Origin of the sequence: Enterobacter sp. 04-C-12-SI-ECC, assembly GCF_047530715.1 — a bacterium.
Taxonomy (GTDB): Bacteria; Pseudomonadota; Gammaproteobacteria; order Enterobacterales; family Enterobacteriaceae; genus Enterobacter; species Enterobacter bugandensis.
Genome location: NZ_JBLKDI010000003.1, coordinates 167,962 through 223,565, shown reverse-complemented (window position 1 = coordinate 223,565; position 55,604 = coordinate 167,962). Strand labels below are relative to the sequence as shown.

Annotated in this window: 56 protein-coding genes, 1 other RNA gene and 1 other annotated feature (2 of these 58 only partly in view); of the genes, 26 read left to right on the top strand and 31 right to left on the bottom strand. The window is 55.9% G+C overall.

Annotated elements, in window-relative coordinates; translation table 11 throughout:
• Positions 1 to 653: the 3' portion of a winged helix-turn-helix transcriptional regulator gene (locus ACMWL8_RS07030; RefSeq protein WP_028012851.1), read on the top strand. The gene continues 10 nt to the left of window position 1, outside the view; 653 of the gene's 663 nt are visible here — the last part of the coding sequence; its start codon lies beyond the left edge, outside the window; it ends in the stop codon at positions 651 to 653.
• An 87-nt stretch (positions 654 to 740) separates the two neighbouring features.
• A complete protein-coding gene (locus ACMWL8_RS07025; RefSeq protein ID WP_080351080.1) occupies positions 741 to 1,379 on the top strand; it encodes a helix-turn-helix domain-containing protein in 639 nt (212 codons plus the stop codon).
• A 15-nt stretch (positions 1,380 to 1,394) separates the two neighbouring features.
• Here the strand turns inward: ACMWL8_RS07025 and ACMWL8_RS07020 are convergent, their stop codons facing one another.
• From ACMWL8_RS07020 to ACMWL8_RS06995, 6 genes are read right to left on the bottom strand one after another with little or no spacing between them, the layout of a single operon-like run.
• Entirely contained in the window at positions 1,395 to 2,036 is a 642-nt protein-coding gene (locus ACMWL8_RS07020; RefSeq protein WP_045261558.1) for a helix-turn-helix transcriptional regulator, read from the bottom strand.
• A 41-nt stretch (positions 2,037 to 2,077) separates the two neighbouring features.
• A complete protein-coding gene (locus ACMWL8_RS07015) occupies positions 2,078 to 2,590 on the bottom strand; it encodes a fimbrial protein (protein ID WP_045261559.1) in 513 nt (170 codons plus the stop codon).
• An 11-nt stretch (positions 2,591 to 2,601) separates the two neighbouring features.
• Positions 2,602 to 3,549: a fimbrial protein gene (locus tag ACMWL8_RS07010; protein ID WP_045261560.1), complete on the bottom strand. Its 948-nt coding sequence runs from the start codon at positions 3,547 to 3,549 to the stop codon at positions 2,602 to 2,604.
• Between the two features lies 1 nt (position 3,550).
• Positions 3,551 to 6,094, bottom strand: coding sequence for a fimbria/pilus outer membrane usher protein (locus ACMWL8_RS07005; RefSeq protein ID WP_045261561.1), 2,544 nt, complete (start codon positions 6,092 to 6,094; stop codon positions 3,551 to 3,553).
• Between the two features lie 41 nt (positions 6,095 to 6,135).
• Complete coding sequence (locus tag ACMWL8_RS07000; RefSeq protein WP_045261562.1) at positions 6,136 to 6,813, bottom strand: molecular chaperone; 678 nt, start codon at positions 6,811 to 6,813, stop codon at positions 6,136 to 6,138.
• Between the two features lie 57 nt (positions 6,814 to 6,870).
• Complete coding sequence (locus ACMWL8_RS06995) at positions 6,871 to 7,401, bottom strand: fimbrial protein (protein ID WP_045261563.1); 531 nt, start codon at positions 7,399 to 7,401, stop codon at positions 6,871 to 6,873.
• Positions 7,402 to 7,823: 422 nt separating this feature from the next.
• Here ACMWL8_RS06995 and ACMWL8_RS06990 point away from each other — a divergent pair, with 422 nt between their 5' ends.
• Positions 7,824 to 8,483 (top strand): winged helix-turn-helix transcriptional regulator, encoded by a 660-nt coding sequence (locus tag ACMWL8_RS06990; RefSeq protein ID WP_045261564.1) that lies wholly within the window; start codon positions 7,824 to 7,826, stop codon positions 8,481 to 8,483.
• A gap of 77 nt (positions 8,484 to 8,560) precedes the next feature.
• Positions 8,561 to 9,190, top strand: coding sequence for a helix-turn-helix domain-containing protein (locus ACMWL8_RS06985; protein ID WP_045261565.1), 630 nt, complete (start codon positions 8,561 to 8,563; stop codon positions 9,188 to 9,190).
• A 50-nt stretch (positions 9,191 to 9,240) separates the two neighbouring features.
• Here the strand turns inward: ACMWL8_RS06985 and ACMWL8_RS06980 are convergent, their stop codons facing one another.
• The 3 genes from ACMWL8_RS06980 to ACMWL8_RS06970 all read right to left on the bottom strand — a co-directional run bounded on the left by ACMWL8_RS06980 (position 9,241) and on the right by ACMWL8_RS06970 (position 12,984).
• Positions 9,241 to 9,435 carry a YdiH family protein gene (locus ACMWL8_RS06980; RefSeq protein WP_003857766.1) on the bottom strand — a complete coding sequence of 65 codons (195 nt, stop codon included), beginning with the start codon at positions 9,433 to 9,435 and terminating at the stop codon, positions 9,241 to 9,243.
• A gap of 85 nt (positions 9,436 to 9,520) precedes the next feature.
• Positions 9,521 to 9,931, bottom strand: a complete 411-nt coding sequence (gene menI / locus ACMWL8_RS06975) for a 1,4-dihydroxy-2-naphthoyl-CoA hydrolase (RefSeq protein ID WP_028012841.1) — start codon at positions 9,929 to 9,931, stop codon at positions 9,521 to 9,523.
• Complete coding sequence (locus tag ACMWL8_RS06970) at positions 9,928 to 12,984, bottom strand: FAD-binding and (Fe-S)-binding domain-containing protein (protein ID WP_045261566.1); 3,057 nt, start codon at positions 12,982 to 12,984, stop codon at positions 9,928 to 9,930. Before ACMWL8_RS06970 ends, menI begins: the two co-directional genes overlap by 4 nt.
• 198 nt (positions 12,985 to 13,182) lie before the next feature.
• Between ACMWL8_RS06970 and ydiK the strand changes: the two genes are divergently transcribed.
• On the top strand, positions 13,183 to 14,298 hold the full coding sequence (gene ydiK, locus ACMWL8_RS06965; RefSeq protein ID WP_028012839.1) for an AI-2E family transporter YdiK: 1,116 nt from the start codon (positions 13,183 to 13,185) through the stop codon (positions 14,296 to 14,298).
• 209 nt (positions 14,299 to 14,507) lie between these two features.
• Positions 14,508 to 14,615, top strand: an RNA gene (rprA, locus tag ACMWL8_RS06960) — antisense sRNA RprA.
• Between the two features lie 390 nt (positions 14,616 to 15,005).
• Here the strand turns inward: rprA and ACMWL8_RS06955 are convergent.
• The 5 genes from ACMWL8_RS06955 to ppsA form a co-directional block, all read right to left on the bottom strand.
• Positions 15,006 to 15,155: a hypothetical protein gene (locus ACMWL8_RS06955; RefSeq protein ID WP_157843455.1), complete on the bottom strand. Its 150-nt coding sequence runs from the start codon at positions 15,153 to 15,155 to the stop codon at positions 15,006 to 15,008.
• On the bottom strand, positions 15,155 to 15,637 hold the full coding sequence (locus ACMWL8_RS06950) for a hypothetical protein (RefSeq protein WP_045261567.1): 483 nt from the start codon (positions 15,635 to 15,637) through the stop codon (positions 15,155 to 15,157). Before ACMWL8_RS06950 ends, ACMWL8_RS06955 begins: the two co-directional genes overlap by 1 nt.
• A 505-nt stretch (positions 15,638 to 16,142) precedes the next feature.
• Entirely contained in the window at positions 16,143 to 18,518 is a 2,376-nt protein-coding gene (locus tag ACMWL8_RS06945; protein ID WP_045261568.1) for a glycoside hydrolase family 3 N-terminal domain-containing protein, read from the bottom strand.
• A 3-nt stretch (positions 18,519 to 18,521) separates the two neighbouring features.
• Positions 18,522 to 19,922 (bottom strand): MFS transporter, encoded by a 1,401-nt coding sequence (locus ACMWL8_RS06940; RefSeq protein ID WP_045261569.1) that lies wholly within the window; start codon positions 19,920 to 19,922, stop codon positions 18,522 to 18,524.
• A gap of 234 nt (positions 19,923 to 20,156) precedes the next feature.
• Positions 20,157 to 22,535, bottom strand: a complete 2,379-nt coding sequence (ppsA, locus tag ACMWL8_RS06935; RefSeq protein WP_414751574.1) for a phosphoenolpyruvate synthase — start codon at positions 22,533 to 22,535, stop codon at positions 20,157 to 20,159.
• Positions 22,536 to 22,870: 335 nt separating this feature from the next.
• Here ppsA and ACMWL8_RS06930 point away from each other — a divergent pair, with 335 nt between their 5' ends.
• The 8 genes from ACMWL8_RS06930 (at position 22,871) to ACMWL8_RS06895 (ending at position 30,990) form a co-directional block, all read left to right on the top strand.
• Positions 22,871 to 23,704, top strand: coding sequence for a pyruvate, water dikinase regulatory protein (locus tag ACMWL8_RS06930; protein WP_028012835.1), 834 nt, complete (start codon positions 22,871 to 22,873; stop codon positions 23,702 to 23,704).
• A 152-nt stretch (positions 23,705 to 23,856) separates the two neighbouring features.
• On the top strand, positions 23,857 to 24,903 hold the full coding sequence (aroH, locus tag ACMWL8_RS06925; protein ID WP_045261571.1) for a 3-deoxy-7-phosphoheptulonate synthase AroH: 1,047 nt from the start codon (positions 23,857 to 23,859) through the stop codon (positions 24,901 to 24,903).
• Positions 24,904 to 25,100: 197 nt separating this feature from the next.
• Entirely contained in the window at positions 25,101 to 25,289 is a 189-nt protein-coding gene (gene hemP, locus ACMWL8_RS06920; RefSeq protein WP_045261817.1) for a hemin uptake protein HemP, read from the top strand.
• Between the two features lie 72 nt (positions 25,290 to 25,361).
• Positions 25,362 to 27,344: a TonB-dependent hemoglobin/transferrin/lactoferrin family receptor gene (locus tag ACMWL8_RS06915; RefSeq protein WP_045261572.1), complete on the top strand. Its 1,983-nt coding sequence runs from the start codon at positions 25,362 to 25,364 to the stop codon at positions 27,342 to 27,344.
• A 35-nt stretch (positions 27,345 to 27,379) separates the two neighbouring features.
• Positions 27,380 to 28,408 carry a hemin-degrading factor gene (locus ACMWL8_RS06910; RefSeq protein WP_045261573.1) on the top strand — a complete coding sequence of 343 codons (1,029 nt, stop codon included), beginning with the start codon at positions 27,380 to 27,382 and terminating at the stop codon, positions 28,406 to 28,408.
• On the top strand, positions 28,405 to 29,226 hold the full coding sequence (locus tag ACMWL8_RS06905) for a heme/hemin ABC transporter substrate-binding protein (protein ID WP_041910423.1): 822 nt from the start codon (positions 28,405 to 28,407) through the stop codon (positions 29,224 to 29,226). Before ACMWL8_RS06910 ends, ACMWL8_RS06905 begins: the two co-directional genes overlap by 4 nt.
• On the top strand, positions 29,226 to 30,218 hold the full coding sequence (locus ACMWL8_RS06900; RefSeq protein ID WP_045261574.1) for a FecCD family ABC transporter permease: 993 nt from the start codon (positions 29,226 to 29,228) through the stop codon (positions 30,216 to 30,218). The genes ACMWL8_RS06905 and ACMWL8_RS06900 overlap by 1 nt, the downstream gene beginning before the upstream one ends.
• Positions 30,211 to 30,990, top strand: a complete 780-nt coding sequence (locus ACMWL8_RS06895) for a heme ABC transporter ATP-binding protein (protein WP_045261575.1) — start codon at positions 30,211 to 30,213, stop codon at positions 30,988 to 30,990. The genes ACMWL8_RS06900 and ACMWL8_RS06895 overlap by 8 nt, the downstream gene beginning before the upstream one ends.
• Here ACMWL8_RS06895 and ACMWL8_RS06890 read toward each other — a convergent pair.
• Complete coding sequence (locus tag ACMWL8_RS06890) at positions 30,957 to 31,880, bottom strand: LysR family transcriptional regulator (protein WP_045261576.1); 924 nt, start codon at positions 31,878 to 31,880, stop codon at positions 30,957 to 30,959. The genes ACMWL8_RS06895 and ACMWL8_RS06890 overlap by 34 nt on opposite strands.
• Positions 31,881 to 32,020: 140 nt before the next feature.
• Here ACMWL8_RS06890 and ACMWL8_RS06885 point away from each other — a divergent pair, with 140 nt between their 5' ends.
• Genes ACMWL8_RS06885 through ACMWL8_RS06865 form a run of 5 tightly spaced genes read left to right on the top strand, consistent with a single transcriptional unit; the run spans position 32,021 to position 36,795 of the window.
• Positions 32,021 to 32,728: a CoA transferase subunit A gene (locus ACMWL8_RS06885; RefSeq protein WP_045261577.1), complete on the top strand. Its 708-nt coding sequence runs from the start codon at positions 32,021 to 32,023 to the stop codon at positions 32,726 to 32,728.
• Between the two features lie 2 nt (positions 32,729 to 32,730).
• Positions 32,731 to 33,387, top strand: coding sequence for a CoA transferase subunit B (locus tag ACMWL8_RS06880; RefSeq protein ID WP_041910432.1), 657 nt, complete (start codon positions 32,731 to 32,733; stop codon positions 33,385 to 33,387).
• A 9-nt stretch (positions 33,388 to 33,396) separates the two neighbouring features.
• A complete protein-coding gene (locus ACMWL8_RS06875; protein ID WP_241276961.1) occupies positions 33,397 to 34,578 on the top strand; it encodes an acetyl-CoA C-acetyltransferase in 1,182 nt (393 codons plus the stop codon).
• Between the two features lie 41 nt (positions 34,579 to 34,619).
• Positions 34,620 to 36,014 (top strand): GntP family permease, encoded by a 1,395-nt coding sequence (locus tag ACMWL8_RS06870; protein WP_192971188.1) that lies wholly within the window; start codon positions 34,620 to 34,622, stop codon positions 36,012 to 36,014.
• A gap of 10 nt (positions 36,015 to 36,024) precedes the next feature.
• A complete protein-coding gene (locus ACMWL8_RS06865; protein ID WP_045261579.1) occupies positions 36,025 to 36,795 on the top strand; it encodes a 3-hydroxybutyrate dehydrogenase in 771 nt (256 codons plus the stop codon).
• A gap of 43 nt (positions 36,796 to 36,838) precedes the next feature.
• Here ACMWL8_RS06865 and selO read toward each other — a convergent pair whose 3' ends face one another.
• The 14 genes from selO to thrS all read right to left on the bottom strand — a co-directional run bounded on the left by selO (position 36,839) and on the right by thrS (position 49,473).
• Positions 36,839 to 38,281 carry a protein adenylyltransferase SelO gene (gene selO, locus ACMWL8_RS06860; protein WP_045261580.1) on the bottom strand — a complete coding sequence of 481 codons (1,443 nt, stop codon included), beginning with the start codon at positions 38,279 to 38,281 and terminating at the stop codon, positions 36,839 to 36,841.
• Positions 38,282 to 38,342: 61 nt separating this feature from the next.
• Positions 38,343 to 39,059 carry an EAL domain-containing protein gene (locus ACMWL8_RS06855; RefSeq protein WP_028012821.1) on the bottom strand — a complete coding sequence of 239 codons (717 nt, stop codon included), beginning with the start codon at positions 39,057 to 39,059 and terminating at the stop codon, positions 38,343 to 38,345.
• Positions 39,060 to 39,350: 291 nt separating this feature from the next.
• The gene (locus ACMWL8_RS06850) at positions 39,351 to 39,815 is read right to left on the bottom strand and encodes a C40 family peptidase (protein ID WP_028012820.1); all 465 of its coding nucleotides are present in this window, start codon (positions 39,813 to 39,815) and stop codon (positions 39,351 to 39,353) included.
• Between the two features lie 74 nt (positions 39,816 to 39,889).
• Entirely contained in the window at positions 39,890 to 40,645 is a 756-nt protein-coding gene (gene btuD, locus ACMWL8_RS06845) for a vitamin B12 ABC transporter ATP-binding protein BtuD (protein ID WP_045261581.1), read from the bottom strand.
• Positions 40,645 to 41,196, bottom strand: a complete 552-nt coding sequence (locus tag ACMWL8_RS06840) for a glutathione peroxidase (RefSeq protein WP_028012818.1) — start codon at positions 41,194 to 41,196, stop codon at positions 40,645 to 40,647. The genes btuD and ACMWL8_RS06840 overlap by 1 nt, the downstream gene beginning before the upstream one ends.
• 22 nt (positions 41,197 to 41,218) lie before the next feature.
• The gene (btuC, locus tag ACMWL8_RS06835; protein WP_045261582.1) at positions 41,219 to 42,199 is read right to left on the bottom strand and encodes a vitamin B12 ABC transporter permease BtuC; all 981 of its coding nucleotides are present in this window, start codon (positions 42,197 to 42,199) and stop codon (positions 41,219 to 41,221) included.
• 102 nt (positions 42,200 to 42,301) lie between these two features.
• Positions 42,302 to 42,601, bottom strand: a complete 300-nt coding sequence (gene ihfA / locus ACMWL8_RS06830; protein WP_003857805.1) for an integration host factor subunit alpha — start codon at positions 42,599 to 42,601, stop codon at positions 42,302 to 42,304.
• Positions 42,602 to 42,605: 4 nt separating this feature from the next.
• Positions 42,606 to 44,993, bottom strand: coding sequence for a phenylalanine--tRNA ligase subunit beta (gene pheT, locus ACMWL8_RS06825; RefSeq protein ID WP_045261583.1), 2,388 nt, complete (start codon positions 44,991 to 44,993; stop codon positions 42,606 to 42,608).
• A gap of 15 nt (positions 44,994 to 45,008) precedes the next feature.
• The gene (gene pheS, locus ACMWL8_RS06820; protein WP_010426091.1) at positions 45,009 to 45,992 is read right to left on the bottom strand and encodes a phenylalanine--tRNA ligase subunit alpha; all 984 of its coding nucleotides are present in this window, start codon (positions 45,990 to 45,992) and stop codon (positions 45,009 to 45,011) included.
• A 62-nt stretch (positions 45,993 to 46,054) separates the two neighbouring features.
• Positions 46,055 to 46,179 (bottom strand) — a sequence feature (Phe leader region).
• Positions 46,130 to 46,174 carry a pheST operon leader peptide PheM gene (pheM, locus tag ACMWL8_RS06815; RefSeq protein WP_001386830.1) on the bottom strand — a complete coding sequence of 15 codons (45 nt, stop codon included), beginning with the start codon at positions 46,172 to 46,174 and terminating at the stop codon, positions 46,130 to 46,132. Its footprint overlaps the feature before it by 45 nt.
• Before the next feature lie 117 nt (positions 46,180 to 46,296).
• Positions 46,297 to 46,653 (bottom strand): 50S ribosomal protein L20, encoded by a 357-nt coding sequence (gene rplT, locus ACMWL8_RS06810; protein WP_000124850.1) that lies wholly within the window; start codon positions 46,651 to 46,653, stop codon positions 46,297 to 46,299.
• A gap of 50 nt (positions 46,654 to 46,703) precedes the next feature.
• Positions 46,704 to 46,901 (bottom strand): 50S ribosomal protein L35, encoded by a 198-nt coding sequence (gene rpmI, locus ACMWL8_RS06805; RefSeq protein ID WP_003030583.1) that lies wholly within the window; start codon positions 46,899 to 46,901, stop codon positions 46,704 to 46,706.
• Positions 46,902 to 46,998: 97 nt separating this feature from the next.
• The gene (gene infC / locus ACMWL8_RS06800) at positions 46,999 to 47,541 is read right to left on the bottom strand and encodes a translation initiation factor IF-3 (protein ID WP_023616141.1); all 543 of its coding nucleotides are present in this window, start codon (positions 47,539 to 47,541) and stop codon (positions 46,999 to 47,001) included.
• Between the two features lie 3 nt (positions 47,542 to 47,544).
• Positions 47,545 to 49,473: a threonine--tRNA ligase gene (gene thrS / locus ACMWL8_RS06795; RefSeq protein ID WP_025757343.1), complete on the bottom strand. Its 1,929-nt coding sequence runs from the start codon at positions 49,471 to 49,473 to the stop codon at positions 47,545 to 47,547.
• A 323-nt stretch (positions 49,474 to 49,796) separates the two neighbouring features.
• Here thrS and yncL point away from each other — a divergent pair, with 323 nt between their 5' ends.
• Together yncL and yniD are read left to right on the top strand one after the other, a co-directional pair.
• Complete coding sequence (yncL, locus tag ACMWL8_RS06790; protein WP_021241082.1) at positions 49,797 to 49,889, top strand: stress response membrane protein YncL; 93 nt, start codon at positions 49,797 to 49,799, stop codon at positions 49,887 to 49,889.
• Between the two features lie 98 nt (positions 49,890 to 49,987).
• A complete protein-coding gene (gene yniD, locus ACMWL8_RS06785; RefSeq protein ID WP_008500658.1) occupies positions 49,988 to 50,095 on the top strand; it encodes a small membrane protein YniD in 108 nt (35 codons plus the stop codon).
• Between the two features lie 79 nt (positions 50,096 to 50,174).
• Here yniD and ACMWL8_RS06780 read toward each other — a convergent pair whose 3' ends face one another.
• The gene (locus tag ACMWL8_RS06780) at positions 50,175 to 50,933 is read right to left on the bottom strand and encodes a YdiY family protein (RefSeq protein ID WP_045261584.1); all 759 of its coding nucleotides are present in this window, start codon (positions 50,931 to 50,933) and stop codon (positions 50,175 to 50,177) included.
• Positions 50,934 to 51,227: 294 nt separating this feature from the next.
• Between ACMWL8_RS06780 and pfkB the strand changes: the two genes are divergently transcribed.
• From pfkB to ACMWL8_RS06765, 3 genes are all read left to right on the top strand, one after another.
• Entirely contained in the window at positions 51,228 to 52,160 is a 933-nt protein-coding gene (gene pfkB / locus ACMWL8_RS06775; RefSeq protein WP_041910452.1) for a 6-phosphofructokinase II, read from the top strand.
• Between the two features lie 103 nt (positions 52,161 to 52,263).
• Positions 52,264 to 52,554: a type V toxin-antitoxin system endoribonuclease antitoxin GhoS gene (gene ghoS, locus ACMWL8_RS06770; protein ID WP_028012811.1), complete on the top strand. Its 291-nt coding sequence runs from the start codon at positions 52,264 to 52,266 to the stop codon at positions 52,552 to 52,554.
• A gap of 105 nt (positions 52,555 to 52,659) precedes the next feature.
• Entirely contained in the window at positions 52,660 to 53,520 is an 861-nt protein-coding gene (locus ACMWL8_RS06765) for a fructosamine kinase family protein (protein ID WP_041910453.1), read from the top strand.
• A 36-nt stretch (positions 53,521 to 53,556) separates the two neighbouring features.
• Here the strand turns inward: ACMWL8_RS06765 and ACMWL8_RS06760 are convergent, their stop codons facing one another.
• Positions 53,557 to 54,093 (bottom strand): YniB family protein, encoded by a 537-nt coding sequence (locus ACMWL8_RS06760; RefSeq protein ID WP_045261585.1) that lies wholly within the window; start codon positions 54,091 to 54,093, stop codon positions 53,557 to 53,559.
• A gap of 147 nt (positions 54,094 to 54,240) precedes the next feature.
• Here ACMWL8_RS06760 and hxpB point away from each other — a divergent pair, with 147 nt between their 5' ends.
• Positions 54,241 to 54,912 carry a hexitol phosphatase HxpB gene (gene hxpB, locus ACMWL8_RS06755; protein ID WP_028012808.1) on the top strand — a complete coding sequence of 224 codons (672 nt, stop codon included), beginning with the start codon at positions 54,241 to 54,243 and terminating at the stop codon, positions 54,910 to 54,912.
• 127 nt (positions 54,913 to 55,039) lie between these two features.
• Positions 55,040 to 55,604, top strand: partial view of a 2-dehydro-3-deoxy-D-gluconate 5-dehydrogenase KduD gene (gene kduD / locus ACMWL8_RS06750; protein ID WP_045261586.1) — the 5' portion only. Its footprint extends 197 nt past the window's final position; the window shows 565 of its 762 coding nt (coding positions 1–565); the start codon lies at positions 55,040 to 55,042; its stop codon lies beyond the right edge, outside the window.

Sequence of the window (55,604 nt, the reverse complement as noted above, 5' to 3'; positions counted from 1 at the left end):
AAATGTCAACGGGAGAAATCACTGAGGTTACTCCTGCGCATGCATTTAAGCCCGTTGATGATATCAATAAAATTATTGAACAAATCGCTCCCTTTGCCACGCGTTTTAATGCGAATAAAGGCGAAGTCCTGCGCTATCATTCCGGTAAAAAAAGAACCTGTTACATACTTCATCAAGGTGGTGTCACGCTGAACCGTCGAGGGGATGGTATGGTGCTTAACTCTGAACAAGCGACTTTCATTATGGGTATCAGTAATCAGTTCTCACAGACCGAAAACCTGTACGTCAGAGTGAATGAAAATGCTGTGATGAGCCGCCTTTCTCTGGAACGTTTCAATCTGCTGATTGAGAGTTTTGGACTGTGGGAGAGTTTGTGCAAGTTAGTGATTTACACCGCTTCTCGCGTTTACGAGCACTGCACATTGATCTCACAAATGTCCTCATATGAGATAATCCGGTTCCAGTTGCTTGAACTGATGAACGAATCGGAGCGTATCCGCAGCAATATTACCGCAGCGAATTACATCCAAAGCAGAACGTATCTTTCTCGTAGCGGCATAATGCGGATCCTTGCAGAACTTCGGGATGCGGGATGCGTTGAACTTAAACGCGGTATCCTGATTTCTATCAATCACTTACCTTTGAAATACTGAACAAAACGCGCGCTTAGGGAGACTCGGCAGGATCCACGCTATACTGAACCCCATGACTACTGGAAGGTTTGACGGACAGGCGCGCGTATGCTCGATGAGTTCTCCACAAAATGGGTATGTGATCCTTCATCAGCGACAAATTTGCTGATCGATTATCTTCAACACGGTTCAGATTTAAAAAAAGTGCTGCCACGCCGTCGATTAAATTTTGTGGTTGGCAATGAGCGTCTCTGTTATGTATTGCTCAAAGGACGTGTCATGATACACCGTAGCAACCACGATTTAGCGATGGCTACGGTTCAAGGGCCCGCGGTGATCGGCCTCAGCAATTTGTATCAGACCCAGATGCGCGGCTATATCAAGACATTCAATAACTGTGACATCGTCATCCTTAAAATGGATTTTGTTAATGAGACGGTTAAGCGTCATAACCTTTGGGAGCCCCTGGCATATCATCTGATGAGCCTGGCAGGTAAGCTCTTTCACAGTTATGAAGATTTAACGGGCCCTTCCGCTTATGATATTGTCATCGCCCAACTTTATGCGCTCTCAAACGAAGAACCCTCGTTCAGGCTCAGTGTTACTGCTGAAAGTTATATCAGAGATAAAACCCACCTGTCCCGGAGTGGCGTGATGCGTATACTCTCGGCATTAAAAGAAGGGGGCTATATCGACATGCAAAGAGGTGTGTTACTTAATATTATTAAGTTGCCTGAAAAATTTTGATAGAGCATTGCCAGGTTATACATAATCGTTTTCCAGGAAATCGCGAAGCTGGTTGGGTTGGCTCTTTTTCTCCATCAACCTTCTCAGCAATACGATCAGCTCGTAATCGCTGCGCAGATTAAATTTTTGCATCATCATATATTTATGGGTAAAGACCGTTTTCTCGCTCATCTCCAGCGCGTGCGCGATCTGCACAACCGACAGCCCTCTGTAAAAATTCACCATAATGCGAATTTGTTGCCGGGATAAACCTTTATGCTGGCAGTCGAAACAGCTCCTTTTAGTCCACTTGTAACCCGGAAGTTGTGTCCTGAACCACGCGAGAAACAGTTCACCACTGATACGATCAAGCGATGCACGGCGAGAGAGAAAAATAATGTCCTGAAAGCAGGAGGGCGACGCTGAAAATCGCAGCTCATCGTCGACGAAGCCTATCACAATCCCTTTTTTCCGGGCCAGTAACTCGGGAAAACAGGTCAGTGTTTCACCCTGACACAATGACAGAACAATAATATCGGCCTGACTGACGTTTTCATGGGTCAGGTCAAGATTAAAGGTGATGACGCGATTAAAGTTTTGCTTAAAAAAATTCTCTAAAAAGTTCTGTAGCCCAGCCTGAAAAAACAGATCCGTTTCCTGAATCAGAATATTTAACATAGTTCATACCAACGTCTTTAAGAGATACGTATCACTGTCATTTAGTTGTACTGCATGGTCATCACGACAACTGCACTGATGCTTCCGGGCGTAACACCGCCTGAAGCGGATTTGACCCAGGCCTGCATGGGCATCGTGGCAGTGCTGTCTGCCGCAATAGCCTTTGTGATACTGGAGCCCGTCCCTTTAAGCGAGCCGGTAGCGGCGTCACTCATGGCGACGGCAACGCCAGTGGCCGTTCCGCTGTTCATGTAATACTCCGCACCTGCTGTGGGATCCGGGTTACCTGCGAACGTCACCGTGACGCTGCGGGTTCCCAGCGGACAGCTTGTAAAGAGCAGATTGAACGCAACCGGATCGGACGTGGATCCTGGCGTCGCCATATTGGAAGCCTGAATATTGCCGAGGTTAATATCCAGATTCGTATTCCCGCCATTAAATATGCAGGGCGATGCCACGATATTCCCCGTTACGCCGATATTGACCGCATCGGCGGAAAACACCTTCCAGCTCAACAGGGCAAGCAGGAGCGTTTTTTTGTGCGCTATTTTCATCTTCTCACCTGCTACTGGTAGGTTATATTAAGCGTGGCCGAGGCGTTGGCCGTTCCCGACTGAACGGTCCCCAGCGTTTGATAATAACGGGCCGTTAACGGGAGCGTTTCGACTCCACCCGCGGACTGTTTTAATAGCAGGCGACTGTTTATGGCCAGCGGCGTACCGTTATAGATGAGTTGAACGCCCACCCCTTTTGCCGTTCCGGGATTACCCTGCCCCGTCAGGGCCATCACGCTGGTATTGCCGCTATCCGGATTTTGAATGCCGCTCAACGTGACGTTTATATTGGTCCCGGCGCTGCAGTTTAATCCGAGGTTCTGCGTATTTTGCGCGCCTGCCGGCGACGTTCCCACACCGCCAGTAAAGGAAGAGGCGGGTATATTTCCAATGGCGAAGGTTAATTGTGGCGTATTAATCGTACACGCCAGGGCATTGATCGTGCCGCTGGTCAACTGCGTTGTCAGGCCATCGCGATAAATAGCGTCGCTGCCCTGAAGGGTTACCACGCCGATGACGCCGGGCGTGAGCGCCCCGGATGAAACCGGCCCGGTCACCACCAGTTCAATTTTTCCGCCATACCAGTCGACGTAGGAGGTTTGCGCGTTGTATGAGAAGGTATTGCTCGGGTTATCAAAATAGTTGTTCGATGAAAATCGAATCCCAATCCCGCTGACGTTGGTATTGTAAACATGATTCCCATAGGTGCTGAGCGTGGCGCCGTTATACCGCATGCTAAAACCCAGCATTAATGGATTGCTGCAGCCGGTCAGATAGGACCCCGTATTTGACGCCGCACCGGAGAATATCACCGTTCCCACAGGCGCATCGCGCTGCACGTTGAGGGTGCCCACCGACAGAGAAGACGTTTGCGGCACGATCGTCGTGCACGTCCCGGCCCAGGCACCATTCCAGCCCGCCAATAAACAGAGCAACAGCAAAAATTTCATCGTTTTCATCTTAATGTTCCCGACGGCAAAGGGCGTTAACGAGGGTGACGCCACCATAGGTGGCCTGTTTCGGCAGGATGAAATCCGCGCGACACTGCTGGCCGGACTGATTTCCCCACGCCACGATCAGCGTCCCCTGCTCGCTCATGCCGGTTAAATAGACTTGTCCGCGATCGCCGACGATAAAACTACTGTGACCGTCTCCGGCGAGCGTCACCATCGCCCCAAAAGGAACGAATCGACCGTCGTCCATCAGGGTCATCAGCACCTTGCGCCCCACTTTAGAGAGATAATCTGCCCTGACCACCGCGCCTCGCGTTGGCGTGACCGTGCGCGTATTGATTTCCAGTTCCACGTCGTCAGGCATATTTTCCGGATCGAGCGTGAGGTCGTTTTTGCGGTACACGGAGAGGTTGCTCACCACCGTATAGCCCCGGTAGTCCGTTCGCATACCGGACTGGTTTCGAATATCCACCCCGTGGGCACCGGGTGCCTTAATCAGGGCATTGGTTTCCCCCAGTGGATGGGAAAAGGTGATGCCGTCCGCGTGGGCCAGGATGCCCCCCTGCAGGCCGTAGTTCAGACGCTCGCTGTTCCTGTCGTAGCCATAGCCCGCCGTCACTTCGCCGTAGGTCCCTTTGTAATCCCCGTTCATGTTGCCGGTATATCCCACGCCGTCCGTGCCGTAGCCCTGCTGCACGTTCCAGTTAAGGGCGTTGTTTTCCAGGGCCACGCCGTTCATACCCAGGCTGTGCGTGGTGCCGTTATTCTTGCTGGCGTTCATGCCATAGTTCGCCCACGTCTGCGGGAGGAATTTCTCCAGCGGCACGCTGACGTTAAATGCCAGAAGCTGGTCGTGGTCGTACGTTTTACTGCTCCCGGTGCCATACGAGGCTGCGCTGGCGTTTTTGCTGTATGTCCAGGTCACGCCATAGCTGATGTTATGCCAGTAGTTGTTATACCCGACGCTCCAGGACGCCATTGATTTGCCCGAATTCCAGTAGTCTTCCCGCGCGGCGCTGAGGGTCAGGGACCCCAAATCCCCGCCCAGCGTCTGGCTCATGGTCAATTCGGCGCGGTTACGCCGCCTGTCCTGAAGCGCGGTACTGTCTCCCCAGGAGTCCAGCACTTCCTGCATTCCGTAGTAGCCGCTGGTTGAATAGCGATACCCCGCAATCGAAAAGTTCGTTCCGGTATCAATAAAGTTCTTGCTGTACCGCGCGCGCCAGGACTGGCCGCTGGTTTTGGCCGTGTTATCCGGCGTAGACCAGGCCTGGGTTACGTCGGTGGAGATCGCACCAAAATCCCCCATGTTTTTACCCACCCCAACGGCGAGCGACCGGTACTTGCCCGATCCCTGCACGCCGCCGTATAGCGTCAGACCCTGCGGGAGACCATAAATACCGGTCAGTTGCCCGAAAGGCGTCTTTTCCACGCTGCTGTTATAGGCGCGATACTGGCCGCCCGTGATGGCATACTTCAGACGCCCTTCGCGTTGCAGCACCGGCAGAGAGGCGTAAGGCAGGGTGAAATGCTGTTCGCTTCCATCCGCTTCTTTGATTGTCACATCCAGATCCCCGGCACCGCCCGTCGGGTACATGTCTGTTATCTCGAACGCCCCCGGGGCGACGTAGCTCTGGTAGATCTGATAGCCATTCTGGCGCACCACCACCTGCGCATTCGTGCGCGCAATACCGCGAACCACGGGCGCGTAGCCTTTCAGGGAATCCGGCAGCATGTCATCGTCGGACGCCAGCTGGCCGCCGCGAAAAGGGATACTGTCAAACACGTCAGCCGGGGAGGAGCTGTCGCCGAGCGTCAGCTGCGCTTTCAGGGGAATAACGGCCCGCTGCGCATAGGTGTAAACGGTGTCCCATTTATCCTGACCCGACGCATCCCGGGACCAGGTGGTGTAGTTGCGCAGGCGCCAGGGCCCAATGTTGATCCCCGGACGCAGGTTGGCATACTGGCTGTCCGTTCTGTTAGCCCCTCCGGTCTTCGCCCAGGAGTTGGCCCCGCTCAGGCTGTAATTGAGCATGGCGGCATTGATGCCCTCGTCCCACATTTCTGGTGGCACATAGCCACGCGCCGGTATATCAATAGCCGCCTGCGGAATACTGATAACCAGACGCTGCGCGTTGAACTGGAAATCCGTCGAGGCCAGTGGAATGGCCTTAAGATCGGCACAGTCGCTTTTCGCTGAGGCCAGCTGTGGAAAGAGCGCTGTCTTAACGCCCCACTGTTTTAATTGTTCAATGCTCAGGCATGGCTGTAATACATCATTTCCATCAGGCGTTTTTGCTGCGGCAAAGGTAATATCCCGGGTCTCCATGAGCCGATCGTCAAGAATAATATCAACATGGTACGTCCCCGGTGCCTGAGAGCCTGATTCAAATGCGGATAAATCGGCTTTCCCCATTCCTGGGTTATCCAGCTCAACCAGTTCGGTATTAAACGTTTCGCTGGCATAAAGCGTGGGAGAAGACCCCGTCATTGCCAGGGCGATGAGTGTCGCCAGGCGTCGAGGACGTACTTTATATTGCTGTATTTTCATTGCTGATAACCTGAGTAATGCGGGTATTACCGTTTGTAAAATCACAAACTGGCTTGATGCAACGCGCCGGGGCTTCCATAATCGTTGATGACTTTAAACGTCAGCGTATTTCCGCTGGTTCCATGAGATAACGGGAACCGGGCCGACGCGCCAGGTAATACATACGAAACATCATCCAGCTTTTTTCCGCCCACAGATATTTCATTAAAATTGATGACATAGGGAGTCGGATTCGTAACCTGAATTTCATTCCCGTTGCGTTGCCACGTTAATTTCCCGGCCTGATCTTCAGGCGTTGACCCGCGAAGATTAGCCGGGCGATAAATCAACTTGATGCGCGTTTTCACCGCAATTTGCAGTGCGTTAGCCTGTTTCGTTGCAGAAGGAATGGCTTTTATATTGAGCCAGAATAAACTTTCCTGTTCCTGAGGGAGTGAACCTGTCATAACAATGCGTTCGATATTTTTCTGGCCGCCATCCAGTCGATAAAGCGGAGGCGTAATGATAAAAGGCGCTTTATCTGTTTTTCCCTCCGGCGCATCAATCCACGACTGAATTAAAAAGGGCGCGCTATCGGCATTGTCCACGCTAATGGTTGCTTCTTTTTTTGCACCGTCGAAAATAACGCGGGTGCCGCCAATAATGACCCCGGCATTGGCGATTGAAAATGTCAGCGGTAACGCTGCTGCGGCCAGACCGATTGTTGTGATAAAACGCATTGAATACCTCATAAAACAAAGGGGCCGGGTGGCCCCATACTGATTACTGCAAAAGACTTAGTTATAAATCACAGAGAAGTTAGCAACCGAGTTAGCCGGGCCCGCGGTCACTGATGCCGCAGTCGAAATATACTGGGCATAGAAGTTGAGCGTATTATCAGCGGTGCTGCTCAGCGCATAGGTATAGCTGTTGCTACCATGCAGCGGCAGATCGGCCTTATCCGCCGTCATCAGGTTGATAGCCACGCCCGTTGCTGCTCCCACAACGGAGGACTCAATCGCCAGCAGGCTTGCGTTGGTTAAATCTGGCGTGCCGTCAAAACGCACCTTCGCGGAGGTCACGGTCACCGGGCAGTTTTTCAGTACGATATTGAACTGCGTCGCTGCGGTTCGGGAACCCGTTGTCGGGAATTCCGTTTTGTAATAATCGCCGAGGACCACAACCTGATTCTGGGATGCCACATCCACATCGCAGGCATTATCCAAAATATTACCGTTAAAATTAACCGTACCTGCCGCCGCGAAAGCCTGAGTCATTGTCAATGCAGAGCCTGCCGCAAACATGGCAACAATAATTTTCTTTTTCATAAAGCCATTTCCTGTATTACTTTATTTATTACTGATATTCAGGCAAAACAGACGTTCCTCATTCTGCCATTCTTTTTTAGAGGCCATCAGAAGCAAAATATCACTCTCATCGTGTCGAGCGTTTCAGATGGGTGTTTCTGTCGACGAGTCAAAATTTATACAACTCTTTTGTGCGAGACAATCTATTTTCAGGTCTAGCTGTAGACTGGAGTTTAACAAAAAACAAACATTTAGATCGTTCACTTTATCGCCGGTCTACTTTTAGACTTTCGCCCTTTAACGATAAAATTCATAACGTTAAGATACTCAACCCTTCCGGTCTATTATTAGACTTCCGAGTATTATTCCCTGCTTCGCTGCTTTTTAAGATAATTCTCCACGCTGATTGAAAAACGATCGCATCTGTTGAAGTGAGGTATATTATGAACACGCGAATTGCAGCCATATTAGACAATGAGAAATCGTCAGTGCTGGGATTAAAACCCTTAAGGCACATAGAGCGTATAATTGATAATATCCTTCCTGGTGCAGAGAAAATCATTCTTTCGAAAAGTGAAGTCGTACAATATTACCGAAATGACGAACGCCAATGTTTTATGCTGTTACACGGCAGCGTGGCGCTGCACCGCCGCGGCGACGGCATTGTGTTAAATTCAGAATCAGCGCCTTTTATACTGGGTGTCAGCAGTCAGTTTTCATCGGAACATCTTTACGTCAGGGCGCTGGAGACGTCCGAATTAGCATGCGTACCGCTGGAAACGTTTAACAACGTGGTTGCACAGCACGATCTCTGGGAACACTTTTCTAAATTGCTGATCTACACGGCCTCGCGGGTGTACGAGCACTGCGCGCAAATATCACAGATGTCCGCCTACGATATCATCCGCTTTCAGCTGGTTGAATTAATGCAGGAGCCTGAGGCAATTCGACAAAACATCACCGCAGCGGCTTACATTAAAAGCCGTACCTACCTTTCCCGCAGTGGAATTATGCGGATTCTGGCAGAACTGCGTACGGGGAAATACATCACCATGGACCGTGGCGTGCTGATAGAAGTTAACCATTTACCCCGGAAGTACTGAAAGCACAATAATATCTGGAGATAGCGCGAGAGAAGAGCGAAACTATAAGCATAAGATTATCTTCCAGGTTTACGGCTATGTCCTCTACAGATAAATCGTCTCGCGGCTCCCCTTACGCCCAGGAACTGATCGCGCATCTGAAGCCTTATTGCACCGTGCGTCGAACGGGCCGCGGTGAACGACTTAACCTTGAGGTTAACGGTCAGGGGCTCTGTTATTTAATCCTGGAGGGGACGATTGCCATCTACCGCAGCAGCGATAGTATGATGCTTTCTACCGCCCGCAGCCCTGCCCTGTTTGGTCTTGCTAACCTGACGGACATCTATTTCAATGATTACCTCGTCACGGTGAGCCCTTGCCTGATTGGCAGTATCCCTACTGAACAGGTGGCTGACATTATCAAAGAAAAAGGGCTATGGGGCCTGCTCTCCAGACAACTGATGTTTGTCTATAGCCGGCTTTATAACAACGTGATGCCGCAGGGCGCACCGACGGCGTATGAGATGATTCGCCAGCAGCTCATAAAGCTGATGGAGGAAGATGAAAGTTATCGCAGCAGCGTAACGGCGGAAAGGTATATTCGGGAGAAAACCCAGCTCTCCCGCAGCGGCGTAATGCGCATTCTGGCGGATTTAAAAACCGGCGGATTTATCGAAATGGAAGAAGGCAGGCTTATTAAAATCAACAAGCTCCCCGCTAAATACTGAATGTCAGACACAAAAAAGGCCGCACTCGCGGCCTGTTCAACAACACTCACTCAATGGACGTGAACGCCCAACCGCCAGGCAAAGTAGATCTCTTCTTTCAGTTCATTCGAAGAGAGCGCCAGCAGATCCGTGAACTCCAGCTCAAGCTGTTTCAGCTTTTTCAGGTACTGCGCCGGAGACAGGTTGCTCTTATCGCGACGTAAATATTCAATTGCCAGCTGTGTTGGGGTTATTTCAGTATCCATGATGTCCTCGCTTATGTACAAATCCTGACCAGTATATCACAACATGCTGGCTAGTTTTTGACCAAAGGCAATTCATCTGAAAACTTTACACGACCGCCGTCGTCAGACGCGACGAGCAGCACAGGCGGTCCTGCTCGTCGAGAATATCAATCTGCCACACCTGGTGGCGGCTGCCAGCGTGCAGCGCGCGGCAGATACCGCGCACGCGCCCACTGCGCACCGAGCGAATGTGGTTGGCATTCACCTCAAGCCCGACCACCTTCTGTTCGCCTTCGGTGCAGAGATATCCCGCGACGGAGCCCAGGGTTTCCGCCAGCACGACGGAAGCCCCGCCGTGCAACAGGCCAAACGGCTGATGGGTGCGACTATCGACAGGCATCGTCGCCTCCAGATCGTCTTCCCCAATGCGGGTGAACTGGATATCCAGCAGCCCCACCATATTCCCCTCGCCCATGGCGTTTAGCGCCTGCAGCGTGACGGCACGTTTCCAGATCATCCAATTATCTCCAGTAAAGCCTGTAATGGGTGGCGTACGCCGTTACCCTCAACCCGTTTCACCTGGCTGCGGCAGGAGTAGCCCGTCGCCAGGCAGCGGTTTCTTGGCAATCGCTGCATCGCCTGATGCCACGACAGCTCATAGATGCCGAGCGAGTTGGCGTGGTTTTTCACCTCGTGGCCGTAGGTGCCCGCCATGCCGCAGCAGCCCACGCTAACGCTCTCCAGCTTCGCGCCGAAACGCGCAAAAATAGACGCCCATTGCGCCGGGGCGCCGGGCAGCGCCGTCACTTCCGTACAGTGTCCGAACAGATACCACGGTTCACCGCCAGCCTCCTGAATGGCCTTCTCTTCCAGGGCTGCCGGCAGCCACTCGTGCACTAGCATGACGTGGAAATCGCCGCGCTTATCACCCAGCGTCTGCTTGTATTCATCGCGATAGCAAAGCACCAGCGCCGGATCGACGCCGACCATCGGCATCCCAAGTTCGGCGATCCGGTTGAGAAAATCAGCGGTTTTTTGCGCCGTTTTCGCAAAGCGGTTCAGGAAGCCTTTAATATGCTGCGCCTTGCCGTTTGGCGAGAACGGCAGCGCTACAGGCTGATAGCCCAGTTTTTCAACCAGGCGGATGAAGTCAGCGACCACCTGCGCGTCGTAGTAGCTGGTGAACGGATCCTGGACCACCAGCACCACCTTCGCTTTTTGCTCAGGAGTAAGCGCTTCAAGCTGTTCCAGGGTCATGTTCGCCGAGCGGTGGCCGACGAGCTGGCGCTGCAGCGACGGCACCGACAGCAGCGGCAGATCGACCATGCCGATATGCTTTTCGGAAAGCTTGCGCACCAGCGGCTGATTGATAAAGAAGTTAAAGGTCTTCGGCGCGCGCGCCATCAGTGGCGCGTAGCTTTCCACCGTCGCCACCAGATGATCGCGCACCGGGCGCAGATAGCGGGTGTGGTAGAGCTGCAGGAAACGCGAGCGGAATTCCGGCACGTCGATTTTAATCGGGCACTGGGTAGAGCAGGCTTTACAGGCCAGACAGCCGGACATCGCCTCTTTCACCTCATGGGAGAAATCATACTCACCCTTATTGGCATGCCAGCTGTTGCGGGTGCGCTCAATCAGCGAGCGCAGGCTGGCCCGTTTTTCCGACAGCTCCTGCTCCAGCTTCAGGGGATCGACGCCGCGGTCCGCCAGCAGACGCAGCCACTCGCGCACCAGCGTCGCACGCCCTTTCGGCGAGTGAATGCGGTTGCTGGTGATTTTCATTGACGGGCACATCGGGCTTTTCACGTCAAAGTTAAAGCACAGGCCGTTGCCGTTACACTCCATCGCGCCGCGCCAGGACGAGCGCACCGCAATCGGGATCTGTCTGTCATACGTACCGCGCTTAACGGCATCCACCCGGAGCATCGGCGCGTCCACCCCTTCAGGCGGGCAGATTTTCCCCGGATTGAGGCGGTTATCCGGGTCGAACGCCGCTTTGACCATGCGCAGCTCCGCATAAAGCTGCTCCCCGAAGAACGCCGGGCTGTATTCCGCGCGGAATCCTTTCCCGTGCTCCCCCCACAGCAGACCGCCGTATTTGGCGGTCAAGGCCACGACGTCGTCGGAGATCTGCTTCATCAGGATCTCCTGCTGCGGGTCGCACATGTCCAGCGCCGGACGCACGTGCAGCACCCCGGCATCGACGTGGCCAAACATGCCGTAGCTCAGGCCGTGGCTGTCCAGCAGGGCGCGAAACTCGACGATATAATCCGCCAGATGCTCGGGCGGCACGCAGGTGTCTTCGGCAAACGGAATCGGCTTCGCCGCCCCTTTCGCATTGCCAAGCAGGCCCACGGCTTTTTTACGCATGGCGTAAATACGCTCGATACCGGCCAGATCGTGACAAAGCTGCCAGCCAATCACGCCGCCTTCGCCATGAGCAATCAGCTCATCCAGGCGCTGGCAGAGCGTCGTCACCTGGCTTTCAATCAGCTCCGCGTCATCACCGGCAAATTCCACAATGTTGAGGCCAAGCATCTCTTTGTCCGGCACGTCGGTAATCAGCTCGCGCACGGAGTGCCAGACGATATCTTCCCGCGCCAGATTCAGCACCTTAGAGTCGACGGTTTCCACCGACAGCGCCTGCGCTTCCACCATAAACGGCGCATTGCGCAGCGCGGAGTCGAAGGAGTCATATTTGACGTTCACCAGGCGACGCACCTTCGGCAGGCGGGTGATATCCAGCCGCGCCTCGGTAATAAACGCCAGCGTTCCTTCGGAGCCGGTCAGCACGCGGGTTAAATCAAACTGCGTCAGGTCGTCGTTAAACACGTGGCGCAGGTCGTAGCCCGTTAAGAAGCGGTTCAGTTTGGGGAATTTGTCGAGAATAAGCTGGCGGTTGTCGCGGCAGCGCTCCAGCACGGTGCGGTAGATGCGCCCGCTGGCGGTGTTATCTTTACCCAGCGTTTCCGCCAGTTCGACCGGCATCGGCTGGGTATCAAGGATATCGCCGCCTAACAATACTGCCCGCACGCCCAGCACGTGATCGGAGGTTTTACCGTAGACCAGCGACCCCTGCCCGGAGGCATCGGTGTTGATCATCCCCCCGATGGTTGCTCGGTTGCTGGTGGAGAGTTCAGGGGCAAAAAAGTAGCCGTAAGGCTTGAGGTACTGATTAAGCTGATCTTTGATAACGCCCGCCTCAACCCGCACCCATCCCTCTTCGGGGTTGATCTCAATGATGCGGTTCATATAGCGCGACATATCAATAATGATGCCCTGGTTCAGCGCCTGACCGTTGGTTCCGGTGCCACCGCCGCGCGGCGTGAAGACCAGAGAGGCAAACCGCTCCTGCGTTGCCAGCCGGGCGATAAGCGCCACGTCGGCCGTGGAACGAGGGAAAACGACCGCATCGGGAAGAAGCTGGTAGATACTGTTATCGGTTGCCATCGTCAGCCTTTCGGCATAGTTCGTGGCGGTATCACCTGTAAAACCCTGTTGCTCCAGTGCCTGCAAAAAATTAAGCACCAGCTGAACGACGCCAGGTGCCTGAGAAATCTGTGGGATCATTACTGTCGACCCTAATTAGAGTTGTGGGAATCGTTTGCGTGTATCTTAAAAGTTTTATCACATTTTTTTCTTATAATCTCTGCTGAATTACAGGCAGAATTCGCCTGTCAAAAACCGCTGCGATCGCTAATGATAAGAGAGACGCGGTTTTCCATTCCCGCCAGTGGTACTGGCGTTCTTTTAAGGAAAGTTTCATTTATGGTCAATCTTCGCCAGCCCAGGGATGTTGCGCAAATTCTGCTGTCGGTGCTGTTCCTGGCCCTCATGATTATTGCGTGTCTGTGGATTGTTCAACCCTTTATTCTCGGCTTCGCCTGGGCTGCGACCGTTGTCGTCGCCACGTGGCCTTTGCTGCTGCGCTTGCAGAAACTGCTGTTTGGCCGCCGCGGGCTGGCCGTGCTGGTGATGACGCTGCTGCTGTTCCTGCTGTTTATTATTCCAGTTGCGCTGCTGGTAAACAGCCTTGTCGACTCCAGCGGCCCGGTGATCCGCGCCGTGACAAGCGGCGACCTGACGCTGCCGGACCTCGGCTGGCTGAACAGCATTCCGGTCGTGGGCGCTAAACTTTACAGCGGCTGGCATAGCCTGCTGGAGATGGGCGGCAGCGCGCTGATGGCGAAAGTGCGTCCGTATATTGGCACCACCACCACCTGGTTTGTCGGTCAGGCCGCACATATCGGCCGCTTTATGATGCACTGTACCCTGATGCTGGTCTTCAGCGCCCTGCTTTACTGGCGCGGTGAGCAGGTGGCTTTAGGCGTTCGTCACTTTGCCACCCGCCTGGCGGGAAAACGCGGTGACGCCGCGGTGCTGCTGGCCGCGCAGGCCGTGCGCGCGGTCGCCCTGGGCGTCGTGGTGACGGCGCTGGTGCAGGCGGTGCTGGGCGGTATCGGCCTGGCGATTTCTGGCGTACCGTACGCCACCGTCTTTACCGTAGTCATGCTGATGACCTGCCTTGCACAACTGGGGCCGCTGCTGGTGCTGGTTCCGAGCATTATCTGGCTTTACTGGACGGGTGATACCACGTGGGGAACGGTGCTGCTGGTCTGGAGCTGCGTGGTTGGCACCATGGATAACGTCATTCGCCCCATCCTCATCCGCATGGGCGCAGACCTGCCGCTGATCCTGATCCTCTCCGGGGTTATCGGCGGGTTGATTGCTTTCGGGATGATCGGTCTGTTCATTGGCCCGGTGCTGCTCGCCGTTACCTGGCGTCTGTTCTCCGCCTGGGTTCATGAAGTGCCGCCGCCTGGAACCGACCCGGACGTGATTCTGAGCGAGCTGGAAGAGCTGGAAGAAAAGAATACCCATTAAGCCTTGTTGCCGGGTGGCGCTTACGCTTACCCGGCGTACATTATCCCGCACAATACTTTAACACTGCTAAAGTATTTATTCGTTGCACACTGGTCAGACCCGCCATTTCAGCATTAAGTCCGCTATTATTCTCAAGAAATCTTTACGTCTCTTTAACTATTGAGACGAATCCGATCGACGCTGAAAGATGACATGCCTACTATTAGCTCAAGGTTATAAATCAACACCTTGATTTATAAGCATGGAAATCCCCTGAGTGAAACAACGAATTGCTGTGTGTAGTCTTTGCCCATCTCCCACGATGGGCTTTTTTTTGTTTATTTTTCAATGCTCACCCGTGTACTGCTGAGTACATACCGTAAGACAGTTGTATGAATGTTGTATGTGCAAGAAATGCTAATACACGCTAACTAATTGATAGTTAGACTTGTATGAAAGGTTTCTGAAGGTTGTAGGATGTTCGTTTAGGTACAAATCCCAAAAGAGTTAGGACTACTTAAGTGCAAGATTAACCCCGTTAGAATATCTCCATGAACTAACAAAAGTTGACTTAATCAAAGTGGGCTAGTCCTTAGGTGTCCATGCCTTAGCCCGCTTCCTGGGGTGCTTTTTCTGTTTGCTAGCGTGCTATAAGAGTGAACAGTGAAAGCCCTAAGGAAAGTTTCTCTCTGAATTGCCACAGACTGCTGCCACGAGCATTAAACGCTTCATTGCTTGCACCACCATTTACGAATCACAACACCTAAGCCATAGAGAATAAAGCCCACAGCCAGACCGAATACCACACCACCAAAACCAGCAATACCACCACAGACAAGCAGCCACATCAGAGTAAGGCCAATTAATAAGAATTTCATTATTTAGCCACCTTCTTAGAACGCTTCACACTAATCATTTCACCGATGCAGAAGAACGGAACAAGCACTATCATAGCAAGACAGGAATAACTAACCCAATCAGGAATAGTCACTGACCTAGTCATTGAATAAAACCTGGCAATAAACTCCATAGCAGCATAAGCAGCACAGAACAGCGTAAATAATAATGAGGCGTCTTTAGGCAAGCGCTTATATTGCATATATACAGCACACCCACGCACAGCCACATATAACGCTGTATATGTAGCAACGCTTTCAACAAGAGCACCTACAAGCTCTGGGAACCCCATAAAGCGAGGAATAAAGGACAGGAACAGAGCACACAGAACAAGCAGAGAATATGTATATGTGCGACCTTGCTCAGCTCTATTAGTTTCGAGTCGCTTAGCTTCATCCTTCAAAGCAGACTTATAGCCAGAAACAGCAACCATCAACGGAATAACAATAGACACAGCAGACATTTTATTAATCCCCTAAAATTAAAACGTAAATCAAACCTGATTCCACAGCCACACATAGAGCAGCAATAGCGAAATTAAATAAACCAGAAAGGATAACCCTACGATTAATCCACGGCTTAACGGAAATATTTAAAGCACCATAAACGAAATAAAAAATAACAGTAGCGATTATAGACAGTGTAAAACCAACAGCTCATAATCCTCGGATAGTTCCACAGAACCACCAACCATATTGAGTTAACATATTTAGTACCTCTGCCACTTTCTGAATATGGGAAATGGATATTAGACCTAACACCTTTAATTTTATGAGGTATTTGTGCTAACTCTTAAGAACATTCCCATCCTCTCCAGCTAGAAGTTAAGCTGTGCTGCACCATAACGCTATGCACAATGTTCTTCAGCTTGCCTTGCATAACGCTATAGTCCATTTGAGAACCACCAAACACAACCCACATGGAGCCGTCTTTGCCCATCTCCCACGATGGGCTTTTTTTTATCCTGACTACGCGCGCTTAACCTCACAGGTACTGAGCATCCGCCACTCAGGAGGCAGCATCCGCGTTTCCCCCGTCACATTGACCGTTACCACCTCGCGGATATCCGCCGACGATGCGCCAATCTGCAGTTCAAACTCACCCGGCTCAACGATGCGTTTTCCGTCCCGGCGGGTAAAGTTGAACATCTCAACCGGCAGCGTGAAGGTGAGCGTGGCGGTTTCGCCCGGCGAGAGCGTGACGCGCTGGAAGGCCTTCAGCTCCTGAAGCGGCCGCACCTGGGTGGCGACCTTATCCCTGACGTAAATCTGCACCACCTCGCTGCCGCTGCGCTCTCCGGTATTGGTGATATCCACACTCAGCGTCACCTCGCCGTCGACCGGCACGCGGCTTTCAGCGACATGGGCAGCTCCCCAGCGAAACGTCGTCCAGCCGAGGCCGAAGCCAAACGGGTAACGTGAACCGAAATGGAACGCAAACGGCGTACCGCCGCTTTTGAGCTTGTGATTATAGTAATACGGCATGGCCCCGGCGCTTTTCGGCACGCTCACGACCAAACGGCCCTGCGGCTCTGCCCGTCCCGTTAACACGTCCGCAATCGCCCAGCCCCCTTCCTGCCCCGGCGCCCACGCCACCAGCAGCGCAGCGACCTTGTCCTCCAGCCCCTGAAGGTTGTACGGTCGCCCTCCGGTCATCACGACAATCACCGGCTTGCCCGTCGCCACCAGCGCCTCCAGCAGCTGTTGCTGGACGCCCGGCAGATTCAGGGAATCGGTGTCGGAACCTTCCCCCACGGTGCCGCTCTGGAACAGCCCGGCGAGATCGCCCACGCAGGCCACCACCACGTCACTCTCCTGCGCGGCGCTGACCGCCTCGGGGATAAGTGCGGTACTTTGCGACACCGGAGACTGCTGCATCGGTTTACCGCCGCTGTCGCCCGGGAAGACCGGCGCGCCCGCCATCCGTTTTTCGATAATGTGGCACCCTTTCGCGTAGCGCACGTTCGATGCACCCAGGTACTGCTCCAGCGCCGCGCGCGGGGTCGTCACCTGCGAGGTCTCTTCCACCATATCACTGATGATCAGATGCACCGGGAAGCTGTAGCCGCTGAGCAACGCCAGCGGATCGTCTGCCGTCGGCCCCACTACCGCCACGCGGGGTTTACCGTTCAGCGGCAGAATGCCGTTGTTTTCCAGCAGCGTGACCGATTTTGTCGCCACCTCCCGCGCCACCTGGCGGGTCATCTCATTTTGCAGATCGATGCCGTTTTCATCGGCATACGGGTTCTCAAACAGGCCGAGACGGAATTTTTCGGTCAGCGTACGCGCCACGATCTCATCGACTTTCGCCATAGAGATCAGCCCGCGCTCTACCGCTTCCGCCAGATGGCGTGCGCAGTCATCTTTCGGCAGCTCAACGTCCAGCCCGGCGTTAAACGCCAGCGCGGCGGACTCCGCTGCGTCGTGGGAAATCCCGTGGTGCTGGTGCAGCAGGCTGACGCCGCCGTAGTCCGCCACAATAATGCCGTCGAAGCCCCATTGTTCGCGCAGGACGGTGGTCAACAGGAAGCTGTCGCTGTGCCCCGGCTGGTTATCGATGTCGTGGTAGGCGGGCATGACCGAACCGGCGTTTGCCAGCTTCACCGCCATTTCAAACGGCAGCAGGAAGGTGTCGTTCAGCTCGCTAAAGCCAAGATGCACCGGGGCGTGGTTGCGCGCCCCTTCGCTGAACGAGTGGCCCACGTAATGTTTGAGCGTCGCCAGCAGATCGCGCTTGTCGCCCTGTAACCCTTTCACCCAGGCGGTTGCCATCACGCCCACCAGCCAGGGATCTTCCCCGAAGGTCTCTTCGGTTCGCCCCCAGCGGACGTCGCGGGAAACGTCCAGCACCGGGGCCAGCCCCTGCTGGCAACCGACGGAACGCGCCTCTTTACCGATCTGCTCTGCCGCGCGCTGCACCAGCTCCGGGTCCCAGGTCGAGCCGTAGTTGAGCGAGGACGGGAACAGCGTGGCGTCTTTGCACAGCAGCCCCACCAGGCACTCCTCGTGGAACAACGCCGGAATGCCAAGCCGCGTCTCTTCCATCATCATGCGCTGCAGGCGGTTAGCCGCGCGCACCCCGGTTTTCGCGTCAACGATGTGGGTGCCGAGCGGACGGGTGATCTGCCCGACGCCCAGTTTTAGCCGTTCGCTCAGCGCCGCCTGCTCGCTGACGCCGGCGAATTCGTCGCTCAAATCGCTGCGCTCCCGGTGGTTGCCGTTTTCATCAAGGATCAGCCAGTAGGCGTGCATCTGGGCGAACTTCTCTTCGGGGGTCATGCGCGCCAGTAAATCAGCGACGCGCTCGTGCACGGGACGTCCCGCGTCCTTATAGATAGCAGTCATATTTTACTCCTGTAGTGCGGAAGGGGTTGCCGGGCTGAGCTGCCCCGCGTCGGGTCTTACCTCACGCTTGCTGGCCAGCTCCCGGGCGATGGAATCCACCAGCCGGCTGTTGAGCTTGTAGATGGAAAGCAGCGCCACCATGCAGAGGAACAGCGCGCACGGAATAAGGGTGAACAGGGCGTTGATGGTGGAGAGCACGTGCGGCGCCTGGGCTGCCTGGCCCGGGGCGTAATCCACCATGCCGAGCACCCAGCCGACCACCGCCCCGCCCAGCGCAAGGCCAAACTTGATGGCGAACAGCGCGGTAGAGAAGACCAGCCCGTCCAGACGGCGGCCGCTACGATGCTCTTCGTAGTCGACCACATCAGAGAACATGGTCCACTGGAGCGGCGTGGTGAGGTTTTGAATAAAGCTAAAGACGATGTTAAGGCCAAAGATTAGCCACACCTGCGAAGGCGGCAGGAAGAAAATCAGCGCGCCGAAAATGACGAAGGACATTATCGTCCACTGATAGGCGCGTACGCGGTCAAATTTCCCCAGCAGGCGTTCAGATAATAACGCGCCGCTTAACGAGGCCACCATGCCAGAAACAATAAAGGCAAAAACCAGCTCCGGGCGCAACAGTACATAGTTGACGTAATACATGGTGGCAGAGCCGCGCGTCACCACCGCCGTTAACAGCAAAATATTAAACACAAACACAATGCGCCACTGGCTGTTACCGGCCAGCAGTTTTAAATCGGTGAGCATGGAGCCGGAGGTATCATTGCGCGGGGAATAACGCTCGCGGGTCATCAGGAAACAGCAAAAGAACAGCACAATTCCCAGCAGCCCCATCAGGCTCATGGCAAAGAAATAGCCTTTCTGCACGTTGCCCTGGCCCAACAATGAGACCAGCGGCAGAGCGATAACCGTTACGATCAACCCGCCAATAAATGACAGGCCAAAACGCCAGGACTGCAGGGAGTGACGCTCGCGCGGATCCAGCGTCAGCGCGCCCGGCATGGCGCAGTAAGGCACGTTAATGGCGGAGTAAATCAGACTTAAAATCGCGTAGGTCGCGCAGGCATAAACAATTTTTGCCGTCGGCCCGACGTCCGGTACGTAGAAGGTAATAAGGCAGCTTACGCCAAAGGGAATAGCAAACCACAGCAGCCAGGGCCGGAAACGGCCGTGACGCGTCTGCGTGCGGTCAACCAGCGCGCCAATACACGGGTCGACAAACGCATCAACCACGCGCACCACTAAAAACATGGTACCCATGATCGCGGCAGGCAAACCAAAAACGTCGGTATAGAAATAAGCAAGAAATAATGTGGCCGTTTGCCAGACCAGCGCGCTGGCCATATCACCTAAGCCATAACCTATTTTATCTTTGGTACGCAATACAGAGGAAAGTGTCATTGTTATTTGCCTTTTTATCAGGTTAAAACGTATTTCAACCAGTTGCGCATCATCTGAAGGGAAATGCGCAGTAAGGCTCAAGTATTAGCAACGCGTTGCGCACTAACAATTGTCTTAATTAACAGACAAATTATGATATTTGGTTTTTTAGATTATTTGTGATGGGGAGCAAATTAGAGGTGAAATAAAAAAGGCGAGGAATAAAATCCTCGCCTTTTTGCGATCGTGTTGCCGTTACTTGTTCAGTTCCGCCAGGCTCAGCCAGGTTTGCACTACCGTGTCCGGGTTCAAGGAGAGGCTGTCAATCCCCTCTTCCATCAGCCAGGCGGCAAAGTCTTCATGGTCGGATGGTCCCTGACCGCAAATCCCGACGTATTTACCCTGCTTCTTCGCCGCGCGGATGGACATGGAAAGCAGCGCTTTCACCGCCTCGTTACGCTCGTCGAACAGCTCGGAAACCACGCCGGAGTCGCGGTCCAGGCCCAGCGTCAGCTGAGTCATGTCGTTCGAGCCGATAGAGAAGCCGTCGAAGTGCTCCAGGAACTGCTCGGCCAGCAGGGCGTTGGACGGGATCTCACACATCATGATGATCTTCAGCCCGTTTTCGCCGCGCTTCAGGCCCTGACGCGCCAGCTCGTCCACCACCGCTTTCGCCTGATCCACGGTACGCACGAACGGGATCATGATTTCGACGTTGGTCAGCCCCATGTCGTTGCGCACGCGTTTCACCGCCTCGCACTCCAGCGCGAAGCAGTCGCGGAAGCTGTCGGACACGTAGCGTCCGGCCCCGCGGAAGCCCAGCATCGGGTTCTCTTCTTCCGGCTCGTAGCGTTCGCCGCCCACAAGGTTAGCGTATTCGTTAGACTTAAAGTCAGACAGACGCACGATCACGCGTTTCGGGTAGAACGCTGCACCCAGCGTGGCGATCCCTTCGGTCAGACGGCCGACGTAGAACTCTTTCGGCGAGTCGTAACCTTTCATCATCTCGCGGATTTCGTTCTGCAGCTTCGCGTCCTGGTCGTCAAACTCCAGCAGCGCGCGCGGGTGAACGCCGATCATGCGGTTAATGATGAATTCCAGACGCGCCAGGCCAACGCCTTCGTTCGGCAGACAGGCGAAGTCAAACGCGCGGTCCGGGTTACCCACGTTCATCATGATCTTCAGCGGCAGCTCCGGCATGGTATCCACGCTGGAGCTCTTCACGCTGAAGTCAAGGATATCGGCGTAGACGTAGCCGGTGTCGCCTTCGGCACAGGAGACGGTCACGTTCTGCCCGTCCTTCATGCGCTCGGTGGCGTCACCGCAGCCGACAACCGCCGGGATCCCCAGCTCGCGGGCAATGATCGCCGCGTGGCAGGTACGGCCGCCGCGGTTGGTGACGATGGCCGACGCTTTCTTCATGATCGGTTCCCAGTCCGGGTCGGTCATGTCGGTCACCAGCACGTCGCCTGGCTCAATACGGTTCATCTCGCTGATGTCGTGGATCACTTTGACCGGACCGGCACCGATGCGGTGACCGATGGCGCGGCCTTCCGCCACGATTTTACCCTGCGCGTGCAGCGTATAACGCTCCATCACCTGGCCGCGAGAGCGAACGGTTTCCGGGCGCGCCTGAACGATAAACAGCTTGCCGGTGTTCCCGTCTTTCGCCCATTCGATATCCATCGGACGGCCATAGTGTTTCTCAATCTGCACCGCCTGCTTCGCCAGCTCCTGCACTTCGGCGTCGGTCAGGGAGAAGCGGTCGCGCTGCTCCTGCGGCACATCTTCAATCTTAACCTGCTTGCCATGCTCCTGGGTTGGGGCATAAATCATGCGGATTTTTTTCGAGCCCATGGTGCGGCGCACCACCGCCGGACGGCCCGCGGCAAGCGTAGGCTTGTGTACGTAGAATTCGTCAGGGTTCACCGCGCCCTGCACGACCATCTCACCCAGGCCCCACGCGGAGGTGATGAACACCACCTGGTCGAAGCCGGATTCGGTATCAATGGAGAACATCACACCGGAGGAACCCACGTCCGAGCGCACCATGCGCTGCACGCCCGCGGAGAGCGCCACGCCGCGATGGTCATAGCCCTGATGCACGCGATAGGAGATGGCGCGGTCGTTGAACAGGGAAGCAAATACGTGCTTCACCGCCACCAGCACCTCATCGTAGCCCTGAACGTTCAGGAAGGTTTCCTGCTGCCCGGCAAACGACGCGTCCGGCATGTCTTCTGCGGTCGCGGAAGAACGTACGGCAAAGGAGGCCTGCGCGTCGTCAGCGGAGAGCTGGTTGTACGCGTCATGGATAGCTTTTTCCAGTTCCGGCTGGAAAGGTGTGTCGATGATCCACTGGCGGATCTGCGCCCCGGCTTTGGCAAGCTCGGTGACGTCATCAATATCCGTTTTATCCAGCAGGTCGTAAATGCGCTGGTTTACACCGCTCTGGTCTAAAAACAGGTTAAACGCGTCGGCGGTCGTGGCAAACCCGTTTGGTACGGAGACACCCATACCGGACAGATTTGTAATCATTTCACCCAGGGAGGCATTTTTGCCCCCAACTCTGTCTACATCATTCATGCCGAGTTGGTTATACCAAAGCACCAGCGGTGACGAGCCATTATTGGACATCGAAACAATCCTTTTGTGATATTTGATCGGAGTAAGTAACACCTGACTACGTATTTATACTGGCATAATTATTTGCGCTAAAAAAACGGTGAATCGTGTAAGCAATTTAAATTTTCAACTTTTCGGATAGTTTCCCACCAGCCAATAAGCTGATGATTCCTCTATATTCAGCCAGAAACCACAAAAATAAAGTCGCTATTTGAAAAATGAAATCCGCTTTTCAGGAAAATCAAAAACATCATTTCATTTTAAATTCAGATAACTTCTTTGCTGTGCAATTAACTTTTTTAATTTATGCTTTCAGACAATTAGGTATGATATTCAGGGTGGGTAAAATGGATAATGCTGTCGATCGTCACGTTTTTTATATTTCTGATGGTACGGCGATCACCGCCGAGGTGCTGGGCCACGCGGTGATGTCGCAATTCCCCGTTTCGATTAACAGCATCACGCTGCCGTTTGTGGAAAATGAGAGCCGTGCCAAAGCGGTGAAAGACCAGATTGACGCCATCTTCCAGCAGACCGGCGTGCGCCCGCTGGTGTTCTACTCCATCGTTATTCCTGAGATTCGCCACATCATTTTGCAAAGTGAAGGCTTTTGCCAGGATATCGTGCAGGCGCTGGTGGCCCCGCTCCAGAGCGAGCTTAAGCTTGACCCGACGCCTATCGCGCACCGCACCCACGGGCTGAACCCCGGCAACCTGACCAAATATGACGCGCGTATTGCCGCCATCGACTACACCCTGGCGCACGACGACGGGATCTCGCTGCGCAACCTCGACCAGGCGCAGGTGATTTTGCTCGGCGTGTCGCGCTGCGGCAAAACGCCGACCAGCCTCTATCTGGCGATGCAGTTCGGCATCCGCGCCGCAAACTACCCCTTTATTGCCGACGATATGGATAACCTGGTGCTGCCCGCTGCGCTCAAGCCGTTGCAGCACAAGCTGTTCGGCCTGACGATTAACCCGGAACGTCTCGCGGCGATCCGCGAAGAGCGCCGCGAGAACAGCCGCTACGCCTCGATGCGCCAGTGCCGCATGGAGGTTTCCGAAGTGGAAGCGCTGTACCGCAAAAACCAGATCCCGTGGCTGAACAGCACGAACTATTCGGTAGAAGAGATCGCCACCAAAATTCTCGACATCATGGGGCTTAACCGCCGCATGTACTAATAAGCTAGTACATTAGCTCAGATTCATGTATCATCCTTTTCAACAGCGGGGCGGTGTCGCCCCGAACTTGAAATCAGCAGGGATTGGTTTAATGTGATGCCCATCACTTCCCGGTAGTCTGCCGATGAAGCAAAAATTTTCTGAGATAAGTCATGAATAAAACCGATGAACTCCGCACGGCGCGCATAGACAGCCTGGTCACCCCGGCTGAACTGGCCGAGCGGCACCCCGTTTCCGCCGCGGTCGCGGAACATGTGACGGCCTCCCGCCGCCGCATTGAAAAAATCCTCAATGGTGAAGACAAGCGTCTTCTGGTGGTGATTGGGCCCTGCTCCATCCACGATCTGGATGCCGCGATGGATTATGCAAAACGGCTTCAGGGGCTGCGGGAAAAATACCAGCATCGCCTTGAGATTGTGATGCGCACCTACTTTGAAAAACCGCGTACCGTGGTGGGCTGGAAGGGGCTGATTTCCGACCCTGACCTTAACGGCAGCTATCGCGTGAACCACGGCATCGAGCTGGCGCGCAAGCTGCTGTTGCAGGTCAACGAGCTGGGCGTGCCGACGGCCACCGAGTTTCTCGACATGGTGACCGGGCAGTTTATCGCCGATCTGATCAGCTGGGGCGCGATTGGCGCGCGCACTACCGAAAGCCAAATCCACCGCGAGATGGCCTCAGCCCTCTCCTGTCCGGTCGGCTTCAAAAACGGGACCGACGGCAACACCCGGATTGCGGTCGATGCGATCCGCGCCTCGCGTGCCAGCCATATGTTCCTGTCACCGGACAAGAGCGGCCATATGACCATCTACCAGACCAGCGGTAACCCGTATGGGCATATCATTATGCGCGGCGGGAAGAAGCCTAATTACCATGCACAAGACATCGCTGCCGCCTGTGAAACGCTGGCCGAATTCGACCTGCCGGAACATCTGGTGGTGGATTTCAGCCACGGCAACTGCCAGAAGCAGCATCGCCGCCAGCTTGACGTCTGCGATGAGGTCTGTCAGCAAATCCGCAGCGGCTCGACCGCCGTTGCCGGGATCATGGCCGAAAGCTTCATCAAAGAAGGCACGCAGAAAATCGTTGCCGGCCAGCAGATGGTATACGGTCAGTCGATCACCGACCCGTGCCTGAGCTGGGAAGACAGCGAGCTGCTGCTGGAGAAGCTGGCAGCGGCGGTTGATTCTCGCTTCTGATGCTATTGTCGGGTGGCGCTGCGCTTACCCGACCTACGATCCGTGCCGTTGTAGGCCCGGTAAGGCGAAGCCGCTACCGGGCGTTTCATTGCACAAATTTGATCCCGTCACACAATTTTCACAAAAACGCTTGCCGTGAATTTGCAGTTTATTGATAATGATTATCATTGTTACATTGATTGTTATTTATAAACATGATGTCACCTACGGATAACAGCGCGGCAACGCCAGCGAACAAGCACACAGCACCGTCCCCTGCCCCTACCGATCGTCGCATCGACAGCAAAACGCTGCTGGGTGATGAGGGGCGGGTGATTATCGAGCATGACGGCCAGCAGTATCTGCTGCGCCAGACGAATGCCGGAAAACTGATCCTCACAAAATAAACCAATACTTTCGCCAGCCACCCAGGTGATCCCCAGGCAGCCAGCGCTTTCGATACTTTATGGAGAGTTGCTATGCTACACCTGCATACCGCACGTTTACGCCCGTCCCTTCTGGCGCTGGCGATTGTCAGCACCCTGCCGGGCGCCGCATTTGCTGCCGCAGATGAAATAACCGTCACCGCCACAGGCAACGCCCGTAGCGCCTTCGAAGCCCCGATGATGGTGAGTGTGGTTGACGCCACCGCCCCGGAAAAACAGACCGCCAGCTCTGCCGCCGACCTGCTGCGCAACGTGCCCGGTCTGACGCTGGACGGCACCGGCCGCACCAACGGTCAGGACGTTAACCTGCGCGGCTATGACCGCCGCGGCGTTCTGGTGCTGGTCGACGGCGTGCGTCAGGGTACCGACACCGGGCACCTCAACAGCACGTTCCTCGATCCGGCGCTGATTAAACGTATTGAAGTGGTGCGCGGTCCGTCTGCGCTGCTCTACGGCAGCGGCGCGCTGGGTGGCGTCATCTCCTATGACACCGTCGACGCCAAAGATCTGCTGGAACCGGGCAAAAACAGCGGTTATCGCGTGTTTGGTACCGGCGCAACGGGGGACCACAGCCTCGGCCTGGGGGCCAGCGCCTATGGCCGTACCGATACCCTGGACGGCCTGGTATCGTGGTCCAGCCGCGACCGTGGCGATATCCGCCAGAGCGACGGTGCGACGGCGCTGAACGACGAATCCATCAATAACATGCTGGCGAAAGGCAGCTGGAAAATCGACCAGGCCCAGACCCTGAGCGGCGCCCTGCGCTATTACAACAACGCCGCGCAGGAGCCGAAAAACCCGCAAACCTCTGATGCCAATAGCAGCAACCCGATGACCGACCGCTCCACCATCCAGCGCGATGCGCAGGTTGGCTACCACATTGCGCCGGAAGGATACGACTGGCTGAACGCCGATGCGAAGGTTTACTGGTCCGAAGCGCGCATTAATGCCCAGAACATCGACAGCACCGGCGAGTTCCGCAAGCAGACCACCAAAGGCGGCAAGGTGGAAAACCGTACCCGCCTGTTCAGCGACTCTTTTGCCTCTCACCTTCTGACCTACGGCGGAGAATATTATCGTCAGGAGCAGCGTCCGGGCGGGGCCACGACCGGCTTCCCGGAGGCGAAAATCGACTTCAGCTCCGGCTGGCTGCAGGATGAAATCACCCTTCGCGATCTGCCGATCACCTTGCTGGGCGGCACGCGGTATGACAACTACCGCGGCAGCAGCAATGGCTACGACGATGTCGATGCCGATAAATGGTCCTCCCGCGCCGGGTTGACCGTCAGCCCGACCGACTGGCTGATGCTGTTTGGCTCTTACGCGCAGGCGTTCCGCGCGCCGACCATGGGCGAAATGTATAACGACGCCAAACATTTCTCCATTGGCCGCTTCTACACCAACTACTGGGTGCCGAACCCGAACCTGCGCCCGGAAACCAACGAAACGCAGGAGTTTGGTTTTGGCCTGCGCTTTGACGATCTGATGCTCGCCAACGACGCGCTGGAGTTTAAGGCCAGCTATTTCGATACCAAAGCCAAAGACTACATCTCCACCACCGTCGATTTTGCCGCCGCGACCACCATGTCGTACAACGTTCCGAACGCCAAAATCTGGGGCTGGGACATGATGGCAAAATACTCGGCCGATCTGTTTAGCCTCGACGTGGCCTATAACCGCACCCGCGGGAAAGATACCGATACCGGGGAGTACATCTCCAGCATCAACCCGGACACCGTCACCAGCAAGCTGGACGTTCCGGTAGCGCAAAGCGGTTTCTCCGTGGGCTGGATCGGCACCTTTGCCGATCGCTCAACCCACGTCAGCAGCAGCTACAGCAAGCAGCCGGGCTATGCGGTTAACGATTTCTACGTCAGCTATAAGGGCCAGGAGCAGCTCAAGGGCGTCACCACCACGCTGGTGCTCGGCAACGCCTTCGATAAGGAGTACTGGTCTCCGCAGGGTATTCCGCAGGACGGTCGTAACGGCAAGATTTTCGTAAGCTATCAGTGGTAATTCCCTTCGGGGCCACTCTTCAGAAGGATAAGACAATGCATCACTACGCACGCTGGCTTGAGCTAAAAGAAGAAAATCCGGGTAAGTATGCGCGAGACATCGCAGGGTTAATGAACATCAGCGAAGCGGAGCTGACCTTTTCCCGCGTGGGCCATGACGCCTGGCGACTGCGCGGCGAAATCCGCGATATTCTGGGCGCGCTGGAAGCCGTGGGCGAAACCAAGTGCATCTGCCGCAACGAGTATGCCGTTCACGAGCAGGTGGGCAGCTTCACCAACCAGCACCTGAACGGCCACGCCGGGCTGGTGCTGAACCCGCGCGCGCTGGATCTGCGCCTGTTCCTCAACCAGTGGGCGAGCGCGTTTCACCTCAGCGAAACCACCGCCCGCGGCGAGCAACAGAGCATTCAGTTCTTCGATCGTCAGGGCGATGCGGTGCTGAAGGTCTACACCACGGACAACACCGACCTCGCCGCCTGGGGCGACGTGCTGACCCGCTTTATCTTTGCCGATAATCCGCCGTTTGAGCTGAGCGCTGGGGATGTCCCGGCTCACGCCGAAAACGCGGATGCCGCTCTCGTGGACAAGGAGTGGCGCGCCATGACCGACGTGCATCAGTTCTTCAGTCTGCTCAAACGCCACAATCTCAGCCGTCAGCAGGCGTTTCGCCTGGTGGGCGACGACCTGGCCTGTAAGGTGGAGAACAGCGCGCTGGCACAGCTGCTGGAAGCGGCACGCCGGGACGGCAACGAAATCATGGTCTTCGTCGGCAACCGCGGCTGCGTGCAGATCTTCACCGGCGCGGTGGAAAAAGTCGTGCCGATGAAAGGCTGGCTGAACGTCTTTAACCCTGCCTTTACTCTGCATCTGCTGGAGGAGACGATCGCAGAGAGCTGGGTGACGCGCAAACCCACGGCTGACGGCCACGTCACCAGCCTGGAGCTGTTTGCCGCCGACGGCACGCAAATCGCCCAGCTTTACGGCCAGCGTACCGAAGGTGAGCCGGAGCAGAGCCAGTGGCGCAGCCAGATTGACGCCCTGACGCCAAAAGGGCTGGCCGCATGAAAACGTGGTTAGCCCTGCTGAGCGCCCTGCCTCTGGTGGCGTTTGCCGCCGCGCAGGAGAAAATTGTCGCCCTTGGCGGCGACGTGACGGAGATTGTCTACGCCCTTGGCGCGCAGTCTTCGCTGGTCGCGCGCGACAGCACCAGCCAGTGGCCGCAGGCGGCAAACGATCTGCCTGACGTGGGATATTTACGCCAGCTTAACGCCGAAGGCATTTTGTCCATGCGCCCCACGCTGGTGCTGGCCAGCGACCAGGCGCAGCCGTCTCTGGCGTTGAAGCAGGTCGAACAAAGTCACGTCAGGGTAGTAACCGTTCCCGGCCGCAACGACCTGAGCGTCATTGACGAAAAGGTTCGGGTGATTGCCAACGCTACGCACCATGAAGCCGAGGGCGAAGCCCTGCGCCACACGCTGCGTCAGGCGCTGGCGGCCCTGCCCTCCGCGCCCCTCAACAAGCGGGTGCTGTTTATCCTCAACCACGGGGGAATGACCGCAATGGCCGCCGGGCAGCAGACCGGCGCAGACGCTGCCATCCGTGCCGCCGGGCTGCAGAACGCGATGCAGGGATTCACCCGCTATCAGCCGCTGTCTCAGGAAGGGGTCATTGCCAGCCAGCCCGATCTGGTGGTGATTTCGCAGGACGGCGTGAACGCGCTGGGCGGCGAAGAAAACCTGTGGAAGCTGCCCGGTCTGGCGCAAACCCCGGCGGGACGGAACAGGCAGGTGCTGGCGATTGATGATATGGCGCTGCTGGGCTTCAGCGTGCGAACGCCGGATGCCATCCAGCAGCTGCGCGCCAAAGCGGAGCAACTGCCCTGATGTCCCGGCGGATCGCCTTGTCGTTGTGGATGCTGGCCGCGATCCTGAGCATCATGACGCTCACCGCGACCGGGTTTGGGGCACTGCACCTGCCGGTCAGCCTGCTGTGGAGCGGCAGCGATGAGGCCATGCGTCAGATCTGGCTTACCATTCGCCTGCCACGCGTACTGCTGGCGCTGGTGATTGGCGGAGCGCTGGCGCTGGCCGGCTGTGTGATGCAGGGGCTGTTCCGCAACCCGCTGGCGGACCCGGGTCTGCTGGGGATCAGCAGCGGCGCGGCGCTGGCGGTGGCGCTGTGGGTGGTCATTCCCGCCGCGTTACCTGCCCTGCTGATGCTGTATGCCCCGATGCTCGCGGCGTTCCTCGGCGCGCTGGCCGCAACCGTCATTATCTTCCTGCTCAGCCAGCAGCGTCACGGCTCCCTGTCCCGCCTGCTGCTGGTGGGGATCGCCATCAACGCCCTGTGCGGCGCGGCCGTCGGGGTGCTCTCATGGCTCAGCAACGATGCCCAACTTCGCCAGCTTTCCCTCTGGGGAATGGGCAGCCTCGGGCAGGCGCAGTGGTCCACCCTGCTGGCGGTAACGTCGCTGATGGTGCCCGCAGTGCTGATTATCTGGCGACTGGCCGCCCCGCTCAACCTGCTGCAGCTGGGCGATGAAGAGGCGCACTATCTCGGGGTGGATGTCGCGATGGTACAGCGGATCCTGCTGCTGTGCAGCGCCCTGCTGGTTGCCGCGGCGGTAGCCGTCAGCGGCGTGATCGGCTTTATTGGCCTTGTGGTGCCGCATCTGATGCGCATGTGGCTGGGGGCCGACCACCGGGCCGTCGTACCCGGCTCGGTGCTGGCCGGTGCGCTGCTACTGCTGGTTGCCGACACGCTGGCGCGCACCCTGGTCTCTCCGGCGGAGATGCCCGTCGGGTTATTGACCAGCCTTCTCGGCGCGCCGTGGTTCCTGTGGCTTATCTTTCGTCGCGGAGGTACGCATGGCTGAACGCTATTGTGCAGAGAAGATTTTCTTTCACGCCGGGCAGAGGACGCTGATCGACGATGTGTCGCTTACCCTCTCTCAGGGTGAGCTGGTCGCCCTGATTGGCCCCAACGGTGCCGGGAAATCGACGTTATTGCGGCTGCTTACCGGCTATCTCAAGCCCGCAAGCGGACGCTGCACTCTGGCCGGAACGCCGCTTGCGGACTGGCCGCCGGATACCCTCGCGCGCTACCGGGCTGTGATGCGCCAGAATACTCAGCCCGGATTCGACTGGCCGGTGGACGCGGTGGTCGGTATGGGACGCGCGCCCTGGACTCGCTCCCCTGAAGCGTCGGTAGTTGAGGAAGTGATGGCGATAACGGGCTGTCTTCCGCTGGCGGGCAGACGTTATTCGACGCTCTCCGGCGGCGAGCAGCAGCGGATCCAGCTCGCCCGCGCGCTGGCCCAGCTCTGGTGCGACGGAGCCCCGCGCGGCTGGCTGTTTCTTGATGAGCCCACCTCCGCGCTGGATCTCTACCACCAGCAGCATCTGCTGCGCCTGATGAGATCCTTGACCCGTCGGGGTCATCTCCACGTGTGCGTGGTGCTGCACGACCTTAATCTGGCGGCGCTGTGGGCGGACCGCATCCTGCTGCTGCATGGCGGCACAATCGTGTCCCAGGGAGCTCCGGAAACCGTTTTGCAGGCCGACGCGCTGGCGCGCTGGTACGGCGCGCAGGTTATCGTCGGCAGGCATCCGGCTCACGCCGCGCCGCAGGTGTTTCTTGCCCCCTGATTGGGCTGGTAGAAATCTTTCAGGGTTTCCAGCAGGGCATGCGCCGCCTTAGAGAGCTGCGTGTGCCCTGGATGGATCGCTCCGATACACTTTTCAATGGGCGGGCTGTCCAGCGGAATACAGACCGCGCCCAGCGACGCCATCTGCGTCTCGCAGAGCGCCGGTACGGCACTGCCGCCCAGCCCGCTGGCGACCATGCGACCTACCGTCACCAGCTGATGACTCTCCAGCGCCACGTCCAGCTTTCTGCCGCTTCGGGCCAGCTCCTCCTCCATCATCAGACGTACCGCCGACGGGCGCTGCAGGGTAATAAAATCCAGCGTCAGTAGCTCTTCCCAGGCCAGCCGCTTTTTGTCCGCCAGCGCGGAGTCCTTCGGCACAATGGCGACAAACCTGTCGAGCCCCAGCGGCGTAAACAGCAGGTTGTGCGTGGGGGCCGGCTCAAAGGCGATCCCCATCTCAACCCGCCCTTCCCGCACCATCTCAATCACCTGCTCGTTAATGACGTCATGCACGGTGACGTTGATCCCGGCGTGGCGATCGCGAAACGCCTTGAGCACCTCCGGTAAAACGTTGGCGGCAAATGACGGCATCGCCGCGACCGAGATTTTGCCGCGCTGCAGGGTAAAGCACTGGTGCATCGCCTCCTCCACATTATCCCAGTCGGCAAGCAGCTGCCGCGCCATCGGCAGAAACGTCTCCCCTTCCTGCGTGAGGGCAACCTTGCGCGTGCTCCGCTGCAGCAGCGGGCCGCCGAGCGCGTCTTCCAGACTTTTAATCGTCAGGCTCAGGGCCGGCTGGGAGAGATTTAAGCGTTCGCTGGCGTGCGCGAAATTGAGAGTGTGAGCTACCGCTAAAAACGCGCGTAACTGTTTGACACTCATTCTCATTTTTCATCCTGTTAACTAATTGAAAAGAATTAGTTAACAAGAAATTAATAAGAAAACCAAATGAGTGGGTCACAAATTCAAAATTAACAAATGAGTCGCCGCCCCTAATGATACCGGCACGGTTAACGGGAGGGATGACTATGGCAGGACTGGATAAGCGCGTCGGCAGCTATGCGCAGGCGCTGGACGGGCTGACGGACGGAATGACCTTGCTGGCGGGCGGCTTCGGCCTGTGCGGCATTCCGGAGAACCTGATTGCGGAGGTCCGGCGCCGTCAGGTGAGAGATCTGACGCTAGTATCAAACAACTGCGGCGTGGACGGTTTCGGTCTCGGGCTACTGCTCGAAACGCGCCAGGTTCGCAAAGTAGTGGCCTCTTACGTCGGCGAGAACGCGCTGTTTGAGCAGCAGGTGCTGAGCGGCGAGCTGGAAATTGAGCTTACGCCGCAGGGCACGCTGGCGGAAAAGGTGCGCGCGGGCGGGGCCGGTATTCCGGCGTTTTATACGGCCACCGGCTACGGCACGCCCGTGGCGACCGGCAAGGACGTGCGCCAGTTCGCAGGGAAGCACTACATCCTCGAGGAGGCGATCGTCGGCGACTTCGCGCTGATCAAGGGCTGGAAAGCGGACTGGTACGGCAACGTCATCTATCGCCATACCGCGCAAAACTTTAATCCGCTGATGGCAACGGCGGGCCGGATCACGGTGGTGGAGGTGGAAGAGATTGTTCCGCCGGGTGAACTGCCCCCGTCGGCCATTCACACCCCGGGCATTTACGTCGACAGGCTGATTGTCGGCCAGTTCGAAAAACGCATTGAGCAGCGCACCCTGCGCGCGCAAGGAGTGTGACGATGTTAACCCGTGAACAGATGGCCATGCGCGTCGCCCGCGAGCTGCGTGACGGTTATTACGTCAACCTGGGGATCGGCATCCCTACCCTGGTGGCGAACTACATTCCGGACGGGATGGACGTGATGCTGCAGTCGGAAAACGGCTTGCTGGGGATGGGGGCTTTTCCCGACGAGCAGACCCTTGATCCTGACATGATCAACGCCGGTAAACAGACCGTGACCGCGCGGACCGGCGCGGCCATTTTCGACTCGGCCCAGTCGTTTGCCATGATCCGCGGCGGCCACGTGGACCTGACCGTGCTGGGCGCATTTGAAGTGGACGTGGAGGGCAACATCGCCTCATGGATGATCCCCGGAAAGATGGTGAAGGGCATGGGCGGCGCGATGGATCTCGTTGCCGGGGCGCAGAACATCATCGTGGTGATGACCCACGCCTCAAAGAGCGGTGAGTCGAAGCTGCTGCCGCGCTGCACGCTGCCGCTCACGGGCGCGGGCTGTATCCGTCGGGTCCTGACCGATCTCGCGCTGCTGGAAATTCAGGACGGCGCGTTCATCCTGCGGGAATACGCCCCGGGCGTCAGTATTGACGAGATCGTGCGTAAAACGGCAGGGAAAATCATTGTGGCGGACGACGTGCGCGAGATGCGCTTCACCTGAGAGGTCAGCATGAAAAAGGTCATGATTGTCGGGGCAACGCGAACCCCCATTGGCAGTTTTCGCGGATCGCTCTCGTCCCTTTCTGCGGTTGAGCTTGGGGCCGTCACGGTACGGCACCTGCTGGAGAACAGTGGTCTCAGCGCCGAACAGGTAGATGAAATGATTTTCGGACAGGTGCTGACGGCCGGATGCGGGCAAAACCCCGCCCGCCAGACGGCCATCGGCGCCGGGTTGCCCGTCAGCACGCCGGCGACCACCGTCAACCTGGTGTGCGGCGCGGGCTTAAAAGCGGTCCAGCTCGCCGCCCAGGCGATCCGCTGCGGCGACGCGGAGGTGGTTATCGCCGGCGGTCAGGAGAGTATGAGCAACGCCCCATATCTGCTGGACGGCGCACGTGCCGGGCTGCGTTTCGGGCATGCGGGCCTCAAGGACAGCATGATTACCGACGGCCTGTGGGATGCATTCAACGATTACCACATGGGGATCACCGCTGAAAACGTCGCCCGCGAGTATGACATTTCCCGCGAGCAGCAGGACGCCTTCGCCGCCCGCTCGCAGCAAAAAGCGGCGTCCGCCATTGAGTCCGGCCGGCTTGACGCCGAGATAGCGCCGGTGACGGTGAAACAGGGTAAAAAGCCGCCGCTGGTTATTGATCGTGACGAACAGCCCCGACCAGGCACTACCGCAGAGCAGCTTGCGCAGTTGCGTCCCGCCTTTTTGCACGAGGAAGGCACCGTCACGGCGGGGAATGCCTCCACGCTCAACGACGGTGCCGCCGCGGTGCTGCTGATGAGCGAGGATAAGGCGCGGGAGAGCGGATTGCCTGTCCTTGGCCGCATCGTGAGTTACGCCGTGACGGGCGTTGACCCGTCAGTAATGGGCATGGGCCCGGTCAGCGCCTGCCGGACGGCGCTGGCGCGGGCGGGCTGGACGCTCGACGAGGTGGACCTCATTGAAGCCAATGAAGCCTTTGCCGCCCAGGCGCTGGCGGTGGGCCAGCAGCTCGGCTGGGATGAGCACAAGGTCAACGTTAACGGCGGTGCCATCGCCCTGGGCCATCCGATTGGTGCTTCCGGCTGCCGAATCCTCGTGACCCTGCTGTACGAAATGCAGCGCCGTGACGTCAAAAAAGGGCTCGTCACCCTGTGCGTAGGCGGCGGACAAGGCATTGCCCTGACCGTCGAGCGTTAAACCTCTCGTTGGTATCCGAATAATAAGTAAAGTGAGGAGTCATAATGAGTGTGTTAATAGCCCTGGCGGCGCTGGCACTGCTGATGCTGGCGGCCTACCGCGGATACAGCGTTATTTTGTTTGCGCCGATCGCGGCGCTCGGTGCCGTGCTGCTGACCGATCCGGGTGCCGTCGGCCCGACGTTTACCGGCCTGTTTATGGAAAAGATGGTGGGCTTCGTCAAGCTCTACTTCCCGGTGTTCCTGCTGGGTGCGGTGTTTGGCAAGCTGATTGAGCTTTCCGGCTTCTCACGCTCCATCGTCGCCGCCGCAATCCAGATCCTCGGGCGTCGACACGCCATCCCGGTGATTGTCCTGGTATGCGCGCTGTTAACCTACGGCGGCGTTTCGCTGTTCGTGGTGGCGTTTGCGGTGTACCCGTTTGCCGCCGAGCTGTTTCGCCAGAGCGGCATCCCTAAGCGGCTGATCCCCGCCACCGTGGCGCTGGGGGCATTCTCGTTTACCATGGACGCCCTGCCCGGCACGCCGCAGATCCAGAATATCATCCCCACCAGCTTCTTCGGCACGAACGCCTGGGCGGCCCCGTGGCTGGGGCTTATCGGCTCTCTGTTTATTATCATCTTTGGCCTGCTCTGGCTGGAGCGCCAGCGCCGGAAGGCGCTCAATAATAATGAAGGTTACGGCACGGATCTGAAAAATGAACCCGAGACGCCGGATAACATTAATCTCCCGCATCCGCTGATTGCTATCTCCCCGCTGCTGGTGGTGGGCATACTGAACCTGCTGTTTACCCGCTGGATCCCCGGCTGGTACGGCGTGAGTCACGAGCTTACCCTGCCTGGCCTGGCGAAACCGATTGTGACCGAGGTGAGCAAGATCACCGCCATCTGGGCCGTGGAGGCGGCGCTGATCGCCGGTATCGTGCTGGTGCTGATTTTTGGCTTTCGCAATATCCGGGGGCGTCTGGCTGAAGGCAGCCGAACGGCGGTGAGCGGAGCCATTCTGGCGGCGATGAATACCGCCTCGGAATACGGTTTCGGCGCGGTTATCGCGGCGCTGCCTGGGTTCCTGGTGTTATCCAAAGCGCTGGCTGCCATTCCGAATCCGCTGCTAAATGAGGCCATCAGCGTGACCGTGCTCGCGGGGATCACCGGTTCGGCGTCCGGCGGGATGAGTATTGCCCTTGCCGCCATGTCCGACTCGTTTGTCGCCGCCGCCCATGCGGCCAATATCCCGCTTGAGGTGCTGCACCGCGTGGCCTCGATGGCGAGCGGCGGGATGGATACCCTTCCCCATAACGGCGCGGTGATTACTCTGCTGGCTATCACCGGCCTGAGCCATCGCCAGGCCTACGGCGGCATTTTCGCTATCACCATCATTAAAAGTCTGGCAGTACTTTTTGTCATTGCTGTGTTCTATCTGACCGGCATTGTGTAAGGAGAGAAAAATGAATCTGAACGGTAAAACCGCCCTGGTCACCGGCTCAACCAGCGGCATTGGTCTGGGGATCGCCCGCGTGCTGGCGAAGGCGGGCGCGCAGCTGATCCTCAACGGCTTCGGCGACAGCGCATCGGCACGGGAAGAGATTGCGCAACTGGGCAAAAAGCCGGGCTATCACGATGCGGATCTGCGGGACGTATTGCAGATTGAGGCCATGATGCGCTACGCCGAATCGCAGTTTGGCGGCGTGGACATTCTTGTGAACAACGCCGGGATCCAGCACGTGGCTCCGGTTGACGCCTTCCCGGTAGAGAAATGGAACGACATTATCGCCATTAATCTTTCCGCGGTGTTTCACACCAGCCGGCTGGCGCTGCCGGTCATGCGGGATAAAAACTGGGGGCGCGTCATCAATATCGCCTCCGTTCACGGGCTGGTCGCGTCGAAAGAGAAATCGGCCTACGTTGCGGCCAAGCACGGCGTGGTGGGCTTTACCAAATCCCTGGCGCTGGAAATCGCCCGCACGGGTATTACCGCCAATACTATCTGCCCCGGCTGGGTACTGACCCCGCTGGTGCAGCAGCAAATCGACAAACGTATCGCGGACGGCGTACCGCCGGAGCAGGCTCGCGAACAGCTTCTGGCGGAGAAACAGCCTTCAGGGGAGTTTGTTACCCCGGAACAGCTGGGCGAGCTGGCGCTATTTTTGTGCAGCGACGGCGCCGTGAACGTTCGCGGCGCCGCGTGGAATATGGATGGCGGCTGGGTTGCTCAGTGATGAACAGGCCGGGAAAGGCAACGTCGCCGCCCGGCTAAAATCGCTAGCTTGAGCAGCTGACCTCCAGCCGCTTGCCCCAGTCAGGCGGGCGGCTGACGTAATCATCATCCCGGTCGGCAAACGGCGTGCGCAACGCCAGATGCAGACGGTGTAGCTCGTCGTACTCACCCTGCTCTGCCTGCTCAATCGCCCGCTGCGCCAGCCAGTTGCGTAATACCATCGCGGGATTCGCTGCGTTCATCTGCGCCTGACGGGTAGCGTCGTCTACCTGCTCCTGCTGCAGCCGCGTGCGGTACTGTGCAAACCAGTCGTCAAACGCCTGACGGTCAATAAACTCGTCGCGCAGCGGCGAGGCGGCGCTGTGCTGCTCCGTCTGGCTCAGCATTCGGAAGGTGCGGGTGTAATCGCTCCCTTCACGCGCCATCAGGGTAAACAGGCCGTTGAGGATGTCGTTGTCGCCCTTCTCCTGGGTCATCAGCCCCAGCTTGTTACGCATCAGCGTGCCGTATTCCCGCAGCAAAAGGTCCTGATAGCTGTCGAGCGCATCGTTCAGGGCATCAACGTCGATAAACGGCGATAAGGTTTGTGCAAGCCGCTGGAGGTTCCACAGCCCAACCGCCGGCTGATTGTCAAAGCTGTAACGCCCCTGATAGTCGGAATGGTTGCAGATATACCCCGGCTGATAATCGTCCAGGAAACCAAACGGACCGTAATCAAAGGTCAGGCCGAGAATCGACATGTTGTCCGTATTCATGACCCCGTGAGCAAAGCCTACCGTTTGCCAGCGCGCAATCATCGTGGCGGTACGGGCAACCACGTCCCGGAACCAGAGAGCGTATTTATCCGCCTCATCCTGCAGATGCGCCCAGTGGTGGCGAATGGCGAAGTCCGCGAGCTGGCGAACCTTGTCCGGCTCGCGGCGATAGTAAAAGTGCTCAAAATGACCAAAGCGGAGATGGCTTTGCGCTATGCGCATCAGCATCGCCCCCTTTTCCACCGTTTCGCGCGTCACCGGCGTGTCGCTGGTGACGATCGACAGCGCGCGGGTGGTGGGAATCCCCAGCGCATGCATCGCTTCGGATGCCAGACTTTCGCGTATCGTTGACCGCAATACCGCGCGCCCGTCGCCCATTCGTGAGTAAGGGGTAAGACCTGCGCCTTTCAGATGCCAGTCAACCGTCTCCCCGTTGGGAAGCCGTTGTTCGCCGAGCAGGATCCCCCTGCCGTCACCCAGCTGCCCCGCCCAGACGCCAAACTGGTGTCCGCTATAGACCTGAGCCAGAGGCTGCATACCGGGGAGAAGCGTCTCGCCTCCCCAGACGCCAGCACTGTCTGAACGCTGAAACAGATCGGGCGGAATGGCCAGCTCATCGGCCAGCCGATCGTTATGCCAGATAAGACGTGAATTATGTAACGGTGTTGGTTTGAGTGCGGTGTAAAAGCCAGGCAACTCGTCATGCCAGTGAGCAGTAAAAGACAGGGTCATAAGTCCTCCTGCCTTTAGTGTAGAGGGTTTACCCGGACTTAAACACGGGCGAAAGGCAGGGTTATCGCTGCTGAACCAGCGTCGTGACGTGCTCCGCCGAGACGGCTGGCCAGAGCGCACCCTGCATGGCACCAAAATTGAAGGACAGAACGCGCTGCAGCAAACCGTGGTCGTCAATGCCGGAGACGATCACCGACTGGCAGTGCGGCGTTATTTGCCAGAGGATCGCGCGCATAAAAGGCTCGAAAGAAAGCTCAGAAGCACGCTGCTGGATGAATCCTTTATCAAGGATAACCCGTTTAAATAATCCATCATAGACGGCCTTGAGCGATGCAGCACCGGCTCCAAAGTTTGCCAGCACCAGCGGAAAATGGATCGCCATTCTTGCCAGCTGCAGATCGTCCTTTCCGTTATTTAAACCTGGATAGTTCTCATTAACAGTAAACTCAAGAAACGGATAACGCTCAAGAATTGAAACAGCATTCCCATTACTTAATAAAAACTCAACAATTGCTGGTGTAATATTGATCCATGCAATTAACTGATGCTGAATAAAAAACAGTTTACAGGTATCAAGCAATTGCAGTTTTTCGTTAAACAGCGCTAACTCCTCTGCCGCTGAAAGCCGAGGGATAACGAGCTCAGTGGGGATCCTCACATCGGTGCCGACGCCAGTAAAGTTAACCAGTATTTCTAAACCTTTTAGCTCGCCTGCGCTATTACGAGCAGGCAGAAGCATCAGTTCAGACTGGTAAGCATTATCTAGCGTAATAATCATTGCACTCGCCCCGCATTAAAGATGAGAGAGGACATCCTGGAGCAATTGCTGACACAATTCCACTGTCTTGATTTTAATAAGTTTAATTTCATTAGTTCCGTATTAATTTTCAGATTTATCCCTGAATCTAAAATAATCTTATCCTGGTTACTGAATAATAGCCAGTTTTAGATAAAACAGACACATAAGGATGTTGCTAATTTAGGTAAATTTAACTTTAATCAGCTTATTTGAGAAAAACGGCATGGTTTAATAGTTACCATGCCGACATAAGAAACGTGTTCGGGCAGTCTAAATACGTCGCGCCTGCCAGAAATTTTTACGCCAGTACACGTTATCGAGAGAAGAGCGCATCACGCCGCGGCTGGTAGAGGCATGAATAAACTGATTGTCTGTATCATATATCCCAACATGCAGGCCGCTTTCTCCCGATCCGGTTTTGAAAAAGACCAGATCACCGGGAAGGAGATCGTCTTTATCAATTTCAGTGCCTATTTCCGCCTGCTTGCGCGTGTCTCGCGGAAGCTGTAAATCAAACTTGTCACGAAACGTCATCAGGACAAAGCCAGAGCAGTCCACCCCGCCGCGGCTCATGCCGCCGTAGCGGTAAGGCGTGCCGCGCCAGTTGCTCAGCTGATCGTTAAGGCTGGCAATAACGGTGATAGAATCTGACAGCCGCGGATTAGGCGGCGGTGCACGATGGCTGCTGCATCCCGCAAGAAAGAGTGCCGCCACGAAGAGAAACCAGAATCGCATTTTCAGACGAATCCTCTGCTTTTATTGTTCTTTTGGTAATTTAGCGTGCAATTGTGTTCACAGGCAAGAAACGGTTACTCCTGCCCGGTAGAAATCAGCATCTTATGTCCCTCTATATCCAGCCTGCGGAACGACATGTTGTAGGCGCGGGCAAGATTTGGCGGCGTAAGGACCCGATCCCGCGTACCGCTGGCGATCATCCTGCCGCGCGACAGGAGCCACACGCGATGTGCGTGACGTAACGTATGGTTAAGATCGTGGCTGCTCATCACTACGGCGATACCTTTTCTGCTCAGCGCGCTTAGCAGGGTATCCAGCGCCGCCTGCTGGGCAACATCCAGACCGCTCATCGGTTCATCCAGCAGCAGCATCCTCCCGTGAGGATTGCCCGCGGGATGGATCTGCAGAATGACCGCCGCCAGACGCACCCGCTGCCATTCCCCCCCGGAAAGCTGGCTGGCAAGCCGGGACAGTTTATCTTCCAGCCCTAACGCCGCAGCCACTTCCTCCAGCAGTGTCGTATGCTGTTTGTCGTGCAGATGCAGCATCAGATAATGCCAGACCGGCATCGCAAAAGGCGGTACCTGCTGCTGCACCAGGTAGCTGCGCCGGTGGGCCAGCGAGGCGGGTGACCAGTCGACCAAAGCATGTTCCAGCAGCGTAATCTGCCCTGGCCCGGTGGTCAGCCCCGCCATCCGCGCCAGCAGCGTGCTTTTACCCGCGCCGTTTGGCCCGACGAGATGCAGGATTTCACCCGAATTGATGTCGCAGGTTACCGGCTCCAGACGCCCCTTCTCGGCGACGTCCGTGAGCTGCATCAGCAGCGACATTATTTCGCCAGCGCCAGCTTAATAGATTCCATGACGATCGGGTCCTCAGGCGTCATATCCGGCGAAAAACGCTGAACGACCTGGCCGTCACGGCCAATCAGGAATTTTTCGAAGTTCCACAGAATATCGTCCGGATAGAGCGGCGCGCGGCCTTTGCTGGCCATGCGCTCGTAAAAACCGCTCTCTTCCGGCGCAACGGCCTTCGGCGCGGCGGCAATCAGCTTCGCATACAGCGGATGGCGGTCTTCACCGTTGACGTCAATTTTGCTGAACATCGGGAACGTCACGCCATAAGTGGTGCTGCAGAAGGTTTTGATCTCTTCTTCGCTGCCCGGCTCCTGGCCCAGGAACTGGTTGCACGGGAAGCCCAGCACGGTAAAACCGTCTTTCTCCCAGGCCTTCTGAATATTCTCCAGCTGCTCGTACTGCGGCGTCAGGCCGCATTTCGATGCCACGTTGACGATGAGCAACACCTTGCCTTTGTAGCTTTCCAGCGTGGTGTTATCCCCATCAATGGTGGTCACTTCGGTATTCAGGATATCTGACTGCATAGCATTTCCTCAGGTTGTCGATTTAACGTCCAGCTTTTAATAGTAGCCAGATAAAGACTGGCGCGCCCAGCGTTGCGGTCACCACGCCAACAGGCAATTCTGCGGCCGTCAGGGCGAGACGGGCGATGATGTCGGCCACCAGCAGCGTGGCTGCCCCGGCAACCGCCGAGGCCGGAAGCAAGGTTCGATGATCCGTGAAGCCGCAAAGACGCAGCATGTGCGGAATAACCAGCCCGATAAAGCCAATCGCCCCCGCCAGGGCCACGCTCACGCCTACCAGCCAGCCAATGGCAATGACCAGTACGTTACGCCAGAAACCAATCGGCATGCCCAGCTGGCGGGCAGAGATTTCCCCCAGCGCGAGCCGATTCAGCGGCTGGGCCTGCAGCGCAGCCCACGCGATGACCGGTACCAGCAGCGCCATTAGCCAGCCCTGGTGCCAGTCAACGCCGCCAAAGCCGCCCATCATCCAGTACATGAGCTGACGCAGGTCAAAGGAGGTCGAGAAGTAGACCGCCCAGGTCATCAGCGCGCTACAGATGATCCCCAGCGCGACGCCGGCAAGCAGCAGCCGGCTGGTCGACAGGTGACGTCTGGCGAAGCGAAGAAGAATGACTGTGATCAGCAGTGCGCCGAGAATGGCGCTCAGGCTAATGCTCCAGCCGGAGAGTCCTCCCCCGCCCAGCATCACCGCCGCAATCAGCCCGACGCCTGCACCGTTCGACACCCCCAGCAGGCCGGGCTCCGCCAGCGGGTTTTCGAACAGCGCCTGCATAATAGTGCCAGACAGCGCCAGCGCGGCGCCGACCAGGATCACCGCGACGGTGCGCGGCAGGCGAATTTGCCAGACGAAGAGCTGCCCGTCAGGCCCCAGCCAGCTTTCAGGCCCGATCCAGCTGTCGCCTGCGCAGAGGCTAATACCCGCGGCAAGAATAAGCAGCAGCGCCAGCAGAAGCAGGCGACGCCGATCGGAACGGTGCTGGCGATGAGCATAATCAAGCATGTGTACGGTTTGTTAGCGAGTGATGTATTTGATTTTACGGCGTGTTTGCCGGAGAGCGCAAAGAAAAAAGGCCGCGTGGGCGGCCTTTTTGGTTAGTTCATATTACTCTGCTTTAGGCGTTGCGTTTTCGACGCGGCTCTTTAACTTCTGGCCGGGTCTGAAGGTCACCACGCGGCGGGCTGTAATGGGAATATCTTCCCCCGTCTTCGGGTTACGGCCCGGACGTTGGTTTTTGTCTCGCAAATCAAAATTGCCAAAACCGGAGAGTTTTACCTGCTCACCATTTTCCAGAGCACGACGGATCTCTTCGAAAAACAGCTCTACCAGCTCTTTGGCATCCCGTTTGCTAAGCCCAAGCTTATCAAACAGATATTCTGACATTTCAGCTTTTGTAAGCGCCATAGGTTCAATCCCTCAATGATGCCTGGAATCGCTCTTTTAATGCCTCTACACATTTGGCGACGGTAGCGGCAATCTCCTCTTCTTCGAGTGTACGGCTGGTATCCTGAAGAATAAGGCTGATAGCGAGGCTCTTGAAACCTTCTGCTACGCCCTTGCCGCGGTACACGTCAAATAAGTTTACGCCAACTACCTGATTTACGCCAACTTTCTTACATTCGGCCAAAATATCTGCTGCGGGCACGTTTTCAGCGACCACAACCGCGATATCACGGCGGTTCGCCGGGAAGCGGGAGACGTCCTGCGCCTGAGGAATGACGCGGTCTGCAACCGGGCTCCACTCCAGCTCGAACACGATGGTACGGCCGTTCAGGTCCAGCTTACGCTCCAGCTCCGGGTGGACAACGCCAATGAAACCAACGCGTTTGCCGTCTAAATAAATCGCCGCGCTCTGGCCCGGATGAAGCGCAGGAATCGCTTCCGCGCGGAACTCAATTTCAGATAATTTACCGGTCAGATCCAGAATCGCTTCCAGATCGCCCTTCATATCGTAGAAATCAACCGTACCTTTTGCCAGGTCCCAGTGCTCTTCGTAGCGGTTACCGCTGATGGCACCAGCCAGCATGAGATCCTGACGGATGCCTAAATTTGCCTGATTATCCGGCACAAAGCGCAAACCGCTTTCGAAAATGCGCACGCGATTTTGCTGGCGGTTCTGGTTGTAAACGATAGTCCCCAGCAGGCCCGTCCACAGGGACAGACGCATCGCGGACATTTCGCTGGAGATTGGGCTTGGCAGGATCAGCGCTTCCTGACCCGGGTGGATCAGCTGCTGCAGCTTAGGATCAACGAAGCTGTAGGTGATCACTTCCTGGTAGCCTTTGTCGTTCAGCATGGTTTTCACACGCTTCAGGGACAGGTCGGCTTCACGGTGGGTGCCCATCACCAGACCCGCCTGCACAGGCTCGTCAGGGATGTTGTTGTAGCCGTAAACACGGGCCACTTCTTCCACCAGATCTTCTTCAATTTCCATGTCGAAACGCCAGGATGGCGCAACGGCCTTCCACTCGTCCTGACCTTCGGTCACTTCACAGCCCAGACGCTTCAGGATATCGGTCACCTGCGCGTCGGCAACATGGTGCCCAATCAGGCGATCCAGCTTGCTGCGGCGCAGGGTAATGGTCGCACGCTTCGGCAGGGTCGCTTCGTTGGTGACGTCGATAACCGGGCCCGCTTCGCCGCCGCAGATGTCGATCAGCAGGCGGGTTGCACGCTCCATCGCTTTGTACTGCAGCGCTGGGTCAACGCCGCGCTCGTAGCGGTGAGACGCATCGGTGTGCAGGCCGTGACGGCGCGCGCGGCCGGTGATGGAGAGCGGGCTGAAGAACGCACATTCCAGCAGGACGTTTTGCGTTTCGTCGTTGACGCCAGAGTGTTCGCCACCAAAGATACCGCCCATCGCCAGCGCTTTGCTGTGGTCAGCAATCACCAGGGTGTCGGCGTTCAGTTTGGCTTCTGTGCCGTCCAGCAGCACCAGGGTTTCCCCCTCTTTCGCCATGCGCACAACGATGCCGCCTTCGATACGATCTTTATCGAACGCGTGCATCGGCTGGCCCAGCTCCAGCAGAACGTAGTTAGTGACGTCAACCACGGCGTCGATTGAGCGGATACCGCAGCGGCGCAGCTTCTCTTTCATCCAAAGCGGGGTTGGCGCTTTAACGTTAATGCCTTTTACCACGCGACCGAGGTAGCGCGGGCAGGCATCAGCAGCGTCAACCTGAATCGGCAGCACGTCACTGATGGTCGCTTCAACCGGCACAATCTCCGGCGCGTTGAGTTCGGTCTGGTTCAGTACGGCAACGTCGCGCGCCACGCCGATGATACCTAAGCAGTCGGCACGGTTTGGCGTGACGCTGATTTCGATAGTATTGTCATCAAGCTTCAGGTATTCACGGATATCGGTGCCAACTGGCGCATCCAATGGCAGCTCGATGATGCCGTTGTGGTCGTCGGAAATACCCAGCTCGGAGAAGGAGCACAGCATGCCTTCAGACGGCTCACCGCGCAGCTTGGCCGCTTTGATTTTGAAATCACCCGGCAGTACGGCACCGACGGTCGCCACGGCCACCTTCAGGCCCTGACGGCAGTTTGGCGCACCGCAGACGATGTCCAGCAGACGGTCGCCGCCAACGTTCACTTTTGTCACGCGCAGTTTGTCGGCGTTAGGGTGCTGGCCGCACTCGACCACTTCACCCACCACGACGCCGTTGAAGGCACCGGAAACCGGCTCAACGCCGTCAACTTCCAGGCCCGCCATGGTGATCTGGTTGGAAAGCGCTTCGCTGTCCAGCGTGGTGTTCACCCACTCGCGTAACCACAGTTCACTGAATTTCATTGTTCTGTCCTGCCCTTATTTAAACTGTTTGAGGAAACGCAGATCGTTTTCGAAGAATGCACGTAAGTCGGTCACGCCGTAGCGCAGCATGGTCAGACGCTCCATGCCCATGCCGAACGCAAAGCCGGAATAAACTTCCGGATCGATACCCACGTTGCGCAGCACGTTTGGATGCACCATGCCGCAGCCCAGCACTTCCAGCCATTTGCCGTTTTTACCCATCACGTCAACTTCCGCAGACGGTTCGGTGAACGGGAAGTAGGACGGACGGAAACGAACCTGCAGATCTTCCTCAAAGAAGTTGTTCAGGAAATCGTGCAGCGTGCCCTTCAGGTTGGTGAAGCTGATGTTTTTATCAACAATCAGACCTTCCATCTGGTGGAACATTGGGGTGTGGGTCTGATCGTAGTCGTTACGATACACGCGGCCCGGCGCGATGATGCGGATTGGTGGTTCCTGATCCTTCATGGTACGGATCTGAACGCCAGAGGTCTGGGTACGCAGCAGACGCGTCGCGTCAAACCAGAAAGTGTCGTGGTCAGCGCGTGCCGGATGATGGCCAGGAATGTTCAGGGCGTCGAAGTTGTGGTAATCATCTTCGATTTCCGGGCCAGTCGCCACGGTAAAGCCGAGCTCACCGAAGAAACTTTCAATACGATCGATAGTACGGGTAACCGGATGCAGACCACCGTTTTCAATACGGCGACCCGGCAGAGAAACGTCGATGGTTTCTGCCGCAAGACGCGCGTTTAGTACCGCGCTCTCCAGCTCGGCCTTACGCGCGTTCAGCGCCTGCTGAACCTGCTCTTTGGCTTCGTTAATCACCGCACCCGCTGCCGGGCGTTCTTCTGGCGGCAGTTCACGCAGGGTTGTCATTTGAAGGGTCAGGTGCCCTTTCTTCCCAAGATATTCGACGCGGACATTGTCTAACGCGGCAACATCTGAGGCCTGATTAATGGCGGCTGTTGCACTGGCAACCAGCTCTGCGAGATGTGACATGATTTTCCTCATTATGTCGGTGCAGACACCGATTTGGTGGAGTTATTCTCTCAAATTCAGGCACAAAAAAAGCCTCCATCGGGAGGCTTATCTGGCGCTGTTTTTCGTTTCATCTTTCACGCGCTAGCCTCCTGGAGTCAGGTGCTAAAGTAAAAGAAGAAGCGGAAAATAGCAGCATTCATGCTTGCGTTACCTTGTTGGGTAAAAACCGGTAAGACCTTATTGAAAAGCCTGCACGGATAAATGTCAATCTTCTGATGGTGTTAAATGAAAAGAGGGAGCCAGGCCCCCTCTCTCAACTGGCTTATGCCAGTGCTGCTTTCGCTTTTTCGACCAGAGCGGTGAACGCTACTTTGTCGAATACTGCGATGTCAGCCAGGATCTTACGGTCGATTTCAACAGAGGCTTTTTTCAGGCCGTTGATGAATTTGCTGTAAGAAATACCGTTCTGACGTGCTGCTGCGTTGATACGCGCAATCCACAGTTGACGGAACTGACGCTTACGCTGACGACGGTCACGGTAAGCGTACTGACCTGCTTTGATAACAGCCTGGAAGGCAACGCGGTATACGCGTGAACGCGCACCGTAGTAGCCTTTAGCTTGTTTCAAAATTTTCTTGTGACGTGCACGTGCAATTACACCACGTTTTACGCGAGCCATATGTGCTCTCCTGTATCTATATTCTTAGTAAAAAATTAAACGTTAACGGCTTATGCGTACGGCAGGCACGCGATAACCAGACCCAGATCGCCTTTAGAAACAAGGCCTTTTGGACGCAGGTGACGTTTACGCTTAGTAGATTTTTTGGTCAGAATATGACGCAGGTTTGCGTGCTTACGCTTAAATCCACCACCACCGGTTTTTTTGAAGCGCTTAGCAGCACCGCGTACGGTCTTAATTTTTGGCATCTTAATAACTTCCACTTCGCATTGTTAAATAAACGAAACATAGGCGAACAAAACCTATGAAACCCGAAGGCTCCACAGATTTTGCTGCTTGAAGGCCTTACTGTTTCTTCTTAGGAGCGAGCACCATGATCATCTGGCGGCCTTCGATCTTCGTAGGGAAGGATTCGACTACTGCCAGTTCACTCAGATCGTCACGGACGCGGTTAAGCACTTCCATACCAATCTGTTGGTGGGCCATCTCACGACCGCGGAAACGCAGTGTGATCTTGGCCTTATCGCCATCTTCCAGAAAGCGAATCAGGCTGCGGAGTTTTACCTGATAATCGCCATCGTCGGTACCAGGACGGAATTTGATTTCCTTAACCTGGATAACTTTTTGCTTCTTCTTCTGTTCCTTAGAAGACTTACTCTTTTCATAAAGGAACTTGCCGTAGTCCATGATACGACAAACTGGCGGTTCGGCGTTAGGGCTGATTTCAACTAAATCTACTCCAGCTTCTTCAGCCTTTTCGATCGCTTCTCTCAGACTCACAATCCCCAGCTGCTCGCCTTCCAGACCTGTTAAGCGAACTTCCTGGGCGCGAATCTCGCCATTGATACGATTCGGACGTGCCGTTTGAACTCGTTTTCCGCCTTTAATACCTTATTCCTCCAGTTGTTGAAGACTGCGGCTGCGAATCTCTTGTTGCAGCTTCTCAATCACTTCACTTACGTCCAGGCTGCCCAGGTCTTTACCACGGCGGGTGCGAACGGCAACTTTGCCTGCTTCCACCTCTTTATCACCACAGACCAACATATACGGGACACGACGTAAAGTGTGCTCGCGGATTTTAAAGCCAATCTTCTCATTTCTCAAGTCTGCTTTTACGCGAATGCCCGCATTTTGTAGTTTCTGCGTCAATTCTTTAACGTAATCGGCCTGAGAATCGGTAATGTTCATCACCACCACCTGCACCGGCGCAAGCCAGGTTGGGAAGAAGCCCGCGAACTCTTCGGTCAGGATGCCGATGAAGCGCTCCAGAGAACCGAGAATAGCACGGTGAATCATGACCGGTACCTGACGCTCGTTGTCTTCGCCAACATAAGAGGCGCTTAAACGCTGCGGCAGGGAGAAGTCCAGCTGTACAGTACCGCACTGCCATGCGCGATCGAGGCAGTCATACAGGGTAAATTCAATTTTCGGACCGTAGAATGCACCCTCGCCCAGCTGGTATTCGAACGGAATACCGTTCTCTTCCAGCGCTACGGCGAGATCCGCTTCTGCGCGATCCCAGGTCTCATCGCTACCGATACGTTTTTCCGGACGCGTTGAGAGTTTGACCACGATCTTCTCGAAGCCAAAGGTGCTGTACATATCGTAGACCATACGAATACAGGCGTTAACTTCATCACGAACCTGATCTTCAGTACAGAAGATATGCGCATCATCCTGCGTAAAGCCACGCACGCGCATCAGACCGTGCAGCGCACCTGATGGCTCGTTACGGTGGCAGCTACCGAACTCCGCCATACGCAGCGGCAGGTCGCGGTAGGATTTCAGACCCTGGTTGAAGATCTGAACGTGGCCCGGGCAGTTCATTGGCTTGATGCAGTATTCACGGTTCTCGGACGAGGTGGTGAACATCGCATCTTTGTAGTTGTCCCAGTGGCCGGTTTTTTCCCACAGCACACGGTCCATCATGAACGGGCCTTTCACTTCCTGATACTGGTACTCTTTCAGCTTGGAGCGTACGAACGTTTCCAGTTCACGGAAGATAGTCCAGCCATCGTTATGCCAGAACACCATACCCGGCGCTTCTTCCTGCATGTGGTACAGGTCAAGCTGCTTACCAATTTTACGGTGGTCACGCTTCGCCGCCTCTTCCAGGCGCAGCAAGTAGGCGTTCAGGGCTTTTTTATCCGCCCACGCGGTACCATAGATACGCTGCAACATCTTGTTGTTGCTGTCGCCACGCCAGTAGGCGCCGGCGATCTTCATCAGTTTGAAATGATGGCAGAAGCGCATGTTCGGCACGTGCGGTCCACGGCACATGTCGACGTATTCTTCGTGATGGTACAAGCCAGGCTTGTCATCATGCGAAATGTTTTCATCGAGAATAGAGACTTTATAGCTCTCGCCACGCTTGACGAAGGTTTCACGCGCTTCGTGCCAGCTGACTTTCTTCTTGATGACGTCATAGTTGGTCTCGGCGAGCTCGTGCATACGTTTTTCGAGCGCGTCGATATCTTCCTGGGTCAGGGTGTGGTCAAGATCAACGTCATAGTAGAAACCATTGTCGATAACCGGACCGATCGCCATTTTGGTGTTTGGCCACAGCTGCTTGATAGCATGACCCAACAGGTGCGCACAGGAGTGACGAATGATCTCCAGACCTTCTTCGTCTTTCGCGGTGATGATTGCAAGCGTCGCATCGTTTTCAATCAGATCGGATGCATCAACCAGCTCACCGTTCACACGGCCGGCGATGGTCGCTTTCGCGAGGCCAGGACCGATGTCCAGGGCAACATCCATAGGGCTAACAGCGTGGTCGAAATGGCGTTGGCTGCCATCAGGAAGAGTAATTACAGGCATTTTATATCCTTATTTGCAGTGATGCCCCACACATAAGAGCATATACAAAGAAAATAATCGTGATTTGACAATAGATTACGACACCATCTGACCAACAATCGTCAAATTGGTTCGTCATCATTCACCTGCCGGAAAATCAGACAACGCCGGATATACGGCAAGCCTTGCAATGTTAACACTAACAAAAGGGAGATTGCACCCTCTGCTGGCAGATTGATGTGCTGGCACTTTCGCATGAATTTGCAGATCGCAATTCCCGATGCTCGCATTTCAGAGATGCTGGGCTACTCTTGAACAGATCTTTAAACCCAAAGGTGCATACTATGAACGTATCCAGTAGAACGGTTGTGATTTTAAACATCCTTTCCGCCACAGGTTTATTGTTGATTCTCGCCGAACGATTCCACTGGTTCTGAGCTGAACCCTACGCTGGCATAACCCAATCGATCCCGAGAAGGGGCATATTTCGGTCCTGTTTGGTAGACTGTGGGTATCAACGAACAAGGATTAGGTTATGCCAACAAAACGCTTTGCCGTAAAACACTGGAAAATGGTGCTGGTGCTGATTGCCATCTGCGGCGCGATGCTGTTACTCCGCTGGGCGGCAATGATTTGGGGCTAGGGGCGAAGACAGCTCATCAGAGGGACGTCACAAGACCAGAGCGAATAAACGGGCCGACATGATTATCGGCCCGTTTTCATTACATTCTATAACCCAGTGAAACCGTGGTTCTGCGGTCGGTGTGATCCGGTGCAGATTCAGGTGGTGAAGAGTTCCAGGTCACGTTGTAGGCGACTTTCAGACCAAAGTGTTCGTTGATGGCCACGTTCAGCGCCGACTCAGAGTTCAGCGTCGTGTCGTCGGCACCAAATACGGAAACACCCTGGGTAAATTTGGTGTTGTCAGTCATCTGCCAGGCATAGGTGCCGGAAGCGTAACCGAGCGGTTGGGTTTTGGTATCGCCATTGGTGTACTCGTCGTAACGCACACCTGGACCGAATTCAAAACGGAGGCTGTGTACCGGACCGTTCAGGAACTGGCGACCATAACCCGCGGTGAACACATCGCGCTGGCGATAGCCATTGTAACGGTCGGTTAACCAGCTTGCCTGACCAAACAGGTAATCATAGTCGGTCATGTTGTAACGGCTACGTCCGCCTACCGCATATTTCTCGGAAGAACGTTCGTCATTAGCGGACGTATTGCTGGCATTCCCCCACAGAGACCAGGCGGTGGTATTACCGTACCAGGTGAGCGTACTGTCCGCCGTCAGAGAAGAGCTTTTGGTGTTACCGGATTGTGCCAGGTACCCGGCATTCAGGTTACCTTCGAACGGTTTTTTCGCGGTGGAAGGATCGTCCATGACAGTAAAAACGGAATCATCGGCGGTCGCGTTCATAGCCGCAAACACGCCACCCGCCAGCATCAGTGCAGCGGGCACTGTCTTTAAAAGCTTCATTTTATTAAGGAGTCCGTACAACAAAAAAAGAGACCACACGGTCCCGGAATCTTTCTTGAGGATCAATGACAAGGCGTCCAGAGAAAGGTAACAAATTATAAAAAGGCGCAAATAACATAGCAATGATTTCTTATTTCATTTTTTGAATAAGAACGATCCCAAAAAACGTTTTATTTTATATATCCCTCATCGCATTTATGTCAGCATTCATTTTTAAAATCATACTGTTATTTACATTGCCTTCCTGTCGATCGGTGCCAGGCTTAAAAGAACCCATGCTAAAAGGAGGTTATGATGGCTTCTATTTATACGCTGACGCTCTCCCCTTCCCTCGACTCCGCGACCATAACGCCGCAGATTTACCCGGAAGGTAAACTACGCTGTAGCGCACCCGTATTTGAGCCGGGCGGTGGCGGGATTAACGTTGCGCGCGCGATTACCCACCTCGGTGGTAAAGCGACTGCCATCTTTCCGGCCGGTGGTGCAACGGGGGAGCATCTTGTTGCCTTGCTGGCCGATGAACAGGTTGCCGTGGATACCGTTGACGCCAAAGACTGGACCCGGCAGAACCTGCATGTCCACGTTGAGTCCAGCGGGGAACAGTATCGTTTCGTTATGCCAGGCGCCAGGCTGAGCGATGATGAGTTTCGTCAGCTGGAAGAGAAGGTGCTAACCATTGAAAGCGGCTCGCTGCTGGTCATCAGCGGTAGCCTGCCGCCAGGCGTCAAAACAGAAAAGCTGACAGCACTGGTTGATGCCGTGCTTCAGCGCGGCATTCGCTGTATTGTCGACAGTTCAGGCGAAGCCCTGCAGGCGGCATTAGAACCCGGACAGCTTGAGCTCGTTAAGCCTAACCAGAAAGAGCTGAGTGCGCTTGTTAATCGCGAACTTAGCCAGCCGGATGACGTGCGTACTGCCGCAGAAGAACTGGTTCGCAGCGGCAAAGCGCACCGCGTTGTCGTCTCTCTCGGTCCTCAGGGTGCGCTGGCCGTCGACAAGACGGGCTTTGTGCAGGTTGTTCCGCCCCCAATGAAGAGCCAGAGCACCGTCGGCGCAGGCGACAGTATGGTCGGCGCGATGGCGCTGAAGCTGGCGCAGGGCGCATCACTTCTGGAGATGACGCGCTATGGCGTCGCGGCGGGGAGTGCCGCCACCATCAATCAGGGAACGCGCCTGTGTTCGCTTGCCGATACGCAGAAAATCGTCGATTACCTGTCACGAAGCTAACCGATATATCCCCCTCCTGGCGGAGGGGAATATCTGTGGAAGTCGCCAAATATGGCGTATCGACTATGCTAAAAAAACTTTCAGGATAACAACGAGGTGAATTATGAGCAGTGGTGATATCACCCGCTACGTCGTGACCATCAGCCTTCATGAAGCATCGCTGACCGAGCTTAACGAGCTCAACAATGCCTTTACACGGGCGAATTTCCTGCTCACGCTAACGGATGACGAAGGTCATATTCATGATTTAGGCACCCTGGCGTTTGGCCTGATCGCAGCCCTGAGTGAAGAAGAGGTGCATGCGCTGGCCGCCAGCCTGGTGGAAAGCGTGACCGACAAGCCTGCCGACATCACCGTGGAGACGTGGGAACGCTGGCAGAAAAAAGAACAATAAGTGCCCTGCATGAAATTAATCCGCTCAGGTGTGCGTTAGTTCGTATTTTTTTACCGCAGTTATGCGCTAACTTTATGATCTGGCAGACAACATGGGAGAGTCAACATGTGGCAGGCTATCAGTCATCTTTTACATGAGCAATTGGGTGAAGGTGAAATTGAACTGCGTAACGAGCTGCCGGGCGGGGAAATTCACGCCGCGTGGCATTTACGCTACGCAGGACGCGATCTGTTCGTTAAATGCGACGAGCGAGAGCTGCTCCCGATTTTTACCGCTGAAGCCGATCAGCTTGAACTGTTGTCCCGCAGTAAAACGGTGACGGTACCTGAGGTGCTGGCCGTGGGCAGTGACCGGGACTACAGCTTTCTGGTGATGGACTATCTCCCTGCCCGCCCGTTGGACGCCCATAATGCCTTTATTCTCGGGCAACAGTTAGCGCGTCTGCACCAGTGGAGCGACCAGCCCCAGTTTGGTCTCGACTTCGACAACGACCTTTCCACCACGCCGCAGCCCAATGCCTGGCAGCGCCGCTGGTCGACGTTCTTTGCCGAGCAGCGCATCGGATGGCAGCTTGAGCTGGCCGCAGAGAAAGGGCTGGAATTTGGCAATATTGATGCCATCGTCGAGCATGTGCAACAGCGCCTGGCCTCCCACCAGCCTCAGGCGTCTTTGCTGCACGGTGATTTATGGTCCGATAACTGCGCGCTGGGCCCCAACGGCCCGTATATCTTCGACCCGGCCTGCTACTGGGGCGACAGAGAGTGCGATTTGGCCATGTTGCCCCTGCATCCCGAACAACCGCCGCAAATATACGATGGCTATCAGTCTGTCTCCCCCCTGCCGCCGGACTTCCTTGAGCGCCAGCCCGTGTATCAGCTCTATACGCTGATGAACCGAGCCATTCTTTTTGGCGGGCAACATCTGGTCAACGCCCAGCGCGCGCTTGAACGCGTGCTTGCGGCTTAAAGACAAAACGGGTGGTCTTGCCGCCACCCTAATTCGTTACAGAAAACCGAGCAGTGAGAAGAAGAAATATCCCGCCACGATGATGATAACCGGCAGGATATAGAGCGGGAAAATTTGCAGGAAAATGGTGTGACGAGGCACCACAATGCGGGATTCAATCTGCTCCCGGCTCATTCCTTCAGGACCTTTCGCCTTCTCAAGGATAAGCTGATCTTCCACCCCTTCGCGTAAAAAACGGGTCTGGCGACTCATTCGTGCGCCCGATGCCTGCAGCGCCATCGCAATAAAAATCAGCGCATAGATAATCCAGAACCCAACATTCAGCTGCTGGTGAAAGTCCGGCGTTGGCGAGTTGAACCAGAAGACATTCAGGAACGGGGTGTTAAACCGCACCATCTCAATCATGACATGCGCAAAATCAAGCATTACCGCATTAATGCCCGGCTGTTTTTCGCTGTGATCGTACATAAACTTCAGCACGGAGATCAGCGTAGAAATGACGGCGGGAATAAAAATCACCCAGCCTGCAATACGTTTTAAGACAGCAATGCGTCCAGCTTGTTGATACGTCATCAGTTCCTCTTCATAAAGACGCGTGATTTGAGCCTAAGTCTACCTGCTGGACATCAATTTCGCCCGCTCTTTAAAAGCAATATGCTAAATTGCAGACTGTGCTTAGCACTTATCGTCTGTCGAACACCTGGATAAGGAGACGTTGTGATGTCGACACCGCGCCAGATACTTGCCGCTATTTTTGACATGGATGGATTACTGATTGATTCCGAGCCGTTGTGGGATCGCGCCGAGCTGGACGTGATGGCCAGCCTGGGCGTTGATATCAGTCGCCGTAATGAACTTCCCGACACGCTGGGCCTGCGTATTGATATGGTCGTTGACCTGTGGTACGCCCAACAGCCGTGGGTTGGGCCCGATCGCGACGAAGTCACCTCGCGTATTATCAGCCGCGCCATCGCGCTGGTGGAGGAGAACAAGCCGCTCTTGCCGGGCGTACATGAGGCTGTCGCGCTGTGCAAGTCTCAGGGGCTGAAGGTTGGCCTGGCTTCCGCTTCACCGCTGCATATGCTGGAAAAAGTGCTGATCATGTTTGAGCTGCGCGACAGTTTTGACGCCCTGGCCTCTGCGGAAAAACTGCCCTACAGCAAGCCACATCCGCAGGTCTATATGGACTGCGCCGCGAAGCTGGGTCTTGATCCGCTTACCTGCGTCGCGCTGGAAGATTCAGTAAACGGCATGGTGGCCTCCAAAGCCGCGCGTATGCGCTCCATTGTGGTGCCCGATGAAGAAAACCGCCACGATCCGCGGTATGCTCTTGCCGACGTTAAGCTGAATTCGCTGGCTGAACTGACGGTACAACACCTGCGCGGCGAATAGCGCCCCTCCTACAGGCAGCGTCATGCTGCCTGATAAAAACAAAACACAGTTTCATTTTGTTTGCTTTTCTCATCCCTGCCTCCTATCTTTAACGTCAACACGACGATAACCCGCTTCTGAGGCGCGTATGATACTGGACACCTTTACTCTTTCAGGCAAAGTAGCCCTCATCACCGGGTGCGATACCGGGCTGGGGCAAGGCATGGCTATTGCGCTGGCGCAGGCAGGTTGCGATATCGTTGGGGTAAATCGCAAAGCTCCAGAGCAAACGGCAAGCGCCGTCACCGCCCTGGGAAGACGTTTTGTGGCTATTCGGGCCGATCTGAGCCAGCAGGAAAATCTTCAGTACGTCGTGGACACCGCCGTGGCGGAGATGGGACGAATTGATATTCTGGTAAACAATGCCGGGACGATTCGCCGGGAGGAGGCTCTGACGTTCAGCGAAAAAGACTGGGATGACGTTATGAACCTGAATCTCAAGTCGCTCTTTTTCCTCTCTCAGGCGGTCGCTAAGCGATTTATCGCCCAGGGCCAGGGCGGCAAAATTATCAATATCGCCTCTATGCTCTCCTTTCAGGGCGGCATTCGCGTGCCGTCGTATACCGCCTCGAAAAGCGGCGTACTGGGGATCACGCGCCTGCTGGCAAATGAGTGGGCGCGACATGGCATCAACGTGAATGCCATCGCGCCGG

Excerpts from the sequence above, each read along its gene's own strand:
- ACMWL8_RS07025 (WP_080351080.1), top strand. The coding sequence starts at position 741 with ATGCTCGATGAGTTCTCCACAAAATGGGTATGTGATCCTTCATCAGCG.
- ACMWL8_RS07020 (WP_045261558.1), bottom strand. The coding sequence starts at position 2,036 with ATGTTAAATATTCTGATTCAGGAAACGGATCTGTTTTTTCAGGCTGGG.
- ACMWL8_RS07015 (WP_045261559.1), bottom strand. The coding sequence starts at position 2,590 with ATGAAAATAGCGCACAAAAAAACGCTCCTGCTTGCCCTGTTGAGCTGG.
- ACMWL8_RS07010 (WP_045261560.1), bottom strand. The coding sequence starts at position 3,549 with ATGAAAACGATGAAATTTTTGCTGTTGCTCTGTTTATTGGCGGGCTGG.
- ACMWL8_RS07005 (WP_045261561.1), bottom strand. The coding sequence starts at position 6,094 with ATGAAAATACAGCAATATAAAGTACGTCCTCGACGCCTGGCGACACTC.
- ACMWL8_RS07000 (WP_045261562.1), bottom strand. The coding sequence starts at position 6,813 with ATGCGTTTTATCACAACAATCGGTCTGGCCGCAGCAGCGTTACCGCTG.
- ACMWL8_RS06995 (WP_045261563.1), bottom strand. The coding sequence starts at position 7,401 with ATGAAAAAGAAAATTATTGTTGCCATGTTTGCGGCAGGCTCTGCATTG.
- ACMWL8_RS06990 (WP_045261564.1), top strand. The coding sequence starts at position 7,824 with ATGAACACGCGAATTGCAGCCATATTAGACAATGAGAAATCGTCAGTG.
- ACMWL8_RS06985 (WP_045261565.1), top strand. The coding sequence starts at position 8,561 with ATGTCCTCTACAGATAAATCGTCTCGCGGCTCCCCTTACGCCCAGGAA.
- ACMWL8_RS06980 (WP_003857766.1), bottom strand. The coding sequence starts at position 9,435 with ATGGATACTGAAATAACCCCAACACAGCTGGCAATTGAATATTTACGT.
- menI (WP_028012841.1), bottom strand. The coding sequence starts at position 9,931 with ATGATCTGGAAACGTGCCGTCACGCTGCAGGCGCTAAACGCCATGGGC.
- ACMWL8_RS06970 (WP_045261566.1), bottom strand. The coding sequence starts at position 12,984 with ATGATCCCACAGATTTCTCAGGCACCTGGCGTCGTTCAGCTGGTGCTT.
- ydiK (WP_028012839.1), top strand. The coding sequence starts at position 13,183 with ATGGTCAATCTTCGCCAGCCCAGGGATGTTGCGCAAATTCTGCTGTCG.
- ACMWL8_RS06955 (WP_157843455.1), bottom strand. The coding sequence starts at position 15,155 with ATGAAATTCTTATTAATTGGCCTTACTCTGATGTGGCTGCTTGTCTGT.
- ACMWL8_RS06950 (WP_045261567.1), bottom strand. The coding sequence starts at position 15,637 with ATGTCTGCTGTGTCTATTGTTATTCCGTTGATGGTTGCTGTTTCTGGC.
- ACMWL8_RS06945 (WP_045261568.1), bottom strand. The coding sequence starts at position 18,518 with ATGACTGCTATCTATAAGGACGCGGGACGTCCCGTGCACGAGCGCGTC.
- ACMWL8_RS06940 (WP_045261569.1), bottom strand. The coding sequence starts at position 19,922 with ATGACACTTTCCTCTGTATTGCGTACCAAAGATAAAATAGGTTATGGC.
- ppsA (WP_414751574.1), bottom strand. The coding sequence starts at position 22,535 with ATGTCCAATAATGGCTCGTCACCGCTGGTGCTTTGGTATAACCAACTC.
- ACMWL8_RS06930 (WP_028012835.1), top strand. The coding sequence starts at position 22,871 with ATGGATAATGCTGTCGATCGTCACGTTTTTTATATTTCTGATGGTACG.
- aroH (WP_045261571.1), top strand. The coding sequence starts at position 23,857 with ATGAATAAAACCGATGAACTCCGCACGGCGCGCATAGACAGCCTGGTC.
- hemP (WP_045261817.1), top strand. The coding sequence starts at position 25,101 with ATGTCACCTACGGATAACAGCGCGGCAACGCCAGCGAACAAGCACACA.
- ACMWL8_RS06915 (WP_045261572.1), top strand. The coding sequence starts at position 25,362 with ATGCTACACCTGCATACCGCACGTTTACGCCCGTCCCTTCTGGCGCTG.
- ACMWL8_RS06910 (WP_045261573.1), top strand. The coding sequence starts at position 27,380 with ATGCATCACTACGCACGCTGGCTTGAGCTAAAAGAAGAAAATCCGGGT.
- ACMWL8_RS06905 (WP_041910423.1), top strand. The coding sequence starts at position 28,405 with ATGAAAACGTGGTTAGCCCTGCTGAGCGCCCTGCCTCTGGTGGCGTTT.
- ACMWL8_RS06900 (WP_045261574.1), top strand. The coding sequence starts at position 29,226 with ATGTCCCGGCGGATCGCCTTGTCGTTGTGGATGCTGGCCGCGATCCTG.
- ACMWL8_RS06895 (WP_045261575.1), top strand. The coding sequence starts at position 30,211 with ATGGCTGAACGCTATTGTGCAGAGAAGATTTTCTTTCACGCCGGGCAG.
- ACMWL8_RS06890 (WP_045261576.1), bottom strand. The coding sequence starts at position 31,880 with ATGAGAATGAGTGTCAAACAGTTACGCGCGTTTTTAGCGGTAGCTCAC.
- ACMWL8_RS06885 (WP_045261577.1), top strand. The coding sequence starts at position 32,021 with ATGGCAGGACTGGATAAGCGCGTCGGCAGCTATGCGCAGGCGCTGGAC.
- ACMWL8_RS06880 (WP_041910432.1), top strand. The coding sequence starts at position 32,731 with ATGTTAACCCGTGAACAGATGGCCATGCGCGTCGCCCGCGAGCTGCGT.
- ACMWL8_RS06875 (WP_241276961.1), top strand. The coding sequence starts at position 33,397 with ATGAAAAAGGTCATGATTGTCGGGGCAACGCGAACCCCCATTGGCAGT.
- ACMWL8_RS06865 (WP_045261579.1), top strand. The coding sequence starts at position 36,025 with ATGAATCTGAACGGTAAAACCGCCCTGGTCACCGGCTCAACCAGCGGC.
- selO (WP_045261580.1), bottom strand. The coding sequence starts at position 38,281 with ATGACCCTGTCTTTTACTGCTCACTGGCATGACGAGTTGCCTGGCTTT.
- ACMWL8_RS06855 (WP_028012821.1), bottom strand. The coding sequence starts at position 39,059 with ATGATTATTACGCTAGATAATGCTTACCAGTCTGAACTGATGCTTCTG.
- ACMWL8_RS06850 (WP_028012820.1), bottom strand. The coding sequence starts at position 39,815 with ATGCGATTCTGGTTTCTCTTCGTGGCGGCACTCTTTCTTGCGGGATGC.
- btuD (WP_045261581.1), bottom strand. The coding sequence starts at position 40,645 with ATGTCGCTGCTGATGCAGCTCACGGACGTCGCCGAGAAGGGGCGTCTG.
- ACMWL8_RS06840 (WP_028012818.1), bottom strand. The coding sequence starts at position 41,196 with ATGCAGTCAGATATCCTGAATACCGAAGTGACCACCATTGATGGGGAT.
- btuC (WP_045261582.1), bottom strand. The coding sequence starts at position 42,199 with ATGCTTGATTATGCTCATCGCCAGCACCGTTCCGATCGGCGTCGCCTG.
- ihfA (WP_003857805.1), bottom strand. The coding sequence starts at position 42,601 with ATGGCGCTTACAAAAGCTGAAATGTCAGAATATCTGTTTGATAAGCTT.
- pheT (WP_045261583.1), bottom strand. The coding sequence starts at position 44,993 with ATGAAATTCAGTGAACTGTGGTTACGCGAGTGGGTGAACACCACGCTG.
- pheS (WP_010426091.1), bottom strand. The coding sequence starts at position 45,992 with ATGTCACATCTCGCAGAGCTGGTTGCCAGTGCAACAGCCGCCATTAAT.
- rplT (WP_000124850.1), bottom strand. The coding sequence starts at position 46,653 with ATGGCTCGCGTAAAACGTGGTGTAATTGCACGTGCACGTCACAAGAAA.
- rpmI (WP_003030583.1), bottom strand. The coding sequence starts at position 46,901 with ATGCCAAAAATTAAGACCGTACGCGGTGCTGCTAAGCGCTTCAAAAAA.
- thrS (WP_025757343.1), bottom strand. The coding sequence starts at position 49,473 with ATGCCTGTAATTACTCTTCCTGATGGCAGCCAACGCCATTTCGACCAC.
- yncL (WP_021241082.1), top strand. The coding sequence starts at position 49,797 with ATGAACGTATCCAGTAGAACGGTTGTGATTTTAAACATCCTTTCCGCC.
- yniD (WP_008500658.1), top strand. The coding sequence starts at position 49,988 with ATGCCAACAAAACGCTTTGCCGTAAAACACTGGAAAATGGTGCTGGTG.
- ACMWL8_RS06780 (WP_045261584.1), bottom strand. The coding sequence starts at position 50,933 with ATGAAGCTTTTAAAGACAGTGCCCGCTGCACTGATGCTGGCGGGTGGC.
- pfkB (WP_041910452.1), top strand. The coding sequence starts at position 51,228 with ATGGCTTCTATTTATACGCTGACGCTCTCCCCTTCCCTCGACTCCGCG.
- ghoS (WP_028012811.1), top strand. The coding sequence starts at position 52,264 with ATGAGCAGTGGTGATATCACCCGCTACGTCGTGACCATCAGCCTTCAT.
- ACMWL8_RS06765 (WP_041910453.1), top strand. The coding sequence starts at position 52,660 with ATGTGGCAGGCTATCAGTCATCTTTTACATGAGCAATTGGGTGAAGGT.
- ACMWL8_RS06760 (WP_045261585.1), bottom strand. The coding sequence starts at position 54,093 with ATGACGTATCAACAAGCTGGACGCATTGCTGTCTTAAAACGTATTGCA.
- hxpB (WP_028012808.1), top strand. The coding sequence starts at position 54,241 with ATGTCGACACCGCGCCAGATACTTGCCGCTATTTTTGACATGGATGGA.